At 44.5% G+C, this 57,635-nt stretch carries 41 protein-coding genes; 14 read left to right on the plus strand and 27 right to left on the minus strand.

Going from position 1 to position 57,635, the window contains the following annotated elements; translation table 11 throughout:
- Positions 1 to 567: 567 nt before the first annotated feature.
- From VK179_04105 to porU, 11 genes are all read right to left on the minus strand, one after another.
- Positions 568 to 2,073 (minus strand): T9SS type A sorting domain-containing protein, encoded by a 1,506-nt coding sequence (locus VK179_04105; protein HLO57899.1) that lies wholly within the window; start codon positions 2,071 to 2,073, stop codon positions 568 to 570.
- 41 nt (positions 2,074 to 2,114) lie between these two features.
- Complete coding sequence (locus tag VK179_04110; GenBank protein ID HLO57900.1) at positions 2,115 to 2,867, minus strand: TlpA disulfide reductase family protein; 753 nt, start codon at positions 2,865 to 2,867, stop codon at positions 2,115 to 2,117.
- A 204-nt stretch (positions 2,868 to 3,071) separates the two neighbouring features.
- The gene (locus VK179_04115; protein HLO57901.1) at positions 3,072 to 3,653 is read right to left on the minus strand and encodes a DUF1287 domain-containing protein; all 582 of its coding nucleotides are present in this window, start codon (positions 3,651 to 3,653) and stop codon (positions 3,072 to 3,074) included.
- Positions 3,654 to 3,873: 220 nt separating this feature from the next.
- Positions 3,874 to 4,803, minus strand: a complete 930-nt coding sequence (locus VK179_04120) for a TIM barrel protein (GenBank protein HLO57902.1) — start codon at positions 4,801 to 4,803, stop codon at positions 3,874 to 3,876.
- Positions 4,804 to 4,806: 3 nt separating this feature from the next.
- Positions 4,807 to 6,168: a Gfo/Idh/MocA family oxidoreductase gene (locus VK179_04125; GenBank protein HLO57903.1), complete on the minus strand. Its 1,362-nt coding sequence runs from the start codon at positions 6,166 to 6,168 to the stop codon at positions 4,807 to 4,809.
- A gap of 66 nt (positions 6,169 to 6,234) precedes the next feature.
- Positions 6,235 to 7,752 carry an SUMF1/EgtB/PvdO family nonheme iron enzyme gene (locus tag VK179_04130; GenBank protein HLO57904.1) on the minus strand — a complete coding sequence of 506 codons (1,518 nt, stop codon included), beginning with the start codon at positions 7,750 to 7,752 and terminating at the stop codon, positions 6,235 to 6,237.
- A 58-nt stretch (positions 7,753 to 7,810) separates the two neighbouring features.
- On the minus strand, positions 7,811 to 8,692 hold the full coding sequence (gene fabD / locus VK179_04135; GenBank protein HLO57905.1) for an ACP S-malonyltransferase: 882 nt from the start codon (positions 8,690 to 8,692) through the stop codon (positions 7,811 to 7,813).
- 35 nt (positions 8,693 to 8,727) lie between these two features.
- Positions 8,728 to 9,087 carry a CoA-binding protein gene (locus VK179_04140; protein ID HLO57906.1) on the minus strand — a complete coding sequence of 120 codons (360 nt, stop codon included), beginning with the start codon at positions 9,085 to 9,087 and terminating at the stop codon, positions 8,728 to 8,730.
- Positions 9,084 to 9,572: a 2-C-methyl-D-erythritol 2,4-cyclodiphosphate synthase gene (ispF, locus tag VK179_04145; GenBank protein HLO57907.1), complete on the minus strand. Its 489-nt coding sequence runs from the start codon at positions 9,570 to 9,572 to the stop codon at positions 9,084 to 9,086. Before ispF ends, VK179_04140 begins: the two co-directional genes overlap by 4 nt.
- A 5-nt stretch (positions 9,573 to 9,577) precedes the next feature.
- Positions 9,578 to 10,708 carry a type IX secretion system outer membrane channel protein PorV gene (gene porV / locus VK179_04150; protein HLO57908.1) on the minus strand — a complete coding sequence of 377 codons (1,131 nt, stop codon included), beginning with the start codon at positions 10,706 to 10,708 and terminating at the stop codon, positions 9,578 to 9,580.
- Between the two features lie 87 nt (positions 10,709 to 10,795).
- Complete coding sequence (gene porU, locus VK179_04155; protein ID HLO57909.1) at positions 10,796 to 14,257, minus strand: type IX secretion system sortase PorU; 3,462 nt, start codon at positions 14,255 to 14,257, stop codon at positions 10,796 to 10,798.
- 152 nt (positions 14,258 to 14,409) lie between these two features.
- Between porU and VK179_04160 the strand changes: the two genes are divergently transcribed.
- From VK179_04160 to murF, 3 genes are all read left to right on the plus strand, one after another.
- Positions 14,410 to 15,396: a PorP/SprF family type IX secretion system membrane protein gene (locus VK179_04160; GenBank protein ID HLO57910.1), complete on the plus strand. Its 987-nt coding sequence runs from the start codon at positions 14,410 to 14,412 to the stop codon at positions 15,394 to 15,396.
- A 64-nt stretch (positions 15,397 to 15,460) separates the two neighbouring features.
- Complete coding sequence (locus tag VK179_04165) at positions 15,461 to 16,966, plus strand: SUMF1/EgtB/PvdO family nonheme iron enzyme (GenBank protein ID HLO57911.1); 1,506 nt, start codon at positions 15,461 to 15,463, stop codon at positions 16,964 to 16,966.
- Positions 16,967 to 17,072: 106 nt separating this feature from the next.
- Complete coding sequence (gene murF / locus VK179_04170) at positions 17,073 to 18,362, plus strand: UDP-N-acetylmuramoyl-tripeptide--D-alanyl-D-alanine ligase (GenBank protein HLO57912.1); 1,290 nt, start codon at positions 17,073 to 17,075, stop codon at positions 18,360 to 18,362.
- A 3-nt stretch (positions 18,363 to 18,365) separates the two neighbouring features.
- Here murF and pruA read toward each other — a convergent pair whose 3' ends face one another.
- Positions 18,366 to 20,000 carry an L-glutamate gamma-semialdehyde dehydrogenase gene (gene pruA, locus VK179_04175; GenBank protein ID HLO57913.1) on the minus strand — a complete coding sequence of 545 codons (1,635 nt, stop codon included), beginning with the start codon at positions 19,998 to 20,000 and terminating at the stop codon, positions 18,366 to 18,368.
- Between the two features lie 255 nt (positions 20,001 to 20,255).
- Between pruA and VK179_04180 the strand changes: the two genes are divergently transcribed.
- Entirely contained in the window at positions 20,256 to 20,663 is a 408-nt protein-coding gene (locus VK179_04180) for a septum formation initiator family protein (GenBank protein ID HLO57914.1), read from the plus strand.
- Between the two features lie 228 nt (positions 20,664 to 20,891).
- Here the strand turns inward: VK179_04180 and VK179_04185 are convergent, their stop codons facing one another.
- The 4 genes from VK179_04185 to VK179_04200 all read right to left on the minus strand — a co-directional run bounded on the left by VK179_04185 (position 20,892) and on the right by VK179_04200 (position 29,978).
- Positions 20,892 to 22,154, minus strand: coding sequence for a hypothetical protein (locus VK179_04185; GenBank protein HLO57915.1), 1,263 nt, complete (start codon positions 22,152 to 22,154; stop codon positions 20,892 to 20,894).
- Between the two features lie 11 nt (positions 22,155 to 22,165).
- The gene (locus VK179_04190) at positions 22,166 to 22,777 is read right to left on the minus strand and encodes an OmpH family outer membrane protein (GenBank protein HLO57916.1); all 612 of its coding nucleotides are present in this window, start codon (positions 22,775 to 22,777) and stop codon (positions 22,166 to 22,168) included.
- 83 nt (positions 22,778 to 22,860) lie between these two features.
- Positions 22,861 to 23,835, minus strand: coding sequence for a PorP/SprF family type IX secretion system membrane protein (locus VK179_04195; GenBank protein HLO57917.1), 975 nt, complete (start codon positions 23,833 to 23,835; stop codon positions 22,861 to 22,863).
- A 92-nt stretch (positions 23,836 to 23,927) separates the two neighbouring features.
- Entirely contained in the window at positions 23,928 to 29,978 is a 6,051-nt protein-coding gene (locus VK179_04200) for a PKD domain-containing protein (protein ID HLO57918.1), read from the minus strand.
- A 142-nt stretch (positions 29,979 to 30,120) separates the two neighbouring features.
- On the opposite strand from VK179_04200, the gene VK179_04205 reads away from it, so the two are divergent.
- Together VK179_04205 and VK179_04210 are read left to right on the plus strand one after the other, a co-directional pair.
- Positions 30,121 to 35,049, plus strand: coding sequence for a T9SS type A sorting domain-containing protein (locus tag VK179_04205; GenBank protein ID HLO57919.1), 4,929 nt, complete (start codon positions 30,121 to 30,123; stop codon positions 35,047 to 35,049).
- Positions 35,050 to 35,578: 529 nt separating this feature from the next.
- Complete coding sequence (locus VK179_04210; protein HLO57920.1) at positions 35,579 to 36,490, plus strand: proline dehydrogenase family protein; 912 nt, start codon at positions 35,579 to 35,581, stop codon at positions 36,488 to 36,490.
- On the opposite strand, the gene VK179_04215 is transcribed toward VK179_04210, so the two are convergent.
- The 7 genes from VK179_04215 to VK179_04245 form a co-directional block, all read right to left on the minus strand.
- Entirely contained in the window at positions 36,487 to 36,957 is a 471-nt protein-coding gene (locus VK179_04215; GenBank protein HLO57921.1) for a hypothetical protein, read from the minus strand. The two genes, VK179_04210 and VK179_04215, sit on opposite strands and share 4 nt — an antisense overlap.
- 18 nt (positions 36,958 to 36,975) lie before the next feature.
- Positions 36,976 to 37,398: a hypothetical protein gene (locus tag VK179_04220; GenBank protein ID HLO57922.1), complete on the minus strand. Its 423-nt coding sequence runs from the start codon at positions 37,396 to 37,398 to the stop codon at positions 36,976 to 36,978.
- A gap of 45 nt (positions 37,399 to 37,443) precedes the next feature.
- On the minus strand, positions 37,444 to 38,004 hold the full coding sequence (locus VK179_04225; protein ID HLO57923.1) for an RNA polymerase sigma factor: 561 nt from the start codon (positions 38,002 to 38,004) through the stop codon (positions 37,444 to 37,446).
- A 20-nt stretch (positions 38,005 to 38,024) separates the two neighbouring features.
- Positions 38,025 to 39,437 carry a vWA domain-containing protein gene (locus tag VK179_04230; protein HLO57924.1) on the minus strand — a complete coding sequence of 471 codons (1,413 nt, stop codon included), beginning with the start codon at positions 39,435 to 39,437 and terminating at the stop codon, positions 38,025 to 38,027.
- An 80-nt stretch (positions 39,438 to 39,517) separates the two neighbouring features.
- Positions 39,518 to 42,211: a calcium-transporting P-type ATPase, PMR1-type gene (locus tag VK179_04235; protein HLO57925.1), complete on the minus strand. Its 2,694-nt coding sequence runs from the start codon at positions 42,209 to 42,211 to the stop codon at positions 39,518 to 39,520.
- 135 nt (positions 42,212 to 42,346) lie between these two features.
- Positions 42,347 to 42,769, minus strand: a complete 423-nt coding sequence (locus tag VK179_04240; protein HLO57926.1) for a DUF3788 family protein — start codon at positions 42,767 to 42,769, stop codon at positions 42,347 to 42,349.
- A gap of 16 nt (positions 42,770 to 42,785) precedes the next feature.
- On the minus strand, positions 42,786 to 44,108 hold the full coding sequence (locus tag VK179_04245; GenBank protein ID HLO57927.1) for a serine hydrolase domain-containing protein: 1,323 nt from the start codon (positions 44,106 to 44,108) through the stop codon (positions 42,786 to 42,788).
- A 129-nt stretch (positions 44,109 to 44,237) separates the two neighbouring features.
- On the opposite strand from VK179_04245, the gene VK179_04250 reads away from it, so the two are divergent.
- Positions 44,238 to 44,714: a hypothetical protein gene (locus tag VK179_04250; protein HLO57928.1), complete on the plus strand. Its 477-nt coding sequence runs from the start codon at positions 44,238 to 44,240 to the stop codon at positions 44,712 to 44,714.
- 261 nt (positions 44,715 to 44,975) lie between these two features.
- Positions 44,976 to 45,623: a carbohydrate-binding protein gene (locus tag VK179_04255; GenBank protein HLO57929.1), complete on the plus strand. Its 648-nt coding sequence runs from the start codon at positions 44,976 to 44,978 to the stop codon at positions 45,621 to 45,623.
- Positions 45,624 to 45,680: 57 nt separating this feature from the next.
- Here VK179_04255 and VK179_04260 read toward each other — a convergent pair whose 3' ends face one another.
- Entirely contained in the window at positions 45,681 to 46,076 is a 396-nt protein-coding gene (locus VK179_04260) for a hypothetical protein (GenBank protein ID HLO57930.1), read from the minus strand.
- A gap of 146 nt (positions 46,077 to 46,222) precedes the next feature.
- Between VK179_04260 and VK179_04265 the strand changes: the two genes are divergently transcribed.
- The 3 genes from VK179_04265 to VK179_04275 all read left to right on the plus strand — a co-directional run bounded on the left by VK179_04265 (position 46,223) and on the right by VK179_04275 (position 48,377).
- On the plus strand, positions 46,223 to 46,732 hold the full coding sequence (locus VK179_04265) for a hypothetical protein (protein ID HLO57931.1): 510 nt from the start codon (positions 46,223 to 46,225) through the stop codon (positions 46,730 to 46,732).
- 208 nt (positions 46,733 to 46,940) lie between these two features.
- On the plus strand, positions 46,941 to 47,924 hold the full coding sequence (locus VK179_04270) for an aldo/keto reductase (protein ID HLO57932.1): 984 nt from the start codon (positions 46,941 to 46,943) through the stop codon (positions 47,922 to 47,924).
- Between the two features lie 144 nt (positions 47,925 to 48,068).
- Positions 48,069 to 48,377 (plus strand): hypothetical protein, encoded by a 309-nt coding sequence (locus tag VK179_04275; GenBank protein ID HLO57933.1) that lies wholly within the window; start codon positions 48,069 to 48,071, stop codon positions 48,375 to 48,377.
- 259 nt (positions 48,378 to 48,636) lie between these two features.
- Here VK179_04275 and VK179_04280 read toward each other — a convergent pair whose 3' ends face one another.
- Both VK179_04280 and VK179_04285 read right to left on the minus strand, forming a co-directional pair.
- Entirely contained in the window at positions 48,637 to 50,181 is a 1,545-nt protein-coding gene (locus VK179_04280; protein ID HLO57934.1) for a M56 family metallopeptidase, read from the minus strand.
- A 1-nt stretch (position 50,182) separates the two neighbouring features.
- Positions 50,183 to 50,557 carry a BlaI/MecI/CopY family transcriptional regulator gene (locus tag VK179_04285; protein HLO57935.1) on the minus strand — a complete coding sequence of 125 codons (375 nt, stop codon included), beginning with the start codon at positions 50,555 to 50,557 and terminating at the stop codon, positions 50,183 to 50,185.
- Positions 50,558 to 51,011: 454 nt separating this feature from the next.
- On the opposite strand from VK179_04285, the gene VK179_04290 reads away from it, so the two are divergent.
- Positions 51,012 to 52,127, plus strand: a complete 1,116-nt coding sequence (locus VK179_04290) for an aldose epimerase family protein (GenBank protein ID HLO57936.1) — start codon at positions 51,012 to 51,014, stop codon at positions 52,125 to 52,127.
- A 173-nt stretch (positions 52,128 to 52,300) separates the two neighbouring features.
- Here the strand turns inward: VK179_04290 and VK179_04295 are convergent, their stop codons facing one another.
- Positions 52,301 to 54,709 carry an FtsX-like permease family protein gene (locus VK179_04295; GenBank protein ID HLO57937.1) on the minus strand — a complete coding sequence of 803 codons (2,409 nt, stop codon included), beginning with the start codon at positions 54,707 to 54,709 and terminating at the stop codon, positions 52,301 to 52,303.
- A 161-nt stretch (positions 54,710 to 54,870) separates the two neighbouring features.
- On the opposite strand from VK179_04295, the gene VK179_04300 reads away from it, so the two are divergent.
- Together VK179_04300 and VK179_04305 are read left to right on the plus strand one after the other, a co-directional pair.
- A complete protein-coding gene (locus tag VK179_04300; GenBank protein HLO57938.1) occupies positions 54,871 to 56,229 on the plus strand; it encodes a sigma-54 dependent transcriptional regulator in 1,359 nt (452 codons plus the stop codon).
- Positions 56,198 to 57,523, plus strand: coding sequence for an ATP-binding protein (locus VK179_04305; GenBank protein HLO57939.1), 1,326 nt, complete (start codon positions 56,198 to 56,200; stop codon positions 57,521 to 57,523). Before VK179_04300 ends, VK179_04305 begins: the two co-directional genes overlap by 32 nt.
- The last annotated feature ends 112 nt before the right edge of the window (positions 57,524 to 57,635 follow it).

Below are 57,635 nucleotides of genomic sequence, written 5' to 3' on the forward strand. Positions count from 1 at the left end.
TTTCTGTTATTGATTTTATTGAACGTTTTTCTCTCTAAAAATTGTTCACAACTTATTTATAGAAGCACATTATATACTACTATACACCGAAATTGGATGCTTTGGAGCATATTTTGTAATTCTAATTTCTGGATATCATTTATGATTTTGTTCACTTCCGGGTGCGCACAGCGACCGTCAGTCCCATTGCTTACCTCTACCTCTTTTTCCTTATCGCCCCCACTGAATTGACTGGCAGTTTCTTATGTAGATTACGAAAGATAACAAAAATATAACCACAAAGACACGAAGACACTAAGAATTTTTTTAACACGAGGAACACGAGGAGCACGAAGCACGATGCTGGATACTGGATCCGGATTCAGAAACTGAATGTCGCTCGGGGTCCCTAAAGTCCCTAGAGTCCCTAAGGTCCCTAGAGTCCCTGAAATAACACAGAACAAGGAACACCGATTTATGATTTAAGAAGACTTGAAAACACCGAACACCGATAAGTTACAGTTTACGAATTAGGCATTGTTACCCGGTCGCTGAGCTTGCCGAAGCGTTGTGGTAATAAAAATGGAATTACAGTTTCACAATTTTTCCTGATATAATTTCGGCACCTCTTTGAATATGCAGGATATAAAAGCCACTTTTAAGGCCGTATAAACCTAATGTTTCATCATTTTGCATTTGTGTCTTTTCATAAACTATTTTTCCATACATATCAGTAATCCATAGTTTATCTATATCACCTGTAATATTAATCCTCAACTCACCATTGAATGGATTAGGATATACACTAAAAATAGATTGGTCAGATTCTCTGACTGCTGTAATTTCTGAGGATAAGTCAAAAATATAGGCAGCACCACTGTTAGATGCCAGATAATCGTCGGTAAGAGATCCGACAATAGCACTAGAGCCGTCCATAGAAACAGATGAACCGAAATGCTGAATCGGAGCTCCATCTGAAGCTAAAAGCATTTTAGTTTCTGTTGCATTAACCCAGCCCGATCCTGGTTTTTTAAAAAGATAAACACTACCCATACTGCCATGAAATTGCGATGTGATTATCAGTAAATCACCTGAGACTGCAACGTTCTCTCCAAAATTATCGTCAATAGCACCGTCTGAAGATTTCAGCTTTGCGGTTTCCGTCATATTTTTCCAACCGTTTGCCGGTTTGGTAAAAACATAGGCTGAGCCGGAATTATTTCCATTATCATCATCATATAATGCACCGACAACAATTGTATTGCCTGAAATTCCAACCGAAATACCAAAGAAATCTTCGGGCGCGCCATCTGAAGGTAATAATTTGGCAGTTTCTGTCATATTATGCCATCCATTAACCGGCTTCTTAAAAAGATACGCCGATCCGGAGTTACTGCCGCTATCATCATTTCGGGGTGCTCCAATCACAATATAATCATCAGAAACAGAAACCGAACCAAAACGATCGTCTATCGCCGCATCTGAAGCCGTTAATTTTGCTGTTTCAGTCATTGTACTCCAACCTTCTGCAGGTTTTACAAATACATAAGCTGCACCGGATCTTTCGCCTGAATCGTCATTCCCATTCGCTCCGATTACTATGCAATCCCCTGAAATGGCAATCTTATGTCCAAAAAAATCACCTGCTGCTGCATCTGATGCAGTTAGTTTGGCTGTTTCCGTCATATCTTTCCAGCCATCCGAAGGCTTTACAAAAACGTAGGCAGATCCTGATCTATCCCCGTTATCATCATCATCAGGAACACCAAAAACAATACAATCACCTGATATCGCCGAGAAATAACCAAAGTAATCATATTCACTTCCATCAGACGGAGTGAGCTTTGCGACCTGTTGCCATATACCCTCATTTTTATGGAAAACATAAGCAGAACCCGAAAGCTGTCCGTTGGTAATATCACCGGTTGCCCCGACTACCATATAATCACCTGAAATGCCTACCGATTCTCCAAAATAGGCTTCAGGTGCAGGATCGGATGCGAATATTTTCTGAGTTTCAAATAACTGTTGTGCCTGTATCCTGTAATACGGAGCCATCAACAGAAGCATACAAAGAATAGATTTATTTTTCATATGGTAATAGATAAACTTTAGTACTTCTGAACTTAAGTGTGTTACTGCAACAATTCATTTATCTTCCCTGCAATCACTTCCAGTCCACCCTCATCAAATCCAACAGCCACATACACAACTTTGCCCTCCTTATCAATCAGAAAATTCCGGGGGATTAATTCGGTGGCAAAGAGGGAATACACCTTCTTTTCAGGATCGATGCCGGTGGAGAAAATGATGCCTTTCTTTTTGAGATCCTCGGTCTTTTTCTTCACCACTTCGGGTTTTTCGCCACGGGAAACAGGAAGAAAAACGAAATCTTTGCCTTCAAAGGGCTTCAGGATCTTATCAGGGATTTCATTGAATTCCATCAGGCACGGGGCACACCAGGTAGCCCAGAAATTCAAAAGGACAACCTTACCTTTCAGATCCGATAGTTTTATTTGTGTTCCGTCAAGCATCGCGATTGTTACATCCGGTGCCATGTCGCCTTCATGTATCAATGTGGATTCTTTTATCCTTCTTTCATTTTCAGCCTCTTCTTTCTGTTCCTTCGCTGCAATGCTGTCAGCTCCTGCTTCTCTCGCTTTCATTTCGTCATCGCTATACAATTCAATTATGGCCACAAATCCTTTTTCGCTTGTGCCTTTTGTCATCGATTTGATCCGGTTGGCGGCAGCCATCTCCTGGACGTAGTTTTCACTAACCTCTTTATCATTTACGATGTAGATGATTTTGTTCTCATTTTGTTGTTGCTGGGCAGTGAGGGTGGAAAAGGTGAGGAGGGTCAGAAGGGTTAAAAGGATTAGTTTCATGAGTGGTTCTGGGGCTAAAATTAATGGATAAAGCGTGGTTACAAACCAGGGTTGCGGTTATAAAGTTAATATTTCAGGCGGAAATGCAAAGTACAATTCGGGTTAACTCAGGATGATTTATTGGAAATCAGGCAGAGCCTGATTGCATAGGTTCGACTAAGCCAGAGCCTTAGCCGAACGGGGCTACAGCCTACAGCCTATAGCCTACAGCCTGTACTGGTAATGCCCGATGATCTTATAGGAAAACAGGCAGTCTTCCAGCACCTGGCCTCTGCCGATGTTGTGAACTACGAGGTATCTTTTGCCATCAGACGATTTGCGGTTCACCACAATCCCGATATGGGTTACAGCGCCGCCGAGATTCCAGCAGACAATGTCACCTGGAATATAATCGCCCGGATTTGCGGTTACCGGTTTTATGGTTCCAAAGCGGGTAAAAAAAACCATTAGGTTCGGAACCCGGCGGTGATCAATGTTTTTATCAGTCCGGTGCAATCCCCACAATTTCGGATACACGCTGAAATGAGCCGCCATGTCTTCATGCACCTCTTGCTGCAGGTCAATTCCCAGTTTTCGATAGGCCCGGATCACCACATCGGTACAAACGCCTTTATCCGGAGGCACATCGCCGTTGGGATAACTGATTGTGAAATAGCGCGAATCATAATTCACATGCTGACGGGTTAATTCGATGGCGGCGTCGGAGAGGCGGGAATAGAAATTATCCTGGCAATATGCATTGATTGAAAACCAAACGAATAAAAGGGATGCCGGGAGGAATTTCATAATGTTTTTTTGAGACGTCGTAGAGACGCGATTCATCGCGTCTCTAGGATATTGTGAATCGTGAGTTAAAACAACGCTGTCAGGTCTTTCGGACGCTGACAGGTTGGATCCGGGGTAAAACCTGACAGCGTCGCAGACCTGTCAGCGTTTTATGATTTTGAACTGGTGGCAAATAAACAACGCTGTCAGGTCCTTCGGACGCTGACAGGTTGATGATGGTTTAAAACGCATCGCATTCACGATATGCCTGCAGGAGCCGTTCTTCACCGGCTTTGCCGTCGAGGCTTTTGCCGTGCTCCATGCACAGAACGCCCTGGTAGCCTTTGTCGTAAATGTGTTTGAAGATATTCTTATAGTTCATCTCACCGGTTGTAGGCTCATTGCGTCCAGGGTTATCGCCGATATGGAACGCAGCAATCTCGCTCCATGCCGCATCGATATTCGGAATAATGTTTCCTTCGGTGATCTGCTGATGGTACATATCTTCCACGATCTTGCAGACAGGCCTGTTTACCGCACGGCATATAGCATAAGCCTGGGGTATGCCGGTAAGGTAAAGACCCGGGTGATCATGCAGCGTATTCAGCGGTTCAAGAACCATGGTGAGTCCTGCCGGTTCGAGAATATCACAGCACATCCTCAGGTTATCGATGATGTTGGCCATCTGGATATCCCTGTGAAGCCTTTCATCATACCTTCCCGGAACCACAAGCGCCCATTTTGCACCGGTGCGTTTTGCCAGTTCCACGCCTTCCTTCATTTTAGCGCTCAGCATCTCCTTAACTTCCGGATTGTTCAGCACAAAGGATGTAACCGAGAAGTCGGCGTACAATACAAACGGACCGAGGTCCATATTGTATTTCTTCAGCTGGGCTGCTATTTTCTCCTGGTCGGCTTTGGGTCTTCCGGGCAATCCGTTGTCGAACATAGCCCGGAAGCCCTGTTCGTGGCAGTAAGTAATGTTATCTAGCGGGTCCTTTCCGGCATGCTGCTCAAACATGTCCATATACGGGGCATATTTCAGCCTGAAAGGTGTCTCGGCATAGGCCGGGGTCTTCGGACTGGCTGCAGACCAGGCTGCAGGGACGGCCATGGTGGCCAGCCCTGCTCCTGCTGCTTTTTTCAAAAAGTCTCTCCTGTTTGCTTTCATACATTATGACTGTGAACCAGGAACATATGCTTCACCGGCAATAGGTACGGTCTTGGAAACATCTACGGGACCAAATGCATATACCTTGGGACCCAGTTTCAGATCGGAGTTCATCATTTCATCCATGGTGACTTCTTTCCCGGTATAAGCTGACACACGTCCCATGATAGCAACAAGTGTGGACATCGCAGTGTTCTCGGCTTCATTTATTGGTTTACCGGTGCGGATTGCAGTCACAAGGTCAATATGCTCCTGGTCGTAAGGACTGATCTTCACTTCAGTGCCGGGCTGACCATTTTCACCCATCGGGTATTCATACTTCCATAGTTCGGTTCCGCTGAGGTCAAGGATGCTGTTCTGGCAGTTTGTAGAACCTGTTGCACCCTGTATCCTTTCGGATACGTTATTTGCACAGCCGTTAATCTGGCGGCACATGCTGTGCATATGAATTCCATTGTCGAATGTGAAATCAACACTGAAATTATCATACTGGTCGCCTGTTACACGACGAAGCCTTGATCCAAATCCAACGGCTTTAACCGGGAATTTGCCGGTGAACCAGTGAATCACGTCAAGGTTGTGTACATGCTGTTCCACAATGTGGTCGCCTGAAAGCCAGCACCAGTTCACCCAGTCGCGGATCATGTATTCCATTTCATTCCATTTGGCATCTTTATCTCTGTGCCACAGTTTTCCACCGTTCCACCAGCAGTTTGCCGAAACGATTTCGCCAATCATGCCTTCGGCCACATTTTTATAAGTAGCTACATAATCGCGCTGGTGACGGCGCTGTGTTCCGGTTACAACCGAAAGACCCATGCCTGCTGCCTTACGAGCGGTAGCAATAACTGAACGGGCTCCTACCGGGTCAACGCAAACCGGTTTCTCCATGAAGACATGCTTTTTGGCATTCACAGCGGCTTCAAACTGATCCGGCCTGAAATGGGGAGGCGTAGCCAGAATCACAATGTCAACACCAGAATCAATAACTTTCTGGAAGGCATCAAAACCCACAAAGCACATTTCATCGGCCACCTCATTGTTCTTCTGCTTTTTCAGCTCCTCACGGCATGAGTCAATCCTGTCCTGCAATACATCGCCGAGAGCTGTAACTTTCAGATTCGGTCCTGCATTCAGGAAATTAATGGCAGCACCGGTGCCCCTGCCACCACAACCGATCAGACCGGCCTTCAATTCCGGGCCATCGGGTGCCTGGTCGAGGAATGTCATTACTTCAACTGTCTTCTTCGTCTTTCCTTTTTCAGATGAGCATCCCGATAACAGTGTAGGGAATGACAGTGTTGTCAGACTTGCAGCTGCTGCGGTGGTGCCAAGGAAATTTCTGCGTGAAATCCCTGTTTTCATGGAATGATTATTTATTGTTGGTTAAAATTATGTATGTATTCAGGAAACGCCCCCTGGCGTTTCTTTTTACTTTTTTCCTGTAGACGGATCGAAATCGCACACAACCCTGAAACCGACGTAAAAACAATCGGAGTACCACCAGATGCTCTTCGGCATCTGAGGATCAGTGTGAAGCCAGGCATCGGTACGTGTATAACTCCTTGCGGCGCAACGCAGCATTCCTGCAGCATCCTTGTAGGATCCCCCTCTCACCACATGCTCCGTTCCGGTTGCCGGTCCTTTCGGATTCACAACCAGGTCGCCTTTATACTGGCTGTAAGCATCGGCCTGGTACCAGTCGCTGCAGAATTCAGCTACATTGCCCAGCATGTTTTTCAGACCGAACGGATTCGCGGCCACAAATTCAGGAAGCTGGGTCTTGGCGCGGCTGTTTTCGGCATACACCACATAGGTGTTGATTACCGAAGTGTCATTTTTGGATATTTTAGCCCTGAAGCCGGATTTCTCAAATTTTGAGGGGTCTCCCTTAAAGAAATAGGGCTCTTTTGTGCCGCCCCGTGCGGCGTATTCCCATTCCGCTTCGGTGGGAAGCCTGTAATTCTTGCCTGTTACTGAGGACAGCCACCTGCAGTATGTTTCAGCTGCATGATAACTAATTGAAATGGCCGGTCGTTTTCCTTTCCCCCATCCCCGGTCGGGCTGTCCGTAAGGCGGAGTGGCGCCGGTTATGGCATCGGTTTTAGTCTTTGAGGCTCTCAAACCTTCAGTGTCCGTGCTTCTTCCTTCGCCTGATGTCTGGGCATAAAATGCAAGGTATTCATCCCATGACACCTCAATTTCAGCCATGTAAAATGAATCGATCTTCACTTTTTTCACCGGACCCTCGTCGGCATTGCGGAAGGGCTCATCTGACTGTGATCCCAAAGAGAACGTTCCCCCGGGAATAGCAATCATATTGAAAGAGACTGTTGATCCGGGAATTTTCTCGGTGAAATTTCCGAAACCGGATACAGGCGTCGGTGTAGCGTATTTTTCGGCATTTGTGACACTGGCAGTGAAGCCTGTATTACCACCGTGTACATAGCCGGCAATAAAATGGCCGGCGTTAAGATGGCAGTTGATGCACTGCAGGTCGGCCTGTTTGTCTTTGTAGTTTGTATAGTATAAATGAGCTTCAGCGCCTTCCTTTGTAATTTCAGGAGGGAACAGGTTTTTATGGCAGTTAATGCATGAAGAATTATACACATGACTACGGGCATACTCAAGCTGACCTTTTTCTTCCCAGTTAAACGAAGCTGAATCTTTTGTCCATTTTGACCATACGTCACGTGCCCCTGTTTTTATCTTGGCAGCGAGATAGCCCTGTCCATGAGGTGGCAGATGGCAATCGGTGCAGTTGGTCTGTGTTCCTGATTTGGAAATGTAGTGCATCGACTGCATCCACGAAGAAGTGGCCTGCGGGTGGATATGACACGAAGCACAATATTCATTCTCAGAAGTATGGCGGACCATATAGGAGCCCGAACCGAAAAGCAACAATCCTGCCACCACACCCGGAATAAACCAAATCCAACGTTTTTTCATTTCTTAAGCCAATATGGGCTTGAAGATATGAAAAAAAAGGAAAGACGATACCGGAGATTCAGATTTTTGCGCTCTCAGCGGCGATGTTTCTGTCGACTTTTTTAATCAGTCCCTGGAGAACAGTCCCTGGTCCCACTTCATAAAAATGATCGGCCCCGTCGGCCAGCATATTCTTTACTGTCTGCGTCCATTTCACGGGGGCGGTGAGCTGTTTCTTAATGTTCTCGCGGATAACGGCAGGATCAGTTGACGGACTTGCCGTTACATTCTGGTATACCGGGCAGCGGGGTTTTACTATTTCAGCGGCATCAATTGCTTTTTCAAGGTCGAGGCGTGCAGGTTCCATGATGGGTGAATGGAAAGCGCCTCCCACAGAAAGTTTCAGTGCTCTTTTTGCTCCGGCAGCGGTTAATTTTTCGATGGCCTGGTCAATTCCTTCGATGGATCCTGATATCACGATCTGACCGGGACTGTTATAATTGGCAGGAACCACAATGGCGTTGATTTCACTGCAGACTTTTTCAACCACTTCATCATCGAGGCCGAGAATAGCCGCCATTGTAGAAGGCTGAATTTCGCATGCTTTCTGCATGGCCATAGCACGTTGTGAAACAAGTTTCAGTCCGTTTTCAAACGACAGTGCACCGGCGGCCACAAGGGCTGAAAATTCGCCGAGTGAATGACCGGCTGTCATATCGGGCTGGAATGCATCGCCCATCATTTTGGCAAGAATTACCGAGTGAAGAAATATGGCGGGCTGGGTAACTTTGGTCTGTCTCAGGTCTTCATCAGTTCCTGCAAACATGAGGTCAGTGATACGGAATCCGAGTATATCATTGGCCTTCTCAAAAAGTTCTTTTGCCTGGCTGTGATTATCATACAGATCTTTGCCCATACCTACAAACTGGGCACCCTGACCGGGGAATACATATGCCTTCATGGATGGTGAGTTTTTGATTTCGGGGACAAAAGTAATCAAAATCTTCCCATTGCCAGCATCACCAGCGAGCAGTCGTGCACAATTTTTATATTGTAACTTTCAAGCATTTCCTCGAATTCAGGACTTTCAGTGCCGGGGTTGAAGATTACTCTTTTCGGACGGAGGGAGAGCACGTAGTCAAAAATCTCACCCTGGTGATAAGGCGCCACATACATAAGCACCGAATGAACCTCGGGAATGGGAGGCTGTCCTGTTTGTATGGGAATTTCACCAATAAAACCCTTCCGCTTTCCTATGGCTACCACATCATAATTGTTTTTCACCAGCCGGGTGACAGCCTTGAACGAATAGCGCTCGGGATTGTCGCTTGCACCCAGTACAACCATTTTGCTCATACCTTTTTCTGAATTAAGGCCACTGCATAAGCGGAAATACCGCGTTCTTCCCCTACAAATCCAAGTTTTTCAGTAGTAGTGGCCTTTACCGAAACATTTTCAGTTGCGGAGCCCATCGTTTCGGCCAGTATTTTGATCATTCCGGGAATATAATCCTTTACTTTAGGCCGCTGCATACAAAGGGTGCAATCAATGTTTCCCAGTTCCCATCCTTTTTCAGCCAGCAGGTCCATTGTCTTTTTAAGCAGGATGAGGCTGCTGATATCCTTATAGGTATCTGAAGTGTCCGGAAAATGCACACCGATATCACGCAGCGCTGCTGCGCCAAGCAAAGCATCGCAGATGGCATGGATGAGCACATCGCCGTCGGAATGGGCAACGGATCCTTTACTATGAGGAATTTCGACTCCGCCAAGAATCAGCTTTCGGCCTTCGGCAAGCTGGTGCACATCATATCCGAAACCGATACGGACCGGCAGAGACATAGGAATTACTTTTTAAACAGGAATCCTATCGTAAACCTCATGGTGTTGGCCAGGGGATTGCTTTTTCCTGTAGTTGATATAAGATAAGAGTAATCAATAAAGAATACATTCAAACGCAGACCTATACCCAGTGCAAAGTATTTCCGGTTTCCCTTCATTTCACTTTCGTGAAAATACCCGCCGCGTATGGCAAACTGTTCACGATACCAGTATTCAAGTCCCACCGAATACATAATTTCTTTCATTTCTTCATTAAATCCGCCGGGGGCATCATAAAACGACTGGATCCAGCTTTGTGGCAGTGATGAAGGAGTGGGTTTCCCTGAAACGATTACACTGTCTTCATAAATCGGAGGGGTAGGAACCAGCAGTTTGCTGAGTTCAACCGAACCGGTAATTGAGTTATAATCATCCAATTGCAGGGTCTGCCTTATGCCGAGCCTTAATGTGGCCGGTATAAACTGTTTGTCGGAACCGTCAGTGTAGGATATCTTTGTACCCAGGTTCAGGAAACTGATACCCCATGCGAATTCACCCGGCAGAGAGCCGATGTCCATGGGTTTCTGGTAATAAAATCCAAGATCAGCAGCATAAGAGTAACCGGGATTATACTGTGCACCGCCAAAGCTTTTACCACCGTTTATATCCGAACGAATGAATTTCAGAGCAAGGGCACCTGAGAAATGTCTTGCCAGCAGTGTTGAATACCCGATATCTACCGAGAATTCATTGGGGTTGAATGTTCCCTGCTGTACCTGGTCTTCATCGGTTGCTGTAATTTCACCCATTGAAAAGTATTTGAGTGAGGCGCTGATTGCCTGCCTGTCGTCGAATTTATAGAATCCTGCCAGGTATAACAGGTTGATGTCATTTACAAGGGTCCTCAGCCAGGGAGTAAAGGAAGTAGTAACTCCGGACTTCTCTTTTATCTGGGCGTATTTGGCCGCGTTCCAGTTTTGTGAATTCACATCGGGCGATGTAGCCACTCCGAGGTCTCCAAGGGCGCCTCCGCGTGAATCAGGGGTAATGGTCAGGTAGGGTATAGTTGAATAAACCGGATTAAACGTTGTTTGCGCAGAAGCGCTCAATACAACAATAATTAAACAGCTAATAAGAATTAACCTTCTATAAATCATTCGTTTGAAAATTAAAGTTCACAAAGTTAAAAAAATTAACGTGGTAATACCTACACAGCATTAATAAACAACCAAAATTCAATTTTATTATCTGAAGACAACAAGTTTCTGGAAACTCTCGGCTGACATTCCTTTGTCGCTGGTTAACCTGATGCGGTAAGGATAAATTCCGGGTTTAATAAGGTTACCGTTTGAATCCCTGAGATCCCAAACCGGTAATGAAGTATTGAAACCAGTTGATTGTATCACCTCGGAATAGTTGTAGATGATCCGTCCCTGAAGGTCATAGACAGTTATTTCTGCAGTAATTTCTTCTGCAGGCTGGTTATGCTCAAAAGTAAATATTGTGTGATCGCGCGCAGGATTCGGGTAATTACCCAAGCGGGTTATCATCATCTCATCACCAGGAATCACCCTGAATTCAATAAATGCTTCGGATGAATTGTTGTAAACATCCCAAACCTTAAGAGTCAAAGAGTGCATGCCTTCGGAAAGACCGGTCATAGGGTATGCCACTGTGCCCGAACTGAAGTTGTTGAGATCACCCTGAAAATATTCGTTCATTATAACCGGGTTGGTTACATCCCCGTCAATTACGCCTGTAATGTCATGACCGATGCCGTTACCAATCGTATTGATTCCGCTCTCATCTGATATCAGGGCATAAATTACCGGACTCGTATTGGTTATTCCTTTATCGTTAAAATATTCATCGTTGAGATACAGGGAGATCTCAGGTCCTGTCACATCCTGTTCGGCATTCCGGTCGGTTCCGCCAATTACAATGCCGCTGAACTCACCTTTTGCGTCCTGGTTTTGGGTATCGGAGAAATAAATGATCCGCCCTTCTCCGTAGTTGTAGGTTATATCTTTGGGTACAACGAATTCAAATGTGAACCGGCCATTGGAAACGCTTGCCTTTCCCTTGTATAACAAGTCTTCACGTGTAGTGAATTGCATAGGCTGGGAGCTGACATCATTTGCAAGGGTTGTAATGGTTTTGGCTTTATCATACACCGAGGGGAAAATCAGCCCGTTGTATGACTGCATCAGCTGATGGCTGTTGTTTTCAATATGTCCGGTAACCATGATCCTTGAAAAAGCCTTTAGCGTATCAATGGGTTCTGTGACCGGCACATGATTCACTGAATCCGTCACGACATTGTATTCTGGAATTGCCAGTCGAAGGGCAGGATCACCGAGAAGGGTAAAATTGAGTTTGTTACGGCTGTCGTTCAGTACGTTTTTAGTAAGCCGTATTATGTCTCCGAGCCTGTAGTAATTTCCCGAAGCATCCCTTGTAAAGGCAATCTGGTAAAACCTTGAGTTCAGCGCATGGTTTTCATTCGAGTATACAATCCGGGTGGTTGTAATGAGCCCGATACTGCCACCCCGGGGATTGAGAATGGAATATTCACCTGCAGACGTACTTTCAGTAATGTTGCCATCGCCGTCACGTGTGAGATCGTCAAATCGGCTGAATTCGCAGGTTGCCGTCATAAATAGTGGTAACCGGTTGAAATTGGTAAGTGAGGAAAGGTCTTCACGCATCAGGATCCTTTCATCAGCAAGGCCCCCCTCTCCGCCATGACCGGTATAATTGAAAATCAACAGGCCTTTTTCAAAATTTTCGGTAAGGGTACGGTTCACATCGGGGTACCGGGTGCCTGATGAAGAAGAAACCTGTGGATAGGCATCCAGAAAGACTTTCTTTACGGCAAATTCAGGGTGATTGTTGTCAACCCATGTGGCCAGTTCGTTTGCCTGCGTCATGTGCAGGTTTCCGTCCTGATCGTCTGCAGCAAAAAGAATATTGTTCTGCCAGTCGCCCTTGTTTTTATTATTTGTATAGTTTTTTAATTTCCTGTAGATATTCATTGCCTCTTCTTCAGTCTTGACCGGCAGACGTCCGATTCCAAGATCAAGGCTGAAATCTTCCATCTTTGAAGTTCCCCCTTCACCTTCTCCGAGTATACCGAAAAAGTCATCCGAAACGTATGAAAAACTTGCATTCAACGAGTTTTCTGATTGGTAGGTCAGAATAAAGTTCGCATTTCCCGCCACATTCGATATATTATTATAAGACCCGTCGCCGACCAGCATCAGGTATTTCAGCCTGTCGTCACCGCTTCCCCTTTTGTAAATCATACGCGCAAAGTCGCGTATGGCGCTTATATCAGGGGCTCCTGATGAAAATTCGTTGTAAACCTGTTCGGTTGTGGCTACCGCAACTGACAGCCCGTCGAGATTTCTGTGAAATTCAGCAATGCTGTCGGCAGCCTGTATAAACAAAGGGTGGGTTATAATCAGCATCTGCGTGGATCCGATGGCATGTAAATTCTGGTTTGTCACGATTCCCACACCGGCCTGTTTTGAGTCGGTAACCGGTTTCTGAAATGCGGCTCCTTTTTTCAAGGCCACATATTCCCTGAGAATGTACGTGCTGTCGGTGAATGACAGCGTTGTGCCATTCAGTTGTGCCGGCACTTTAACAATGTTATACGGATCGGTCAGATCCCAGATCTCGGTCTGATCATTGCAATTTGCAAGGTTATAAGTGACTACACTATGAATGCCTGAATTTGTGCGGTCCCTGAAGAACATTGCATCGCCGCTGAGTACAAGCTGCCTGCGTGCATTTACAGTGATATAGTCAAGATAGCCCTCGTCATCGCCGGAAACCTGGTTATAGGAAACCCTTATTTTTACATTATCGCTGGTTACAGTTTTTGAAAAAAGTGTGTTTTTCTGATTACCATAAGAACCGGTCTTTATTTTCGGATCAACCGTATCCACCAGTAAACTGCCGATAACGGCATCATTCAGTGAAATAGTAAAAGTATTTTGTACACCCGACCGGCCGCAAACATTTATCCTGATTTTAACCGGTGTTGCAGTTACCAGGTTGGGAAATATAAAAGTGGTATCATAGGCTTTTAAATCCAGCCTTTCGCCAAACCATTGCCTGCCTGATTTCAGTACATTGTATTTATTCTTTTCATGAAATAAATAATCGTCAAATGACGTAACTACAGTTCCGGATGTGGCTGTTAATACATTTCTTTCAGCTATTGTTTTGCCTGTACCTGCCGCATCCGTAACGAAATACCAGGCTGCCTCACTGTATTGGTGCAGCTGTTGCTCAAACATCGAAGTGGTAAGGTTGTAATTCCATTTAACGGTTCCGGTAGCATAGAACAGAATGTAATCGCCTTTGTTAAAGACTCCGTCGGTGCCGGTGTAACGGTAAACCGCGTTTTCGACAAGATCATCATACCTGCTGTCGGAATTCATCAAAGGAAGCATGGCACCGCCGTTTCCGAAAATACGCACAGCTGAAGGATTGACGAATCCCATGGATTGCAGGTCCTCATATGTCAGTTTGTAAATTCCGGTGGATGTGATTTTCATTTTAAACCATTTGCCCTCTGCAAGCACGGATGAGGCGGCCGGTTCAAAAACAGCATTTCGGCTGGCAGGAGCGTATGGCTGTGCTGACAAAAAGGAGAATATATTTATAATGGTAAGAAATGTCAGCAGGCGGATCATAATTTTAAAGGTTTATCGGTGCCCATAAACCAGAAATTTCAGGCTTACAGAAATAATCCGGCTTATTGAACGTTTCAAAAATACAATTATTATTACGTAAACTTAAAAACAAGAAAAGTTTATTATAGTTTTACAGGCACTTAACACCATTCATGAACAGAGGAAAAGTCCTGATATCAGCCCTTTTTATGCTCACCGGAACCATAATGGCCGGTCAGGATTTTCATTTCTCCCAGTTCATGCCCACCATGGTGCATGTAAACCCGGGTTATGCTTCATTGCCGGCATCACCGGAGGCCGGATTGGTATACCGTAATCAGTGGCCCGGCATTTCAGCCACGTTTGTAACTTATGGCGCCGATCTGGTTGTACCTGTAAGCTCATGGAACAGCGGATTCGGCATGGGATTCACAAATGATGTCCAGGGAGGAGGTGTTATCAGCCAGGCTGCCGCCACATTGCAATACAGCTACCTGATAAAGCTCGACAGGAACTGGCAGGTTGGTGCAGGCTTAAGCGCTTCATGGGTGATCAGGCATTTTGATGCCAGCCAGCTTCTTTTTCGTTCGGATATTCTGAATGACCTGGGATACAGTTATGGAAACACCAATTTTGCAAGTTATGACAGGAGTTATCCCGATTTTTCAGTGGGTTTCATTGCAAGGCATGATGGGTTTCTTACATTCGGAGTTTCGGCAAGTCACCTTACAAGGCCTTCAAATACTGAAAGTTCACTCTACGGCGCCCGGTTACCTTTAAAATATACGGCATTTGTATCAGGTGTTGTGGGTGGAAATAACCGCTATTCCGATTTTACACTGGAACCGGCTGTGTATTTTTCAAAGCAGCAGAATAACAATGAAATTATTTGGGGAACGAATGTTAACATGGCTGAGAAGTTTCTTATCGGCGGCTGGTTCAGAAACAGCACCAGCCTGAGCATGGATGCTTTTATAGTTTCAGCGGGAATTTCATGGGAAAAATACAATATCATTTACAGTTATGACGTTAATCTGAAAAAATTTAATTCTTTGTCAACAAAATTGGCTGCACATGAAGTAACCTTTTTATATCGCTTCAAGTATAATGATCAACACAAAGTAAAAAGGTTCAGAAAAAGTGAATGTCCGGCTTACTAAACGTTGATAACTGATAATAAAGAGAATAAATTATTTTATATTTTTGAAAATAAAAATCAATAACATGAAAGTTAAGTTTTCTGCATTTCTGACTATTCCCGCGCTGGCGCTTATACTGGCAGGCTGTTCAAAGGGCGGTAGTTCAAGTGTTTCGTCAACGACCGGCTGGGACTATAACGAAGCCGAAAATGGCGGATTCGAAGTGATCAGCGGAGGCGAACAGGAAACCGGACCCGGACTTGTCCTGATCGAGGGAGGTACTTTCTCAATGGGTCGTGTTGAACAGGATGTTACTTACGACTGGAACAATGCCCCGAGGAGAGTTACTGTTAGTTCGTTCTACATGGATCAGACCGAAGTTAGAAATGTGGACTACAGGGAATACCTTCACTGGATAAGCAGGGTATTTGTTGATTATCCCCTTGTTTACAAAAAAGCATTGCCTGATACTCTCGTATGGAGAAGGCCTATGGCATACAATGAACCTTATGTTCAGTATTATTTCAGGCATCCTTCCTATAATGAATATCCTGTTGTAGGTGTTAGCTGGGTCCAGGCATCCGATTATTGTGCATGGCGTACTGACAGGGTAAATGAAGGCATCCTGATCCGAGAGGGCATTCTGAAACCCGATCCGAATCAGCTTGGAAAAGAAAATTTCAACACTGAAGCTTACCTGGCAGGACAATATGAAGGTCTTGTTAACCAGAACCTAAAGAGCATTGATCCGAACCAGGAATTCAGAAGAGTGAAGATCGAAGATGGTATGCTGTTACCCAAGTACAGGCTGCCGACCGAAGCCGAATGGGAATATGCTGCTCTTGCCCTGATTGGCAATACATATGAAGAACGTGTTTACGAACGTCGTATTTATCCATGGGATGGCCATAACCTCAGAAATGACGAGAAAGCCGACAGAGGTGAAATGCGCGCCAACTTCGTTCGTGGTCGTGGTGATATGATGGGTACCGCAGGCGGTTTGAATGATAATGCAAGTATTCCTGCTCCTGTTGAATCATACTGGCCCAATGATTTCGGTCTGTATTGCATGGCAGGAAACGTAAATGAGTGGGTACTCGACGTATATCGTCCCCAGACTTCACAGGATGTGGATGAATTCAATCCCTTCCGTGGCAATGTATTCCAGACTCTCGAAACGGATGAAGAAGGAAACGTAGCCGGAAAGGACAGCCTTGGAAGGCTTCGTTACAGGGATGTGACTTCAGAAGAAGCCATCAACAGGTGGAATTATAAAAAATCGTACTATAAGAATTATAAGGACGGTGATTATGAATCAAGCGTAATTGACGGAACTCAGTGGACGGCAGATGCCAAGACACAGTCCTCCAACTCCGAGCGTATGTATGATTCAAAAACCCCCGGTTTTGAAACTTCATTGATAACCGACAAAACGCGTGTATACAAAGGTGGTTCATGGCGTGACCGTGCATACTGGCTCAGTCCGGGCACCCGCCGCTACCTTGATGAAGAGCAGTCACGTGATGACCTTGGTTTCCGTTGCGCTATGATTCGCGTTGGAAGCCAGGCAGAAGTTGGCAGAAAAAAATAGGTTAATTATTCCTGATATCGATTTTCAGACCCCGTGGATTCCACGGGGTCTTTTGTTATTTGTCAGTCAGATGCATTATTTTTGTTTATCAAAAATGTCCCCCCCTATGGATCTGAAAGCATTGTATTCACTGTATCTTCAACACCGGTTGGTTTCTACCGATTCCAGGAACGTACCGGCCGGTTCTGTTTTTTTCGCACTGAAAGGCGATAAGTTTAACGGAAATGCATTTGCCCTTCAGGCTCTGGAAAAAGGCGCCATTGCATCGGTTGTGGATGAGGATGTGGCAGGAGATTCTGATCGGGTAATACGGGTTAAAAATGTACTTGAGACGCTGCAGGACCTGGCGAGGTATCACAGGCAGCAATCCGGTTTTAAAGTTCTGGCCATTACCGGGTCAAACGGCAAAACAACTACAAAGGAACTCTGCAAAGCTGTTTTATCACAAAAGTACAAGGTATACGCCACACAAGGCAACCTGAACAACCATATAGGAGTGCCTCTTACATTGCTTTCCATTGGAAATGAGATTGAAGTGGGCATTATTGAAATGGGTGCCAATCACCCGGGTGAAATAAAAATGCTCGCGGATATTGCAGAACCCGATTGCGGACTGATAACGAATGCCGGGAAAGCACATCTTGAAGGCTTCGGTGGCCTTGAAGGTGTTGCAAGGGCCAAGGGCGAACTCTTCAATCATCTTATTCAGCATAACAAAACACTCTTCCTGAATGAGGGAAGTCCGTTGCTTCCTCCGCTTGTGGCGTCAAACTATCAGCATGTGGTACGATATAACGGGAATACGGGATGGCGGCTTACAAAAGCAGAAAGCGATCCTTTCCTGAATCTTAATGTTACTGACGGAACAAAGGAATTAACTATCCATACAAAACTCGCCGGGCGATATAATGCAGAGAATGTGCTGGCGGCTGTGTGTGTAGGGCAGTTTTTCAATATCAGTGATCAATCCATTAAAAATGGAATTGAATCATACGAACCCAAAAACAACCGCTCACAACTGATCAGCACTGCGCATAATACGGTTTTCATGGATGCCTATAATGCCAATCCTTCAAGCATGGCTGCAGCAATATCCGAATTTCTCAACATTGAAGGAAGTAATAAAATTCTTGTTCTCGGGGAAATGCGCGAGGTGGGGGAATCGTCAGCCGGTGAACACCGTGAAATCATTGACATGCTTAAAGCCTCCGGCAGTAGCAGGGTGATTTGCGTAGGTAAATCCTTTGAACCTTTTGCGGAAAAGGCCGGCTTCCTGTACTTCAATACAGTGGATGATCTTACCGATGTATTAAAAAAAGAGCCTTTAACCGGACATTTTGTCTTCGTTAAAGGCTCCCGTAGTAATAATCTGGAAAAGGTGTTGCCCCTGCTCTGATGATTACCTTTCAAACATGAATGGATACCGGTAATCATCGGCCGGCAGGAAGGTTTCCTTAACGGAACGGGGCGAAAGCCATCTCATCAGGTTGATGGCCGATCCTGCTTTATCATTAGTTCCTGAACCACGGCTTCCTCCGAAGGGTTGCTGACCAACCACAGCTCCCGTGGGTTTATCATTGATATAGAAGTTACCGGCTGCATTCATAAGCTTACGCGACGCCAGTTCTATAATTTCTCTGTCGCGTGCAAATATTGATCCGGTAAGTGCGTATATGCTTGTTTTATCGCAAATTTCCAATGTTTGTTCGAATTTCTTTGCCGGGTAAACATACAAGGTGAGGATAGGCCCGAAAAACTCTTCCTGCATGGCAAAATACATTGGGTCTTCTGTCTGAACCACAGTGGGTTCTATAAAATAGCCGGTCTTCTTATATGTTTTTCCGCCTGAAATGATTTTCGCCTTCTTCTCACGGCTCACCCGGTCGATCACTTTCTTGAGCTTTGTGAACGATCCATCATCAATAACTGCATTGATAAAGTTGGTGAAATCCTCAGGTCCGCCCATACTGAAAGAGGCCAGGTCGGACAAAAGCATATCCTTGATTTTCGGCCATAGGGTATCGGGAATATAAGCCCTTGAAACGGCCGAGCATTTCTGTCCCTGGTATTCAAAAGCGCCGCGGGCCAGTGCTGTTGCAACTGCCCTGGGGTCGGCGGTTTCGTGAACCATGACAAAGTCTTTTCCGCCTGTTTCACCCACAATACGCGGATAGGTATGATACTGGTGAATGTTATTCCCGATTGTCTTCCACAGATCCTGGAATACCTCGGTTGACCCGGTATAGTGTATTCCGGCAAACCTGGGATGTGAAAGGACTACCTTTCCCACTACAGGGCCAGGGGCAAATACCATATTAATAACACCGTCAGGTAATCCCGCTTCCCTGAGCACATCCATGATTACTTTTGCCGAGTATACCTGTGCTTTCGACGGTTTCCATACAACCACATTGCCGAGCATAGCCGGCGAAGTGGGCAGGTTACCTGCAATGGATGTAAAATTAAAAGGTGTAAGAGCGAAAATAAAACCCTCAAGCGGCCTCCAGTCCATCCGGTTCCATACACCGGGAGGAGAATAAGGCTGGAATTTATACAGGTCGGTCATGAACTTGACGTTGAACCTGAGGAAGTCGGTAAGCTCACACGCAGCATCAATTTCAGCCTGGAAAATGTTTTTGCTCTGACCCAGCATCGTGGCAGCATTGATCTTAAGCCTGTATGGTCCCGAAAGAAGGTCGGCTGCTTTCAGGAACACTGATGCGCGGGCTTCCCATGATAGAGATGCCCAGGCTTCACGGGCTTTGAGAGCGGCATCAATTGCAGAGGCCACATCTTTCTCATCGCCCTGGAAATATTTACCGAGCAGATGCTGATGATCATGCGGGGGATTGATATCAATGGTTTGCTGGGTTTTAACCTCCTTACCACCAATAAACATAGGTATTTCAATGGGGTTTTCGCGGTAATCCCTCAGTTGTTTCTTTAAATCTTCTCTTTCCCTAGTACCCGGAGCGTATGTTAAAACCGGCTCATTACGGGGGTCGGGAACATTGAAAAATCCGGATGCTGGCATAGTAATCTCCTTTTTTTACAAAGTTATAAAAGCAATGCCGGTAAAAAAATGACAATTATTACTCATTCTGTGAGTTGGATATTGATATTTGTCATCAATACATTTACACAGAGGTTCACAGAGGTACCACAGAGTTTCACGGAGAGAAATCTGTTATCTCAGTGGTTCTCTGTGTCTGCTCAGTGGTTCTCTGTGTAATAATGACGAGGAGAAACAAGTCATCATTAGTAGCGGCCTGTTGATAAATTGTGATTTATGCTGGTGATAACAAAGGTGCGATATGCTAATTTTACAGGCACAAGAGGCAAAATGAGTTCCAGGATAAACATAGAAGAGATCAGGACTACAACGATTAAAATCTGGGAGCAATATAAAAACTCTCCGGTTGGTAAGGCTTTGCGCAATAAATTTGTAGCCACCGGGGTCATTTTCTTCATCTGGCTTCTGTTGTTTGATCAGAATAACCTGGCAGACAGGCGGAAGACAACCAGCCAGTTCAACCAGCTGTTGAGCGAGAAGGAATATTATGAGCAAAAAATTGTCGAGGACCGCAAACGCATCAATGAATTAAAAACAAACTCCGAAAACCTGGAAAAATTCGCCCGCGAACAATACCTCATGAAGAAGGACAATGAGGATATTTTTATTATTGTGGACGAATGACCGCCGCGTCATTGCGAGGAGCTTGACAAATAGGTGATTATAGCAGTATTTAAAGCCGACGAAGCAATCTGCCAGCACAGGCACACCCTGGCAAAGACAGATTACAAGAAGGCCATTGCTCTTTGCGAGGCTCTTCCTGTCCGGGCAGATTGCTTCGTCGCAGGAAATCTGAACAATAATCAATGACTATCCACGCTCCTCGCAATGACGATCAGGGTCACGCTCCTCTCAATGACGGTATCTTTCCAACCTCCTGTAAACCCCCAGCAATTCCCGCGGCTCTTTTGATACAGCGGGCATATTAAGCAGTCGCAGCAGTTCAGCCGCACCTTCCGTTACCTTTACCTTTGGGTAATACTGCCTGCTTGTAAAATTCAGGAACTTCACCATCATGAACGCATCAAACCACCTAAAGAAGCGGTTGACGAACGTTTCCGCGGATCCGGTGTTTGAATTGATTTCATCAATCGCCTGTAGCACATTGTTCTGATCCAGGAATTCATTCATTGCAGGGGAAAATTTACCCAGTTTCCGGTGGACCGATGAAGAATCTTTTTTGTAAAGTTCGGTTATGGCAGAAAAAAATTGTCTCAGGTCGGTGAAAGCTTCCGTTGCATAAGTCAGCATCTCGCTGCCTTCGGAAATTCGCTTGCTGATCGCCGGTCCTGTTCCGAACGGAACCCTGTAAGATTCTCTCGGGGAGGGAACAATCCGTGTTGTATTCAAATCTACAAACCGCCCGAGCGGAATAATTTTATGCAGAAAATAAAAATCCTCACCGCCTTTCCTTCGGTTCATCCCGCCCTGTGCTGCATACGTTTCAGCTCTCACACCAAAACACGAGCCGACAGTATGATGCGCATACGGGAAGCCGGTAAAGCGCATAAACTGGTTTACATACCGCAGGTGCAATTCGTATTCCGCGATGCTTTTATACACCTGTTCCGGATATTCGGTTCCCTGCAAAGGATGTTCGAAATAAATATCCATTCCCCGGATATTCCTGTCGGCCATCACCGCCTTTTCAACTTCAACCAGGTAATTCCTGTCGCACAGACTGTCGGCATCCATCGAAAGGATGAAACCATCGGGATTATCAATTTCATTAAACCGTAAAACCGCTTCATCCATGCCGATTTTACGCGCCAGTCCTGCACCGGCATCTTTCGCCGGCAAATCCTGGCAGTTCAGAATGAAAAAACGCAGGACCGGATCATCATGTGTTCTGATCCAGTCCTGCGTTTCTTCAATTGTCCTGTTGTTGATACCTTTTATTTGTTCACCTGCATTACCCGGTGCGTTAATTACAATCAGCACTTCGGTATGGCCTTCAGGACGGTAACAGTTCCATAAACTGTTGAGTGTATTCAGTAAATCGGGTTCACAATAAACCGGTATTACAACCGAAAAGGCCAGTTTTTCAGAAGGGGGCGTAACAATTTGCGGTGTAATTCCCTTTTGCCTGCTCAGGTAATGATCGGCAAAGCTCATGGGATTACCGCTTATTTTTGCTTCTTATCGTTCTTGTATTTTTCATTCAGTCCGGCAATCACGCTTTTCGTAATGTCGAGGCTGTCGTTTGCATATAGTACGTTGTTGCCGAATGAAGTGGCCAGCACATATTTGTAATTGAATTTTGCACTGTTTTCTTTCATGTACTCCATGATGGCATTGATAACCTGGCGGTTCATCACGGCCTGCTGCTCATTGATTTCGTTTGTGAGGTTCTGCTGAAGAGTAACCAGGTCCTGCTGTTTGGCATACAATTGCTGTTCGATGTTCTGGGCATCTGAACGGGTTATCAGTCCCCGCTGTGCTTTATACTGGTAATCATTTACTTCTTTCTGGTAGGCTGTCTGCCTTGATTTCAACTGGGAATCGGAATTGTTGAATTTGGATTCGAGTTCTCCTGAAAGATCCTTAGCCATATCGAAGTTGCTGATCACCGAATCGATCTGTACATAAAAAATATCGCTGCCAGCCTTCACTCCGGATGCTGATGAAGCGTCATTTTTTGAATTCTTCGACATTCCTGTTCCGGTGAAATGAAGTACGTACAATACAATGACAGCCACAGCCAGCACTATATTTAAAACAAGCGAAACTCTTTTCATTGTTCGAAATTTATAGTTGTAAATTAGGGTAGCAAATATAAATTTTTAAAGCAACAATCAAAAAAAGAGGAATAAGAATTCGGCTAAAACTCGGGACAGGGTACGGCACCTTTTTTGGTTCGCCGGGGAATGGCGAATTTAAAGCTCATGGAAACCTCCAGCGATCCCACCGCTTTACCTATAAGATTTGAAACCGTTACGTCGTAGCTGAGGCCGATGTTGAAATTATGGGTTTTGTAACCTCCCATAATGATAAAGGCATCGCCGCGATCTGAATTGAAAGGCGGTATGCCTCTGTACCAGAGTCCCAGTACAAACGGATTTTTGAACCAGTAAACGCCCAAGTCAAGCTGTGTATAGGGTCCCTGCATTTTAAGCAGGTATGCCACTGTCATGGTTTCGGCATCAGGTTTCAGCAGTTTGCTTTTCCTTGCCAGTTCAACTCCCCCGTAGAAAGACGTTTTTATGGGCACCCGGTGTTTATCGGCATACAACGAAACATTCGGCATAAGCAGGTGGTCAACTGTTACGCCACTCCAGATCCTCTGTGAATAAACCAGCAATGAAAGTGCCAGATCGACGTCACGGGCGTCGGGAAGATCATAATTCCTTGTGGGCGGTTCAGTATTGTCGGAGCTTATTTCATCAAGAAACCGGAGCTTATCCCATGCGATACCGGTTTCGCGATAAGAGAAATGCAAACCCGGCCGAACGTAAATTTCCTGTGTCAGTTTAAAATTATAAGAGTATTGTGCACCCAGGCTTAGCGTTCCAAGGTCGCCCGAACCGGCAGCATCCTTGTAGCCAAGCAATCCGAAACCGCTGTTGAATTTTGAAAAATAGTGGTCGTATGAAAAGCTGTACGTCATAAAAGTCGAGGGAAGGGCAAGCCACTGATCCCTTACGTTGGCGCAGATTCTGCTTCCACCGGCAGCTCCTGCAAAAGACGGACCCAGGTAAAGCGGATTCGAATAGAATTGCGAGAATTGCGGATCCTGGGCAAAGGGTTTGGACAGGTACATCCAGGCTAAAAGCAATATGAACAAAAGCCTGCGCATGAATTTATCAGAAAATCGGTTCGTTTAGGTTCTTACTAGATACGAGTTTTACAGGCTTTGGTTGTCAATCATTGTTTAAATTTATGAGACTGTCATGGTTGTGTTACAAGAACGGTCACATCGCCGGCTGCCACATAAGGTTGCCCGTTTGTGAAAGTTGCCGTAACCCTCCAAACATAAACATCCTGTTTAACCGGCTGTCCTTTAATAAAGCCATTCCAACCTTTATTTACATCGGTGCTTTCAAAAATCAATTCTCCCCAACGGTTGTATATTTCAAGTTTATAGCGCCGCACACCCTGGTTCAACGGCCTGAAAAGATTATGACTTGTCGGGGGTTCATTCGGATCATAGTTTTCTTCAGCCGGGTTGTCAGGTATGATGGTTATGGCATTGGGAAACTCAAGGAAGCCATGACCCTCGATAATAACCGGAACATCACTCTTTAACACGTCAAAGCAACCGTTTTCATTCTCCGCTCTCAATTCAGGATAAAATTCCCCTGCCTTTTTATATTCATGCTGCGGTTGTTTTTCGAAGCTCTTATCGGTATTGTCGCCGAAATCCCACTCAAATATTTCTGCGTTGTAGGTATTGTTGAAGAATTTTATGGGTGTTCCCGGTTCCGTCTGACTGCTCAGCCATGCATATTTCGGATCAAAATCAAAATTGATTACCGGTTTGGGATAAACCTGGATTGTTTTATAATCCCAGTTGGTACCACCGTCACCCCTTACAGAAAGTCTTACAATATACATACCGGCTGTATCGAATTCGAAAGCGTCGGGATTGCTTTCATCAGATGTCACCCCGTTGTACCCGAAATCCCAGTGATAACTATCGGGGTATATATATTTTGTGGTGGCGCTGAAATTCACTGTCAGCGGCATACACCCTGAAACATCCGCCCCTATTTCAACTTTGGGCAGCGGAGGTTTTATAATCACATAATGCATAATGGTGTCACTGCATTCGGGATGGTTATTATTGGTAGCTACAAGGGTCACAGGTATCCTGTTCTCGTTGTTAATGTCGCCCCAAATCATGTATTTCTTGATAAAGGAAGCTTTATTCTCCGTTGAAGTGTTTCCGTCACCGTATGTCCATTTATAATTCCACGCAGCCTGGTTGTTGGTCTGGTTGTTCAATGTAACGTCTGTAATATCATCACGGGTATCGAAGTCCTGGGCCTGCGGATCAGGCAGGAATTCAGCCAGCGGCTTGGGATACAGCGTGAGGTGCTTAACCGTATCATCAAAACAACCGTTTATAGAAACCGCGTAAAACCGGATATCATACGTTTTATCCGACGAAGACTCATTTGTGAAACGATACGACGGATCCTCGTAATTGCTGAATACCTTTCCGTCGACATACCAGTAATATTCATTTTCATTGGTAGCGGTGCCGTCAAAATTTATTTGCATGGGACTGCACCCGCTCCATTCCGACGCATTGAAGTCAACCTGCACCTCGGGATAAATCTGAACCGGTTTGGTCACTGTATCCGAACAGTTAAAGGCGGTATTTACCCTGAGAGTCACATCATTCTGAGCAATTGATGAGCCTGTATTGTAGAATGTCTGTGATGGATCTTTCTCTGTTGATGTATGGCCATTTTCAAAATTCCAGTTATAGGTAAGCGAATTCCCCAGCGAACTATTTGTAAACTGAACCGCAAAGGGCGGACAGTCAACTGCCTTCGGGAAATTAAAATCGGCAAATGGTTTGGGATGAATCCGGACTGTTTTTGAAATGGTGCTGTCGCATCCGAATGTGGTTGTACTGGTGAGTTTTACAGTGAAAACCTTATCATCGGTACGACTGAAATTTTTATAATTATGTACAGGGCTCTTAGCTGCAGAGCTTGAACCGTCGCCGAAATCCCAGTACCATGTCATGGGTATGGCAGGCTGGGAAAGGTTGCTGAACTTACTGTCAAGCGGATAGCAGGCTTCAGAATTATCCACGTTAAAAGCGGCAACTGCCTGCGGATGCACGGGTATGGTCTCAGTCCAGGATGTATCGCATCCCTGGGCATTAGTAACAGTGAGAGTAATGTGAGGATTCAGGTCGGTTGTTCCGGGATTATTATAGGTGTGATTGAATACAGCATCGGTTTTTTCATGATTTCCCGTTCCGTCACCGTAATTCCAGTAATAGTGATTAATAGCTCCGGCTGAACTGTTCCTGTCGATTGCAAAGGGCTCATCCGAACATATGGCCGGCTTGTCGATACTGAACTTGGCGTATATATAAGGATAAACCTGCACGGTAATCGTTGTATCATCAAAGCATCCGTATTGTGTGGTGGCCTGCAGTCTGATAGTATGAGGGGCAGTGATATTGGTAAGATTGTTGAATATATGATTTACCGGTGAGGTCAGATTTGAAGTCCTGCCATCCCCGAAATCCCATGAGAAAGTTGTTCCCTCGATGAGGTTTGAATTATTGACAAGATCTACCTTCAGAGGCTCACAGCCGGATATCTTACCCGGATGAAAATTCGCGTGCATTTCAGGAAATACAGTTATTATATCGGATTTCTGGGCTGTGCATCCGTGTGAATTCCTTGTTCTCAGTACAAAAGGATAAGTTAAAGGAACAAGTCCCTTATTGTGATAAACCGGGATAACCGGGTCGGCATTGGTATGGAGCGTAAGAGAATCCTGGGCTGTATATTTCCAAATGTAATCAGTAATTCCACCTGAAGAAAAATTATCAACCTTAATCCGGAATGGAGAGCAACTGTCAACCCGTTCAATTGAATAGTCGGCTGTTACTTTTGAATATACTTTAACGGTTTTAGTGACGCTGCTGTCGCACCCTGCAAGGTTCATTACAGTCAGGTTTACAAAATAGGTAGTGTCTTTGGCTGTTGAATTCTTGTAAACCCTGGGTGGGGGATTCTGGCTTGTTGAATAGGTTTTGTCACCGAAATCCCATATAAAATCAAGGTTTTGTCCCCTTGAGTTATTGTCAAAAATAACATTGAGCGGATTGCAGCCTTCATTAGGACTTGTGAAACCAAAATCGGCCACTACCCTGGGAAACAGGAATACTGACCGTTCAAGTGAATCAGCGCATCCATATGAGTTTTGTGCTCTGAGGTGAATAAAGAACGTCGTGTCATTGTCCGAGTTATTCTCATAAATATGCGTCATTCCTGATGGCAGGGCTGTATGAAATGAATCGCCGTCGCCGAATTTCCAATTGAAATCATTACCTCCCTTTGATGTGTTAGTGAACTGCACGTTAAGGGGTGAACAATTATTGCTGTAATCGATGGCAAAGTTGGCTTTTATGAAAGGATATACGGCAATTGTATCATGTGTTGTGTCGGCGCAGAAATAATCCGATGTGGCGATCAGCGTTACCGGGCAATCGCGGGCTGTTGAAGTCCGGTTGAAATAGTAATGACTGAAAGCGTTGCCTGTAGTATCCACCATAAAGGCACCATCACCCAGGTTCCACTCATGCAGGAGGTTATAGCCTACCGAATGATTGGTAAAGTCAATTTCAGTTGAATCGCAAACCTTATCTTCTGAAGCGCTGAAAATCGCATGAACTTCAGGGTAAATAATCAGCCTTTTAGTGATGGCCGTATCGGCACAATTGTAGCTGTTGGTTCCGTACATACCCACGTAAAGGGTATCCGGATTGGGTTGCGTAGCGTCGTTATGATTAAAAGTGAATGTATTAACGTTGTTCCGGGTAAAGGCACTGTCCATGATAATACCGTCTTCATCTCTTATTGACCAGTGATAGGTTTGCACACCCGTGGAACCAAGCGGGTTAATATCGGTTGAGAAAGGAGAGCAGCCTGATAAATTGGTGAGGCCGAAATTGGCTTTTACGAAGGGGTGCACTGTTATCGGGATTTTGGCCGTATCAATGCAACCGAATTTTGAAACCGCTACCAGCTTGGTCATGATCTGGGTGTCGGTAAGCTTGTTATTGTAAAACAGGTAATGCGTGTTGGGGCGATAGGTTTGCTGGTATGTTCCAAAATCCCAGTATGTATTAAGCGTATCAATATACCCGATTGAAGTGTCATTAAAATGAACTTCCAGCGGGGAGCAGCCCAAATTGGTGTCAATTGTATATCCCGCCTTCAGGCTTGGTTTAATTTTGATGATTTTTTCTTCTGAATTTGGACACATATTAAAATCACCTTTCACAGTAAGCCTTATTGTGTATCTCTGAATAGAATCGGTAAGGTTTTCAGGAAATGTATAGGTGAAAGGATTGGTCAGCGTACTTTGTTTAACGGTAGCGCTGTAACGGGTATCGAAGTTCCAGTAGTTCTGGACCGCTTTGTTTGTATCGGAAAGGTTGGTAATCGTTGCCTTGAAAGGTGAGCAACCTTCAACAGTTTCCACTTCGAACATGGCAACCGGACCCGGAATGACGTAAACACCCACATGCAGGACTGTATCACCGAAGCATTCACGCAGCACATGAACACCGAAACGGAAAAATCCACTGGTTTCAGGCGAAAAATATGGGTCGGGAACTGATGTTGAACTAAGTCGTAAAGTGTCAGTAGGATTTGTTTCTGCATACCATTTGTACTTTTTTCCTCCGCTTGCAACAAGGTGAATAGGATCAACCGAACAGTATGTTTTCAGTTTTGTGGCATTGGCACCACCGATTCCTGCATTCACAAAATCGGATTTATAATCAGAAAAGTAACCGTACTTACATCCCGTTGTAGATCCACCATTAATAATTCCCAGGTGAAAGCGGGCTACCGAATTACTTACACGTGCTTCATTGCCGGGCAGGATTTTACCTGTTATAAATGCATTTACTTCTGCAGTCTTTTTGAGCACTATCCATGTGGAATCAAGAATATAGTCGAAATAGGATGCCGGTATGTCAGTCGATGAGCCACCGCTGAAAATGGAAAAGCTTTCGATGCTCTTGTTTTTTGTCGGGCTCCCCTTTACAGTATCGTTACGGGCCATCAGGTTGATGAAAAAGGCATCGTTTGTATTGGGAGTTCTTGTAAAGGTTACATTGTATGAACCCGTACAACCGTCAATAGTGGGAAGCACTGCCCCTCCGAGTTCACCGCCGAAACCTGTTACATGATTTAAGTAAACCGGCTTGGAGGCATAAACATGAACGGTAGGGTTGTCAATCTGGTAATTAAATACCTGTCCTGCACTGGCAAGAGTGGTTACAAGAACATTATCAATATAAATCTGGGTGTTAGGCTGAGTAGAGGTAATGAACATCCTTTCTCCTCCGTCCGAGGGACAGTCGGTTCCTGTCGAAACCATTACCTGGCCCTTCATAACGATGTATTCATGCCCGATCAGATTGGTCGGAATGATTTGATCGCCGAAAGTATCATAGCTCAGGTTTTTTGTACAGTCTGAAGTATGAGAGTTTTTCTTCCTCATGGAGTCATCATACACCGTAATGACAATGTTCTTATCCGATTTAACCGGAATGCCGTTTATATGCCGGTTGGCCGCTGTAGATGCGGCCCTGAATGCAAAAGTTTCACCGGCATTCAGGTTGAGTACAATGGAATCTCCAGGAGTGTAGGCGAAATACAGCCAGCTGTCGTTTGGATACACTACAATGCGTGTGTTATTTTCCGTGGCGGCCACCACAAATCCACTCCAGGCAGTACCTGCATAATTGCCATTGGGAAAATAGTTCTGGGTGGATGCATAAAAGCGGGTACCCAGTGCATTTCTTCCTTTCAAAGGGAAGATATCCCTGTTATAATAGTTATCCAGCTCATAATATACGGTAATATCACCGGGAGATGAAGTGATCTTGAACGCCTTCTTTTGTGTGTTGGCCGGAGTAAGAGGTAATGCCTGGGGATAATTTTCAATTTGGTCGATACCCATAATGGCATCAAGCTGAACGGTACGGTGTTCCAACTCGTCCAGGTTGAAGGTTATCGGAGTAAATAAAGGATTGGCAGGCTGCGAAATGGTAACGGTTGTGGGAAGAACTGCTGTAACGTGCAGGTATATGGGTGCTCCGTTTTTGGGAGCATCACCGTGATCACTCGAAATATCCGGTGCTGCAAACCAGAACAGGTTGTCGGTCTGCGCCTGAGACAGGAGCGTTAAAGTTAGAAAACATACTGATATGATCAGTTTCCTCAGAACCATGGTTTAGCGGTTTAGTTGCTTTGTTTTCAAAAGGTTGCCTTATCATGCCTTTGCCCACGGCATGCTACATACGGTATAACCTTTGGTGGATATATACGTAAAATTGAACCGTAAAGTTATTACCATCATTCAACCCAATTCCATGAAACGACTGTCTTTTAGTATATTATGCCAGCTTATATTTGTTGTATTGGTAGAGGCACAAACCGATACGATACGTTATTTCCAGTCGTATTTTGAAACGTCAGCTGACAGGGCACAATGGACTAATGAGCCATCTGATCCCAACAAAAACTGGATTTTTAATTCTAAAGGCGGATATATTGATGAAGGATTGAATTACAATCCCGATGCCGCTTACCAGGGCACCTACAATGCTTTTCATATCTGGAGTGATTTTCAGGATGATGTTCGGAAAATCGTTACCATACCTATAGACCTGAGCGATTCTAAAAGACCGGAATTGTCATTCGCTCATGCCATGTACAGATCAATTGCAGGAAATAATACATTGAAAGTTCTTTTTAAAGCCGGTACATCTGCTCCATGGGATACCATTGTTGTTTACAGTGCAGGAATAGATGAATGGACAATTCACACTATAAACATTAAGGATTATGGCACTAAATACCTTTGCAAAAATTTCCAGCTGGCTTTCTTAAGTATGGCACATGGTGAATTTGGTGTATGTATTGATAAAGTCCGGATTGAAGAAAGGGATATAATTAAGCGATATGTGAAATCATTTAGTGTAAAACATGTTCCCCAAAGTCCTATTCCTTCGGGTGCCTCTGATATTCCGGTAATGCGCATTGATATCCAGGTTGTGGGTAACACCGATCCCTTGTTACTGAATTCTATGGTTATCCATTCATTGAGTTCAAACGACAGTCTTTTTGCATCCAGCGGATTTGAACTGGTTGCCACACACGACAGCAGTTACAGAACGGTATCAAAGGGCGTTTCTTTAAGGATTGGTTCCCCGGTTAGCATATCAAACGGAACGGTAAATTTCAGTGGTTTGAATTACAATCTTTCCACAGGCTATAATGCCATATGGGTTATTGCTGATATAAAAAAAACAGCCCCGCATAACAGCATTGCCGACTTTAAAATCAATGCAGGCAATGTGAGCGTTGGTACTGGCACTTACCCTGCTGCTAATGAATCACCGTCAGGAGTTAACATGATTGAGCAGTCGGTTTTCTTTGATAGTTTTGAGGGAACCACTGCATGGACACTTGAGAGTGACTTTGAGGCTGCTGTTCCGAAAGGTTATTCAGCTTTTATCACTAAGGATCCGGATTATGCTTATTCAGGAACTAAGGTTATGGGTACCGATCTTACAGTGGATGGTAAATACCGGTTCAATATTACGCAGGCAAATGCCTATTATGCCACAACACCGGCTATCAATCTTCAGTATTATACCGGTGTCAAACTTAGCTTTAAAAAATGGATTGCTTTTGAAGGAAACGATCATGGTGTAATAGAAGTGAGCAATGACAACGGGGCAACCTGGAATGTAATATGGGACAGCAAAACCGATGCACTAACACCCGATAATGACTGGACCGGTTATGTGAACAGTGAAGCATTCAACGCCCTGGCTGCACATAAGCCGGCTGTGAAAATCAGGTTTGGCGTGATTTATTCTGATGCCAATTTTGCCTATGCGGGCTTCAACATCGATAATTTTGCGGTTACAGGAAACTATCTGACAAATGATTTGGGAATAACGGCTATTGAAGCGCCTGTTGACGATTGCCACAACCCGGGCATGGATTCGGTGATCGTTGAAGTTCAGAATTATGCCGACAGGGCATCGGGGACTAACATTCCGGTTTTTTTTTCAATAGACGGCAGTGAAAGTAAGAGGGTTACGGAATACATTCCGGGCCCGGTTCCAAAGGACGGCACAATACGTTATAAATTTGCGCATACAGCGAATTTCCCTAATCCGGGAAGCTACAGCTCGTTTGTAGTAAAAGTACAGGCCCCCGGTGACCAGGATGCTTCAAACGATTTAAAAAACGCTTCGGTTTTCATTCAGAAAAGTGTTACACCACCTGAATATGAAACATTTGAGACGGGTGGAGGATATTGGAAATCGTATGGATCTGACCCACGGTGGCTTTGTAAAGTTCCCGAAGGGAGTATTCCGGCAGAATACAATAAAAGCTGGATATCTTCCCCGTATGGAAATTACCTGACAAGTGATACGGCTTACCTGCAAAGTTCATGTTATAACCTGATTTCAAATGATCAGATGATCATGGAATTCAAACTGTGGATGGATTCAGAATCAGAGAAAGACGGCGCATCAGTGGAATACAGCAGCGATGGCATATCCTGGAATCTTCTGCCTGCTCATGCTTATCCGTGGAAATGGAACTGGTACGACGGTGATGTGACTGCTCTTGGAACAAAAGGTTGGTCGGGTATCAATTCACAGGGATGGAAAACAGTAAAACAGGTGATTCCTTCATCATTGCTTGAAGAGCCGAAGGTCAGGTTTCGAATAAAATGGGCATCGGATGAAGAAAACACGTTCAGGGGAATGGCACTGGATGAGTTCAGAATATATGCGGCTCCAACCGATATCGGTATTTCAGTTATTGATTCATTCGGAAACAAATGCCAGGGTATCAATCCGGATAAAGTAATGGTATTGATTCAGAATAAGGGAATAAACGCCCTTAAGCAAAATGATCAGATTATTGTCGGTTTTGACTTCCAGGGCCGGCATTTGGAAACCGATACATTCAGGCTGAATGCGGACCTGTTACCGGGATATGCCGTAAAGCATACTTTCAGTAATGAGGTAGATGTTACAGAACCCGGAAATTACAATATCACTGCCTACACATTGAGTGAAGCCAACCCCTGGTTTTACCTGACTAACAACGATACGCTTTCTCTTGATTTTACAGTGTTTCCGGCACCTTTCACAAGCTTAACAGATACCATTCAGACACATTTACCGGATACGGTGATCCTGAAAACTGTTTATAATGCAGATTATGATTACTGGTGGAACGGTGCGTCCGGAACCAACACCTATCATGTTTCGGATGACGGCTGGCAGCACCTGAAAGTAACGGCTTCAAGGGGAAATGGTTGTTCTGCCTATGATTCAACCAATGTAGAGCTTCTTTTTTATGATGTCGGGGCAATGTCATTCATTCATCCTGCTGATAACTGCGGATTTACAAAGCATGAATATGCTGTGGTGCAGGTGAAGAATTACGGAACCGACAGCATAGCAGCAGGCCAGAAGATCACCGTGTCATTCAGGATGAATTCGGAACCGGTTGTCTCAGATACCCTCAAACTTGAACAGACTTTACATTCAGGTAAAGCGGTTGATTTCAGGTTTACAAAGGGTCCGGTTGATCTTTCAGAAAAAGGTGATTACAGTTTCACTGCCTATACAACTTATGGAGGCGATACAATCACTCTGAATGATACGGTAACAAAAACAGTGGCCATACTTGGCCGTCCGGTTGTGAGTCTGGGACCGGATCTTACTGTAGTGGCCCTGTCACACACTTTTGATGCGGGAGCGGGCTTCACCGGCTATTCATGGGATAACGGAACAACCTTACAAACCCGCCAGGTAACTGAAAGCGGTTCGTATTGGGTGCGGGTAACCGATGAGAATTTGTGCGATAATTCTGATACCGCCTATGTGCGGCTTAAGATCCGCGATGTAAGGCCGGATGGGTTCACCAGTCCCGTTTCAGATTGTCATTTTGCCACCAACGTTCCGGTTACAATGCGTTACATTAATTCCGGTACGGATACAGTTCCTTCAGGCAGTAAGATTATTGTAAGTTATTGTTTCAACGGTGGAAGCCGCGTAGCCGATACAGTTACTCTTTCTTCACAGCTTATACCCGGAGCATCAGGTGCATTTGCTTTCGAAGGAGGAGTGGACCTGAATACAACAGGAGATTTTGACTTTCAGGCGTCCACGGTCACAACAGGTGACTTGCGTTCGAACAATGATACGCTGGAAACCACGGTATATCGGTATAACAGGCCGGTTGTCGATTTCGGACTGGCGTCGACCGAATACATTGAGGATATCAGCATTGATCTGGAAGCCGGAGTTTCACCATATTACAGCTACCAGTGGCAGGATACGGTTACAACCCATAATTATCATGTGGTAAAGGACGGCCTATACTGGGTTAAAGCCACGGATAACCGAACCATGTGTTACGACAGGGATTCAGTCCGTATCTTCCTTATTTACGGTGATGTGGGCGTAACATGGACGGACATGCCGGCAGAAGGATGTACGGGTGATTTCAGCCAGGTAAAAGTAAAAATTACCAACCTGGGTCCTTCTTCAATCGGTAGCAATGCTCCCATTTATGTCGCCTGTGATATAAACGGCACAAGGGCGCTGATAGATACCCTTACCCGCTCAGGTAGTTTTAATCCGGGCGCTGTCTTACAGTTACAGCTTACGGAAACAATTTCAGTCGGGCAGCAGGGATCAAGCACCATTGCCTTTTATACGCTGTTCGGCGAAGACAAAAAACATGAAAACGATACACTGGTCATGACATTTGATGCACTGCCTGCTCCTGTAATCGACTTTGGTGAAGAGAACGGAAACCTCACAGTCGGAAGTTTCCCTTATGTGCTTGATGCCGGTGCCGGCAATAAGGCATACCTGTGGCAGGACAATTCAGCAGAACAAACATTTGAAGTGAATGCAATTGGTTCATATACAGTAACTGTGACTGCGCTAAACGACTGCCAGGCAACGAAGACAGTACAGGTTAAATTACAATCGCCTGTAAACGGACAGGAAGCCGATGCCGGATTCATTGTTTATCCGAACCCTGGTGACGGATTGTTCAGGATTAAGATGGATAATGCAGGTGAATGTACAGTAAGAGTATACAGCAACCAGGGCGAACTGGTGTATATAAAGGAATTCAGTGAGGAAGATCGGGATCATGAGATGGATGTAAGGCATCTTGCCAGGGGAATCTATCACCTTGTAATACAAAGCGGAGGAGGAATGTTTACAGGTAAAATCGTCATCCAGTAATTGATTTACGATTTAGAGATTTACGATTGACGATTCGGCTACAAGTAAACATTTTTGGAAGCAGGCCGGAGCCTGCATAGATAGTCCGACTCAGGCAAAGCCTGAGCCGAGCGTCGCGAAATCACTGGCAACCAGTCACCAGTCGCTAGTCACCAATCACTAATTACAATGCTAGGCGAAGTTTTCAACTTCGTCTGAACGGAACTTCAATACTATTTAATTAACTATCAGTTACGTAAAGACGAAGTCACAGACTTCGCCTAGCATAACCGAACATCTTGAACCTGGTGTCAACCAGTCACCAGTTCACCAATCACCAGTCACCAATCACCAGTCACCAATCACCAGTCGCCAGTCACCAATCACCAGTCACCAATCACTAATCACTAATTACTCAAAATCAATTCATATTTATTCAGAAATGATATATCTCATGTCTGCAAAGGCAATCGTATGATAATTGTCCTGTTTTCCGCATCGGTTTCATTGTATTTTAGCCCTGTTTTCATTATAAAAATACGACGCTGCGATGTTCAACAGATGGATTGTTAAGTTGCTCGATTTCTTTCCGAAAGATCTTGTGTGGGTTTTCAGCAAAAGATACATTGCCGGAAAAGAATTAAAAAATGCGATTGAAGTAACAAAGAATCTGAATAAACAGAAAATTAAGGCTACTATGGACTTACTGGGTGAATTCCAGACCCGTGATGAGATGGTGGCCTATTATAAAGAGGAATATATGAGGCTGATTGATGAATCAGCTGCAAAAAATCTCGATAACTCCTTCTCGGTAAAGCCTACCATGTTCAGCCTGTTATCCAATGAAGAGCAATGCTTTGGCCATATCCGTGATATCGTTTCAAAGGCTGCTTCTTATGGAAGGTTTGTGAGGATCGACATGGAAGACACCCAGTGTACCGACAGGGAACTGGCAATGTACAAGAGGTTGCTCAATGAGTTTCCGGGTCACGTGGGTATTGTGCTCCAGGCTTACCTGAAGCGGACCATGAGCGACCTGAAAGACCTGAAAGAATTTGACAACGGACGCGGACTGATCAACATAAGGATCTGCAAAGGCATTTATAATGAGCCGGCTGAACTGGCGTTCAAAAATAAAGGCGAAATTAACCGCAACTATCTTGAAGATCTGGATTACATGCTGAGCAATAATATGTATGCAGCCATTGCCACGCATGACAAAAAACTTATAACTGCCGCCCTGTCGATGATCAGTGAGAAAAAAATAGATAGGTCAAAATATGAATTTCAGATGCTTTACGGTGTAACTCCTGACCTGCGCAGGTCGGTTGTTGAAAAGGGACATACCATGCGTGTGTACGTACCTTACGGGAAGGACTGGTATAATTATAGCACGAGAAGGTTGAGGGAAAACCCGCAAATGGTTTCCCATATTATCAAAGCGCTTGTTGTAAGAGGCTAATTCCGGGGATTGCCAACAATTACTTTATTCTGTCTCAGGTTCTCAAGAAGCCATTTCTTGAAATCGAGTTCAACCTGGTAGATCTGCATTACCTTTTTTGCAGGTAGAAACTCCCTGAATTTTGATGTGTACGATTCCAGCAATTCTGTCTCCTGTTTCTGAAATGCAACATACTTCTGAATAAGGTCAGAAGCTTCCTTTTCATTCATATTAGCCTGGTTCGATTCGAAATATTGCATCAGCGTGTTCCTGTCCTTTGTGATTTTATCCCGCCTGTTCTGATAATCATTATATATGGGCCAGAATTTAGCCGACTCCGCAGCAGTTAGCTGCAACTTGTCGTTGAAAAAGGCCATTTTTTGCTGCTGCAGGGTTTCCGGCTTTTTTGTCGCCGGGTTTTGACTATATGTGTCAGTGCAAATCCACGTAAAGGCCAGTAAAATTAGTATGTAGAGGTGTTTTGTCATAACCGGGTGGGTATAATATTATAATTCATTCAGTAACTCATTTACATCCGAATTGTCATTCAGGTAATCCATGGCCTCATCTGCTTTTACAGATGAATTTAATACTTCAGGCTCCATTACATCCAAAATAGTCTGTTCGTTTATCGAATATAATTCATTTTCAACCATAACGGAAATCTGGGCATGAAGATCGGATCGAGCTGACTGTTGCCTCAGGCCGATTATCCATCTTCCTCCTAAAAGTGCCATAATCAAAAGAACGGCAGCTGCAGCATACGTTTTCCATGGAACCAGCTTCTTCACTTTTGGCTGGTTGCTTTCTTCCCTGATTTTTTCACTCAACCGGGCCTGGAAGTCGCTAAAATACTGATCAGGTACTTTGAAAGGATTATCCTTTTTTATACCTGACAATGATTTCCCTATTTTTTCCGAATGCTCCATTGCGTTCTGACGGCTGATATTTTGACTATTAAAAGTATAAAAGGTTTAATCTTCAGTGATCAATTTTTCTATTTTTTTTACGGCATGGTGATACGATGCTTTCAGGGCGCCCACCGATGTTTCCAAAATTTCAGCCATTTCTTCATATTTCATTTCATCGAAATATTTCATGTTGAAGACCACCCGCTGTTTTTCAGGCAGGGTAAGAATGGCTTTCTGAAGCTTGAGTTGCAACGCATCGCCGTTAAACCAGGGATCGTTCTCAAGTGAATTGGTCAGTTGTTTTTCAACGTCCACAAGAGGCAGCAAAAAGCGCCGTTTGCGATTATTCAGGAATGATAGAGCCTCATTGGTTGCAATCCTGTATAACCAGGTATAGAGGCTGGCGTCTTCGCGGAAGCTCTCAAGTGCGTTCCACACTTTAATAAATGTATTCTGTAGTACATCATCCGAATCTTCATGGCTGATCACAAGCTTCCGGATATGCCAGTACATCTTTTCTTTATATTTTCTGACGATGAGGTTAAAAGCGGTTTCTTTCTTTCCAGGCATCCTGAAAAGTTCCATTAACTCCCTGTCGCTGTAATTTGCCTGTGATTCGGCCATTTGACTGATGCCGGTATGAATTAATATAACTGAACCACCTCGGTACTTCCTGATCGCACCTCGAAAGTTTTGCTAACTGTATATAACGTCTGTTTAGCATTTAATGCCCTGAACACAACCCTGTATTTGGCGGGCTGCAGCTGAAGGGTCTCATTTTTCACCGTGTTGTCGAGATTGTACACCCATTCCTCTTCCGTCGTACTCTTTCTTAAATACACACTTCCGAATCCGACTGCCGAGCGCAGGAAAGTAACAAGTCCCGGCCGCTGAATTTCAACGGTAGTGGTATGACTTTGCTTTATATCCACATCTTTCAGGTAAATCCTTGGTAAAACCGGAATCTCAAGGTCATATTTGCCTACGATGTATTTTTCTTCGGAATACATTTTCTGCATGTTCAGGGTGTTCATATCACCTGCCTTTCTTACTATAAATTCAAGGCCCCGGTACTGAACGGCATCGGGCGTTTTAAGCAGCAGCGTTCCCTGTGGCACGTCGGCCGCAATGATGGTGTGTTTGCCGGGAACGAGCCTGATGTTGTAAACATCCACTGGTGGCAGGGTGTGCACACGCATGTGATATGTAGGAAGCTGATCAAGGGTAAGGGTATCCGGAAGCCCCCTGTGGTTCAGGGTATGAATGTAATTGTAATAGATCTTTCCTGAATTGTTATCGTAGAATGTACAATTCACATTCGTTTCGGTAGGATTCCCGTCTGAATCAAGAAGGTTTATCTGGGCAGTTGTGGCATCCAGGGCCTGGCTGATAACAACCTTCATTACCTCCTTCAGCTTTTCTTCATATTGTGCATTGTAATAATTTCCGATGCAGTTGAATGTCTGTTCAAAATTTTCATCAATGCCTATTCCGATTACAAAGGGCTTGAGTATAATACCCTGCTTTTGCAGGTCCTGTGAAACCTGGCATGCATCACCGTCACAGGCTTCAACGCCGTCAGTAATCAGGATGATTATATTCCGGCAGTTTTCCACATCCGGGGGGAAATCGCTTCCTCCCATTTGAAGTGAGTAGGCAATGGGTGTAGTTCCTTTGGGCACGAGAAAACGGAGTTTCTGTCTTATAAGAGGTGCGTTATCGCTGGCAAAAGGCACTTCAAGCTTTGTGTCGTTGCAGTTCTGGGGTGGAACCGGACTCTGGTGTCCGTAAATCCGCAGCGCCATTTTTACATTGGATAATTGCTCCAGGCTGTCGATTATATGAATCAGCACATTCCGGGCAATTGAGATCTTTGTCTCCTTTTGCCAGGTTCCGGCCATGCTTTGTGAGGCATCGAAAATAAAAAGGATCCGGGTTTCGGGAGGCTGGTATTTCGGTGGCTGGGTCTGGCTTTGTGCCGGAATGCAGACACAAAGAATAACAAGCGCTGTTATGAAGCCTCTCAGTACACAGTCATGCATCACAACACGCTTCATGAATCATTGGTTTAATGGATGAATTTCAACTCAATAACAACGATACGTGAGAAGAAAAAGTATGTTTCAAATCAGTAACCTCATTTTCGGGTTACATGTTTGATCAGCTTTACCAGTTCCATGGCCATAAGCGGGAATGACGATATCACTATTACCATTACCCAATCAAACCAGCCCAGCGGAATGGTTTTAAACACACTCTGTAAAAAGGGCACGTAAACTACGGCCATCTGAAGGGCAAAAGAGATCAGTGCAGCATAAACCAGCTGGGGATTCGACATGATTCCCAATTTGAAGATTGATTTGGTATTGCTTCTGCAATTGAATGAATGAAACAGCTGGCTGCAGGCAAGTACAATGAAACATGCAGTGCGGGCACGTTCGAGACTTTCGTGTTCAACAAAGTATACAAGGCTGAAAGCAAGCAAAGCACAAAATGCAATAAATACCCCCTGGATCATGATGGTACCTCCCATTTTCCTGGTGAGAACCGATTCTTCTTTTGGCCTTGGTTTGCGTCTCATCACGTCTTTGTCGGTTGGATCCACACCCAGCGCCAGTGCGGGGAGTCCGTCTGTCACAAGGTTAATCCACAGAATGTGAATGGGAAGCAGGGGAATGGGCAAACCGATCACCGAGGCAACAAACATTACCAGGATTTCACCGACATTACATGAAAGAAGGTAATGGATGAATTTGCGGATGTTTGAATAAATACCGCGTCCTTCTTCAACCGCGGCAACAATTGAGGCGAAATTGTCATCGGTAATCACCATCTCGGACACTTCCTTTGTAACATCGGTACCTGTAATTCCCATGGCCACACCGATATTGGCTTCCTTAACAGCAGGCGCGTCATTCACGCCGTCACCTGTCATGGCCACCACATGTCCTTTATCCTGCCATGCCTTAACGATCCTCATTTTATGTTCCGGAGAAACACGGGCATATACAACCGTCTTATCCACATGTTTCCTGAATTCATCCTCGGGCATTTTGTCGAGTTCATCCCCTGTAAAAGCCAGTGAATCTTCCTGGTAAAATCCAAGGTCGCGTGCGATGGCAACAGCCGTGTTTTTGTGATCGCCTGTAATCATTACCGATTTGATACCTGCCGAGCGGCATTCTTTCATGGCTATTTTAACCTCGGGACGCGGAGGGTCAATCATGGCGATCAGGCCAAGGAACGTGAGTTCCCGTTCGACGTGTGCGGCTTCAATATCCTGCGGCATCTGATCAAATTCACGGTAGGCAACTCCCAGTACTCTCATTGCTTTATCGGCCAGATCAGCGTTCGCCTTCATTATCGAGTTGCGCTTTTCAGGATTCAGTCCGGTCACATTCCCGTTTTCTTCAGCATTGCTGCAGTTTCCAAGGAGAATATCCGGGGCGCCCTTGACAAATGCTACAAATCGGTCTCCGTCCTTCCTGAGGATCGACATTTGTTTCCTGTCGGAATCAAAGGGTATTTCTTCAACAAATGGGAACTGGTTTTCAAGTGATTTCTTATCCGACCCTGCTTTTCCCGCCATGGTGAGCAGTGCGCCTTCAGTGGGGTCACCGACAATTCGGAATACCTGGCCGTCCTTTACCAGTTGGGCACCGTTACACAGTACACATCCATGGATCAGCTTCTGTAAGCCGGGATTTCCCATAGGATCAACCTTCTTCTTTCCATGAGTGAATTCTCCGGTCGGGTTATAGCCAATTCCGGATATATCGTAAAATTCGCCGGCATGAAAAACCGACTGCACGGTCATTTCATTCTTCGTAAGCGTACCGGTTTTGTCGGAGCAAATGACTGAAGTACTGCCAAGAGTTTCTACTGACGGCAGTTTCCGAATTATGCAATTCCGTTTGACCATGCGTTGTACTCCCAGGGCCAGTGCAATGGTAACCACGGCTGGTAATCCTTCGGGTATGGCTGCCACGGCAAGACTAACAGCGGACAGGAATAAACCCACAACTTCTTCACCCCTGAAATAGCCAATAAGGAAAATAATGGCTACAAGGCCAAAAACAATAAACAAGATGATTTTTCCGAATTCTTTCAGTTTATCTTGGAGAGGAGTGGTTGTGTCTTCTATCTCCTGGATCATACCCGCAATTTTGCCCAGCTCGGTATTCATACCGGTGCCTGTTACAATGGCCCTAGTCTTTCCTGAAACTACCGATGTGCCCATATACAGCATATTGGTACGATCGGCCAGAGCGGTATCTTCATTTTCAAGTCGGGAAGCCGACTTTGTCACCGGTGTGGATTCTCCGGTGAGGCTGGCTTCGTGTGTGGATGTGTTGCCTGTAGCATACACAACGCGGCTGTCGGCCGGAACATAATCCCCGGCTTCCATTTCTACAAGATCACCGGGAACAATCTCCGAAGAAGGCACAACAAGGTGCCTGCCGTTGCGGATAACCTTTGTATTGGGAGATGAAAGTTTTTTAAGTGCGGCGAGCGATTTCTCAGCCCTGTATTCCTGCACAAATCCAAGAACTGCATTCAGGATAACAATACAGATAATGGCAATGGCATCTACCCATTCGCTCAGGAACCCGGAGACCAGGGCGGCCCCAATCAGAACCCAGATCATGAAATCCTTGAACTGGTCAAGGAAGAGAGCTATAGGTGAACGTCCTTTTTTTTCCTGGAGTTGGTTCGGCCCGTATTTTTGTTGTCTGGCATGTATTTCTTCGGTAGGAAGACCACTTTCAATGTCGGTATCGAGTTTCTGTGCAACAGCATCGGCTTCGGCAAACCACCATTTATCCATCATGTATAACTTTTGAAATCAGAGCCGAAGATAGGATTTTAGGGGCGAATAAACAAGAAGAACTGTGACTGTGACTAGTGACTGGTGACTAGTTGTTTACGAGTCACCAGTTACCAGTCACCAGTTACCAGCCACCGGTTACAAAAACTTACTTTTTATTTCCGCTGTTACTAAAGCATTTTCCACATCAGCAGATGAATACATTTTGAATGTTATTGCCCTTAGTTTCCCGAATCGACGGCCGTTCATAAAGTCGCTTATGACAGAGGCGGGCAGGGTGCTGTTTTCAATTGCCGTTTCTGCCTTATCACCAAAATAATAGGTTACCCTGAAGGTATCCTGTTGAACACCTAGCCAGAACAGGGTTTTCTTTTTCAGAGTCATTTTGAAAAGCCAGCTCTTGCCGTCGTTGTAATAACGCCATTCACCGGCAGAACCCGGGAATTTCCGGTGAATGGCTGCCATAAGGTTTATCCAGTGTTCCTTGTTTTCTTTAATGATTGAAAAAATCAGTTCATCAGTCGGATTAACCGATTGATCTGTTAATACAAGTGGTTCCATGGGATATGAGGTTTAATTATTCTTTCTTAAACGTAAATTTTCCCCCTCCCTGTTCAAGAATAAAGGTATTGTTGTCAGGCTGAAATCTCATAACTATGCCGGCCTGCTGAAAAGTAAAGACATCTTCTTCTGTTGATTCCAATGGAATTTCCGGCTGATCAGTTCCCTGACCGAACAACTTTCCGTCGCGTGACTTAATGGTTACCTTAATAGGTATATCCGGGCATGCATACACTCCCTCGTATTTTACCAGGTCTTCCGCTTTAACGGCATAGGTTGTAAACTCAGGCAATTTGTCAGGAACACCATAATAATTATTCACCGTGCTCAGAAGTATATCATTGAGCTTATAGCGCGTTCCGTTCGAGCAAACGGCAAAAGCAACCTTATCCTCCGGAACGTAACAAAGTACTGAACTGAATCCATCAATACCGCCTGTGTGACCGTACACCTTTTTATCGTCGTATGGAAATTGAAGCATTCCCAGTCCGAAATTATCCTTGATGGTGGTCATCTGATCAAGGCTCTGTTGGGATATCAATTTCCCGTTAAATAAGGCATAAATAAATTTGGTAAGATCAGAAGGAGTTGAAACAATTGAACCAGCGCCATGGGGTATACTCATGTCGGTCTCAGGCTGTTTTACCCAGTCGTTTATATATTCAAAGGAATAGCATTCATTCTTGTTTAAATCGGTTTTTGCTCCATAATATGTCTGGGAAAGCCCGATCTTTGAGCAGATCTGGTTCTTAAGCACTTCGCCGTAAGGTTTGCCATATAATTTTTCTACTATGAGTCCCAGTAAATAAAAGTTCGTATTGCTGTAGTCGGCTTTAGTATCCGGTTCGAAATCAGGCTTGTTTTTCGAAATGATATCCAGCATCTGATCATGGGTCATAGGCTTCTGGTAATATGTCATGTAGAGTGAGTCATTGGTAAAACTGTGAATGCCGCTGCGGTGACTCAGCATTTCACCGATAGTGATTTTACCAGAGTTTGGAACCGAGGGATAATACTTGTCTAATGTTGTTGCCAGGCTTATTTTGCCCTTTTCGACCATTTGCATAATCAGTACAGTGGTAAACATTTTTGAGATGGATCCGATCCTGTAATGCGTTTTGATATCGGATGGCAGTTTCTCCGGTGATGTTTCACGATAGCCAAATGATTTGGCATACAAAACATTTCCATCGGTAAGTACGGCTACACTTCCCATGGATTGGTTCCTTTCTGACAACAGGTTCAGGAGACTGTCTTCGTGGGCACTAATGAAGCGCTGTCCATTTGTTATACTACTAAAAAGAAGTATGAAAGATAATATCAGGAAATTCGTTTTCATAGGATGAAATTAATGGTTTTTAATTATGACGACGGGGATAGTAATTTTACAGCAATAGGACATCTAAATTTAACTTTAAGTTACACAGTTCAATTACAATTTGTACTTTTAATCGGTTATATTTTCAACATGTACCAGAAAGACTATATCCTCCGCATGATTGAAATGTTGGGTGAATTGCTGAGAGCCATGTTTGGAATGATCAAAAAGCGGCAGTTCACACAGGCTGAGGAATCTATCGGAGAAGCCTATCTTACCATGCTCCGGAAGGACTCCGCTTTTTTCCAGGAAATACCGGCTGATAAACTCACCAAAACATTGCTTGAAGACCATAATTATACCCATCAACACCTTGAAATCCTCGCAGAACTGATGTATGCGGAAGCCGAACTGAATTACGCCAGGAACAAAATATCTGACAGCCTGCCATTCTATCAGAAATCGCTTGTATTATTTGAGTTTGTTGATGATGCATACCGCACCTGGTCGGAAGACCGGATAAAGAAGATTAATAAAATCAGGGAAAGGTTATTTGAGGGGAGAGGTGAGATGGGAGACGGGGAGACGGGGAAGAAGGGGAGACGGGGAGACTGGGTGAAGGGGTGAAGGGGTGAATGGGAGACCTGATATTGGATGCTGGATACGGATGCTGGATACTGGATGCTGGATGCTGGATACTGGATACTTGATACTGGATGCTGGATACTAGATACTGGATGCTGGAGATCGGTCCCTAGAGTCCCTAATGTCCCTATCGTCGCTAACGTCCCTGAAAAATATCGAACAAGGTACACCGATTTAAGATTTAAGAAGTTTTCCTAACAGACTACAGACTACAGACTACAGCCTAACAGACTAAATATCAATATGAAAAACCTTCTCATCATCCTTCTAACGTTAACCCTGATTATCTCGTGCAGTAAACCCTTTACAGGAAAACCCTTCGAAAATAAAATACAGTCCATTCCGGGCAGGATTCAGTGCGAATTTTATGATACCGGGGGAGAGGGCATAAGCTATCACGATACGGATAGTGTGAATAACGGCAGTGGCAGGCTGAACCCGGCAAACGGCAGTTTTTACAATGAATTCAGGATGAATGAAGGCGTTGATATTTCCTACACAAAAACAAACGGCACGGATGATAATCCTTACAATGATGTGATGCCCGAAATGAACCAGCTTTACGTCGGATGGACTGAACCCGGCGAATGGATTTGCTACAGCGTGGATGTGAATAAGGCAGGGAAATATAAGATCGGGTTGATGTTTACCTCAAACCGGGGCGGCGAAATTGAAGTGGTGAATGAACGGCAGGAAAGCACAGGCGCCATGAAAGTTCCATCTACCTATAAGGATGCAGATACAGTGGCCTGGAGGCAATGGCATCACTGGAACAAACTAGACAGCCTGGGTTCAATAACTCTCAAAAAGGGAAAGCAGGTAATCACGCTGAAAACAATGGCCAGCGGCAACATGAATTATGATTATCTTGAATTCGTTCCTGTGAAGTGAGTAAGGAGTAAAGAGTAAGGAGTAAGGAGTAAGGAGTAAAGACCTGTCAGAGTCGGGTTATGGGTTACTTCTTTTGGCCATTTGCTCCTTTAACCAGGAGATTGCAGCATTCTCTTCAGTGAAAAGACGAGTAGGAACCTTAGGCTTATTGAATTTCAGGAATATATTGGCAAAATAACTTGTGAATTTTGAATCCATGAGGATGGCTGTTCCCGCTACATGAGGCCTGTATTGGGCCGCAGCGTATTCACGTGTTTTTGAATCAACAAACAACATATCGCGGATGTCGATGAGGTTTGCGCACAGGCACTCGCCGCACCATGTATCTCCCACAACAGTCATTTTTTGAACCGTGTCGAGATCAAGTGTGCATTTATTTACTGCAATATACCGGTAGATCTTGTCATCGCCTTCAATGACGCGTATTTTATCGTTTACAAGGGTTTCTCTCATGGCCGATTTTAATTGGCGTGAAGGTAAAAAAAAATTTATATCAACAATTATATAATCAATTGTTTATATCTATTTGCCTTAAGCCCAAACACCTCCGCATTTTTTTATTTATTTTACCCTGACTATTAATTTAATACTTTACCCAAATGGCTAATACGAATAATAAAAAGGCCCCCAAAAACACGGGGTTGTTGTCAAAGGCAAAAAAACTCATAGATAAAGCTGATGACATTCTTGATGATTCCGTAGATAAGGTAAAAAAAAGCCAGACATTTAAAAAGGCTACAAAGGCAGTAAAGAAAGCCGAGAAATATGTAGAGAATACAATTGACGATCTGAAGAAGAAAGCTAAGGCAAAACCGGCAGCCAAAAAAGCAGCACCCAAAAAGGCAGCTCCTAAAAAAGCCACAGCAAAGAAAGCTGCTCCAAAGAAAGCTGCAGCTAAAAAAGCCGCTCCGAAGAAGGCAGCTCCAAAGAAAGCCGCAGCTAAAAAAGCTGCTCCCAAAAAAGCCGCTGCAAAAAAACCGGCAGTAAAAAAAGCAGCACCTAAAAAAGCCGCTCCCAAGAAGGCTGCAGTTAAAAAGGCTGCTCCTGCAAAGAAGGCTGCCCCGGCTAAAAAACCTGCCGCTAAACCTGCCCGTCCTGCAAAAGGATAATATTTGTTTTAAAGATTCGCAGAACGCCATTTATCACGTCACATCCCGACTGGATGTGACGTGATTTGTTGCGTTTGTAGGTCATTGATGACACCGAATACCGACCACCGATTACCGATTACCGACCCCCAATTACCGACTGCTGATTCCCTGTTGCCGGATTTGAACTATATTTGTTTAAGGTTGTTCCGAAAAGCAAAAACAAATTATGGAAAAAAGAAAACTCGGGTCATCAGGTGTTGAAGTTTCAGCGGTTACTTTTGGTGCATGGGCAATTGGCGGCTGGATGTGGGGTGGTGCCGACCGCAGGGACGCATTGGATGCAATAAGGGTTTCCATTGACCACGGAGTGACGTCAATCGATACTGCACCTGCCTATGGACAGGGTTTAAGCGAAGAAATTGTCGGCGAAGCCATCAGGGGCATTGACCGTTCCAACATACAGATTCTTACCAAATTCGGGTTGCGTTGGGATACAACTGAAGGAGAGTTCTTCTTTAAAAGCACGGATAACCAGGGCAGGCCGATCAACATGCATAAGTTTGCATCCGCCGAATCTGTGATCCGTGAATGTGAAGAATGCCTGACCCGACTGAAAACCGATTATATTGACCTGTTCCAGATCCATTGGCCTGATAACACCACACCGGTATCCGAAACCATGAAAGCCCTGGACAAGCTTCTGGCCGCCGGTAAAATCAGGGCTGCCGGTGTCTGCAATTATTCTCCCGCGCAGATGGAAGAAGCTGCAAAAACAATTAACCTGGCTTCCAACCAGGTCCCTTATAGCATGGTATACAGGGATATTGAAAAGGATCTCGTTCCTTACTCAATCAAAAATAGTAAAGCCATTATTGTTTATAGTCCCTTACAACGTGGTCTCCTTACCGGCAAAATTAAACCGGGACATCATTTTAATGAAGGCGATACAAGGAAAGGCAACCAGTTTTATACCGATGACAGCATCAATCGTGTGAATGCCTTTCTTCAAAAGATAAAACCGCTGGCCGAAAGCAAAAACGCAACGCTTACACAACTGGTTATCCGTTGGACGCTTGAACAGCCCGGAATTACAGTGGCGCTTGTAGGTGCCCGCAATAGCGCCCAGGCGATTGAAAACGCCGGCGCTGCCGGGGTTACTTTAAGTGCTGAAGAAGTGAAGTTTATTACTTCGGAGCTTGAGAAGATGTGAGAGGAGACTGGGAGAGGGGGAGAAGGGGAGAAGGGGAGAATGGGTGACTAGTCCCATGGGTCTCATTCGTCCCATAGGTCCCAGACCATTAGACCAGAGACTGACCAACAGACTAACAGACTAACAGACTAAATACCAAAAAACATGAAACAAAAAAACATCCTTTTTATTACGGTTGCCATCGCGGTAATGGTTATTTCGGTCTCATCTTGCGCCCACAACCAGGTGGTGGATACATGTCTTACAGGTGAGAAATATGGTTTCTGGGCCGGATTGTGGCACGGAATCATTGCACCTGTCGATTTTGTGGTAAGCCTGTTCAATGATAAAATCACCATGTATGCCCAAAATAATAACGGGACCTGGTACGCATTCGGTTTTCTTTTGGGCAGCGGAGGCTGGGGATTGCTGGGCGGCGCCGGTGCAAAAAGGAGAAGAAGGAGAAGGGATTAATAAAAGGGCGCCGTGAAAAGCACGTCATTGCGAGGAGCTTGAAAATCTTTGATTATAATACAATTAATCGCGACGAAGCAATCTGCTAGCACAGGCAGGGCCTAGCCAAGAGTAAGTACGGCAATTTTCCTGTATTTCTTGGTTAGGTTCTTCCTGTGCGGGCAGATTACTTCGTCGACTTAAAATTCTGCTATAATCAGTTATTTGTCAAGCTCCTCGCAATGACGATTTTATATCACTCGTCGCAATGACGATTCCTTTACTTCGTTCCTTTCTTCATATTAATTAGTATAACACCATCATAATCTTCTTTCGTGTATTTTTCCATAGTTTCTTTCTTATTTAACACAGTCATGGACTCAATTTGTTTGGGATCAAGTGATTCAAGATTTTCCACAGGCTTGCCATCTACAAGATAAAGTATTCTGGAAGCCGGTTCATCCCCTGAATGCCTGATAATCACTTTTCTTTCTTCGTGTTTAACCTTATCCCCGTCATCTTTGATCACAATAACGGTTTTGACAGAATCTCCGAAATCTTCTTCGCGAACCGATTTGTCGTCATCGATATGCACGGTATAGCGCCTTGTTCCCCCTTGGTCATCGCTATGTGATATAGTTTCGCTATGTGAAACATTTCCGCTGTGCGAAACATCCTCACTGTGTGTAACGCTGGTGCTATGGGCTACATGCTTATGATCGGGACTTGCTACCGTTACATCCCATGAGTGGGAATCTTCGCCCATGCGTACTTTCATCACCTCATCTTCTGCATCTTTTCCGGTCAATACTTCTTCCTTTTCGGTTACAATAGTATCATTCGGATGATCCTTGCTTACCTTTTTAATTATAGTCTTTTTAATTACCGTGTCGGGACGCACAACATCATTGGATGTCTTTGTGTCCGGGCTTGTTGCTCCATTGAATCCTGCCATAACTATAAACACGAGCAAAGCCACCGGCACAATAGCAAGCAGCCGTGAAAGTGTATTTTTCCTGATTTTTGATTTAGTCATCATAATGATTCTTTTTTTAATTAATGATTGATTGAAGCTTGAAGAAAGCGCTACAAGCCTTTCTTCAGTGACCTGGTTGATCAAAAGCGCCTGGTACTTTGATTTGTCAATACCGGTTCGGAGCGCCCCGTCATCAGCCTGGTATTCATGTACCAGTTGCAAAGAGCCTTTCAGCATCCAGGCAAACGGATTGAACCACATTACGGCCGTTAGCAGTTCAATCAGCAGGATGTCAAAGGAATGGTACTGGTTTACATGCACTTTTTCATGGGTAATGATCTGTTCCAGATCGGAATCATCCGGAACAGGATGAATAAAAATCCACCGGAAAAACGAAAATGTGGTTTGAAACCGGTGATTATACAGCAAGATGCAATCAGCGAGATGCACCTTGTATGATTTTCCGTATTGCAATCTCAGGATAATCAGCATGGCCAGGATCCGGATCAGTAAAATTCCTGCAATGGCCAGGTATACTCCGATCGCAATTTTCTTCAGGTTATGTTTAAGAAAAACAAGCCATAATCCATGATTTGACTGTTTGCCTGCAGGAATGACATTTACAGGGTTTGTACCGGTAAGTACTACCTGTACTGCCTGTTTTTTCTGAAACCAGCCGGTATGGATCGTATAACCTGAGAGGGGGATTATCAGTGAGAGGATCATAGAGGCAACAAGGAATATCCGGGCATGCTGAAAGTTTACACACTGCCGGAACAACAAACGGTAAGCTATGTAAAAGAAACCCAGACAAACCGATGCAATGAGTGTATAACGCAGGATTTCCATACTATTGCTTTTTATTATGAATCTCTTTCTCCACTATCTCGCGTAGTTCTTCAAGTTCAGCCAGGCTGATTTCCTTACTTTTTACAAAGGTGGAAACCAGTTGGTTTATTGAACCGTTGAAGAGTCCCCTGAACGTGTCCTTTAATATATATTGGGCATACTCTTTCTGGGTAACAACCGGGTAATACACGTGGGTTTTTCCGTATGTCTTGTGTGAAACATACCCTTTCTTTTCAAGTACTTTGATCACTGTGGCCACAGTGTTATAAGCAGGTTTGGGCTCAGGAAGGTTATCCAGAATATCGCTTACGGCGCCTTCCTTAATTTTCCAGAGGGCTTTTAACAGATCTTCCTGCGCTTTTGTAATTTCTTTCATAAAAAACATTTTGTTAAGCAAATGTAACTATAAAAATTATTTATCTACTACAATTATAGTTAAAATTTCATAAAATGATATACACCCGCCATAGTGCACGGTATACAAGGGTAAGCTCGCGGCTACCATAATGCCGGCCCTATGGGCCTTTGATGTTGTTCCTATGAGGACTTTGCTACCATAATGCCGGCCCTATGGGCCTGCCATAATGCATGTAAATAGACAAGGGTAAGCTCCGCTAGGAGCGGCATTACGGTAGAAATATGCAGGTTTGATAACTCAAAAGCTCCGCTAGGAGCGGCATTATGGTAGGTTTTGAGCATAATGCCGGCCATAACGGTCTTTTTGAGCGTCGGGACTATTTTGCGTAATTCTCAGAAATATGCCAGTAATAAAATGTTTATATTTATCGCTTCATTTCAACTGGCAAACAATAACCAAATAAGTAAAACCCATGAAAAAATTCTTCTTGCTTGTTTTCGCCGTTTCTACTGTAATGGCAGCCTGTACGAAAAAACCGGCACCCGCTGAAAATAAACTTACAATGGAAAACTGGGGAACCGTGGATAGCATGCCTGTGCAGCTTTACACACTCACCAACCTGAAAGGAATGACGATAAAAATAACCAATTATGGCGGCATTCTTACATACGTAGGTGTTCCTGATAAAAATGATTCAATCGGCAATGTGGTGCTTGGATTCGATAAACTTGACCAGTATCTGCTTGACCATCCGAATTTCGGCGCTACAATTGGCCGCTTCGGAAACCGGATTGGAGGAGCTAAATTTACACTCGAAGGTACTGAATATAAACTCGCGGCCAATGATGGTCCCAATACGTTACATGGCGGTATGAAGGGATTCGGCAAGCATGTTTTCACGGTGGATACCGCTTATGCCAATGCCGATTCACTTGTTGTAAGCCTGGTCAGAACAAGCCCCGATATGGAAGAAGGCTTCCCCGGCAATCTTAAGGTCCATGTTACCTATGTGCTGACCGACAGCAATGAGATAAAACTATATTACGAAGCCGAGACCGACAAACCGACTGTCCTTAATCTGACGAATCACAGCTACTTCAACCTGAACGGCGGAAAGACGGATATCCTGGGACATGAACTAACACTTTTGGCCGATTCAATTACACCAACTGACGCCACTCTGATTCCCACAGGCGTCCTTGCACCGGTTGCAGGCACTGCTTTTGATTTTACATCACCCCATGCCATTGGTGAGAGAATCGACAGCGTGAAGGGCGGATATGACATCAACTATAAATTAAGGAATAAAGCCGGGGAATTTGTAAAAGCTGCTGAAGTTTATGATCCTGCATCAGGCAGGGTAATGGAAGCCTTCACCACCGAACCGGGCATCCAGTTTTATTCGGGCAACTTCCTCAATGGCAGGTTTGCAGGCCATGACGGAGTTGTGTATAACCTGCATTATGGATTCTGTCTGGAAACCCAGCATTTCCCAGATTCACCGAATAAACCACAGTTCCCTTCAACGGTGCTGAAGCCGGGAGAAAAATATACTCAGACGACTATTTATAAGTTCTCTGTGAGGTAGTTTTCATGCTGTTTCAAAGTTGTTTCAAAGTTGTTTCAAAGTTGTTTCAAAGTTCCATTCATTAGAATAATTTGGAACAATTTGGAACAATTTGGAACAATTTGGAACAATTTGGAACAATTTTGGAACCATATGAAACAACCTTGGAACAACCTGAAACCATTTGAAACAAACTACTCATACCTCAACGCCTCCACCGGGTTCATCCTTGCAGCCCTGTAAGTCTGCCAGGCTATTGTTATAAGTGCTATTGCTATTGAAATCATCAGCGCTGCCAGGTATACCCACCATGAAATTTCAGTACGGTAGGCAAAATGCTGAAGCCACCTGTGCATCGCATACCATGAAGCCGGTATGGCGATGCAGAAGGCAAGCATAATCCAGATCAGGAACTGCTTTGAAAGGACAATCAATATATCGGCAGGCTGTGCTCCGTTTACTTTGCGTATCCCGGTTTCCTTGGTTCTTCTTTCAACTGCATTGGTTGATAGGCCGAAAAGTCCCATCAGTGCAATCATAAGCGACATGAAAGAAAACATGCTGACAAGCGAATAGGACTGGTCGTCTTTCACATAGCTCTGGTGCAATCCTTCATTAACCCAGGTAATTTCAATGGGATCATCCGGATATACCGTGCTCCATAATTTCTTCAGATCTTCAATGGTTTTCCTGTTATCACCCGCCTCAAGCCTTACGGCAAGTTGCTGGATGATCTGGGTATTGTAAGCAACCGACATAGGCTTGATCTCATCATAAAGCGACCGGATATGAAAATTACCGAATACACCGATTATATTTAATTTTACAGGATTCTCCGGACCGTCCGGAAGAATGTAATTGTCAATGGCTTCCTGGGCAGTTTTAAATCCCATTTTCTTCACGGCTGCTTCATTAATTAATATGGCCGTGCTGTCGCTTCCGTATTCGGGCGAAAAGGTCCGTCCCGCAACCATTTTAATGCCCAGCGTCTCAACAAGGCCGTAATCTCCCTGGATTTGTTCAAGATCAAATTTCTCATCCGAGCCCGGGAGTTTGTAATAATTAAGCCACCACTGATCGGTGGGAGGAATGTAATTGGCCCCGGAAACACCTTTTATACCAGGCACTTTTTTAAGCTCCTCCGTGAAAAGCCTGTATTTGTCGGACGTGTTATTGATTCCGGAAAACAGGTTAACGAATTGAGGAACCTTAATCGATAAAAGTTCCTCCTTCCGGTAACCGAGGTCCTTATGGCGCACAAGCCACAACTGTTTCTGCATCACAAGGAGGCAAATCAGTAGTCCGGCCATGATGGTGAACTGAAGAATAAACAAAACACTTCTTGCAGGAACCAGGCTTCTTGTGGCCGGCAGCTTATTTCGCAGGCTTTCAATGGGCGCCACTCGTGATACGTTCAGCGTGATATACAGGCTCGACAGGAAACCCAAAACAAATACAAGTACAAGAAATGCAGCCAGTAATCCGGCATTTGAGAAGATTCCTTTATATACAACGAGACCAAGATGCGATTTAAACCAGGGTATGGCCAGTTCAACCAGCATCAGCGATATCTGGGCGGCAAGGATAAAGACAATCAGAAATTCAGTACGAACCAGCGACACCAGGTCTCCATGCGAAGCACCTACAACTTTGCGGATGCCGAATTCCTTGATACGCTGGTACGACAAGGCAAGCGACAGCAATATGAAATTGATTACCGCTATGGCCAGCACCAGCACCGCAATGGATGCAAATATGATTACCCTGGTTATACTGCCCTGTGGTTCCATTATAGCTCCGGGGTTTTTCGAGTACAGGTGTATTCTTGTAACAGGCTGCAGGCTGTAATTGAACTTCTGTTCTTCAGGTCCTTTTGGTACGACTTTGTTAACAAAATCAGGAAACCGGTCTGAAACGGTTTTGAACTGCCCGGGTTTTTTTAGCAGTACATAAGTCTGCATTGAATTAGCTCCCCAGTTGTGGCGCATATTTTCTCCCATGATCTTCAAACCAAATTTTATTGAAGTGATAAAGCCCGCATGGAAATTGGATTGTTCGGGAATATCCCTGAATACGCCTTCAATGGTGAAAACATGATTTTCGTTAAAAACGCGGGCTGTAATGGTTTTGCCTGCTACGTCAGTAGTGCCGAAATATTTAAGTGCTTTGGATTCGGCAATCATGATACGGTCAGGTGATCGCAGAATTTTCGAGGGATCGCCATTTACGAGCGGGAAAGTAAAAATGTCAAAAAAAGTGGAATCGGAGTAGATAATATTATGGTCTCTTACATATCCTTTATCAGTGAGAATATAAAATCCCGACCAGTCAAGTCCCGCAAAACGGACTGTCTTTTCTATTTCAGGAAAAAAGCCGGGTAAAGCATCGGCCAGAACAAAAGGGGTGTATGACCAGTCTTCATGCATAACCACTGCAATCCTGTCCTTCTTTTCATGAAACTGATCAAAGCCGGTTTCATAACGTATATGCAGCAGGATAATAAAACAGCAGGCCAGTCCAAGCGACAGCCCTACAATATTTATAAACGAGTACAATTTGTTTTTCCAAAGAAACCGGAAAGCAAGACGGAAATTCAGGTTCATAACAATTTGGTTTTTTCGTGAAATATCCAAGTATATGCCAAAAAATTATAAGGTTGAAAATGAATTATATACCTTAATGATCGCTAAATACCTGTTGGATTTCCGGACACTTCTTGTTGATTTTTCAGACAGATTACAGACCTTTGAATAAATAGTAAAAAATGCGACAAAAGGGCAGACTGCTGATTGTTGATGATAATGCCGACCTGCTGGCAGGACTGAAATTGTTCCTGGCTCCCCATGTTGAAAGCGTATCGGTATTGAAAAACCCGAACCTGATCCCGGAAACCATCCGCAAAGAAAGCTTTGATGTGGTATTGCTGGATATGAATTTTACAGCAGGCATTAATTCAGGGAATGAGGGATTATTCTGGATGAAGCGGATTCTTGAACATCAGCCGCTCATTTCTGTAATTCTCATTACTGCATTTGGTGATGTGGAACTTGCCGTGAGGGCTATGAAAGAAGGGGCCACCGATTTCATTCAGAAATCGTGGGATGAAGATAAAATACTGTCTACAGTACTTTCGGCTGTTGCCATAGCGCAGTCAAAAAAAGAAATACAGGATCTAAGGCAAAAGCAGAAACATCTGAATGAAGGGAATTCAAGGCAGTTTGTGTTTTGCGAACCCGTTTCAGACTTAATGAAATCGGTTACCCGCATGGTGCAAAAAGTAGCACCCACCGATGCAAGCGTGCTGATTCTGGGGGAAAACGGAACCGGTAAAGAGGTTGTTGCCCGTGAGATTCACAGGCTTTCTTCCAGAAAAGATGAGATTTTCATTTCAGTCAATATTACCGCCATTCCGGACACACTTTTTGAAAGTGAGCTTTTCGGTCATGTCAAAGGAGCTTTTACCGACGCAAAAGAAGCCAGGGCAGGGCGTTTTGAACTTGCCAATCACGGAACCCTGTTTCTCGATGAGATCGGTAACCTTAGCCTGCCCATGCAGTCCAAGCTTTTGTCGGTTCTGCAGGAAAAGACGATAACCCGACTGGGTTCAACAACTCCGGTTTCAGTGGATTTCAGGCTTATATGTGCCACCAATATGCCTCTGGAGAAAATGGTAGGCGAAGGCACCTTCAGGCAGGACCTGTTATTTCGGCTGAACACCATTGTAATTGAAGTTCCGCCGTTAAGACAACGACCTGAAGACATCCCGGCTTTGGCTGAGTTTTACGTGAAAATGTACGCTTCGAAATATTCGAAAAAGATAAAGGACATTGATGAAAAATCAATGGATGCCCTTACCCGTTACAACTGGCCCGGTAATGTGAGGGAACTACAGCATGCCATGGAAAAAGCCGTCATTTTGTGTGATGACGATTTGCTTTCATTCAATGAAATGGGAAGCAGGAAAGCAGCAGAACCGGAAGGTTTCAACCTTGAAGATCATGAAATGAACCTGATAAAAAAGGCAATCGAAAAGAATAAAGGCAATATATCCGCAACGGCAGCCTCACTTGGAATCAACAGGTCAACATTGTATGAAAAGCTCAGGAAATATGATATCCGGTAAATACAGCCTCACGCTGATAGTGCTCATCGTATCGTTGGCAGGAGTAAGTCTTTTGCTCGGGTGGCTCGCATTCGGACTTCATGCCTGGATTACCTTTTATAATGTGACTATTGTATGGATATTGCTGTGTGTGGCCTTGTTCTGCCATGTCAGAAAAGTGAACCGTGACCTGGCTCGTTTTTTCGAAGTGGTAAGGGACCAGGATACGGTAAGACATTTTGATCTGGCCAAGAGCGACCCTGCATTTCGCGATTTGCATGAACGAATGAATGAAGTGATTTTCATCCTGGCCAACCTGAGAAGCGAAAAGGAGGAAGATTACCGGTTTTTCAGGGCAGTTTTCGATCATGCCGGAACGGGTCTGATCGTTCATGATGAAAATCATGATATAGTACTTATTAATAAGGCAGCTACGCAATTGTTGGGAACGAAAAAGTTCAGTGATTTAAAGGAGTTCCTTCCTGAACATACAAGGCCCGGGGCAAAAACCACTGTCAGGCTGGAGCAGAATGGCAATGAGGTGCAACTTTCGGTTCGCAGCAAAAAAATATGGATCGGAGACAGGACGCTGACTTTACTTTCTTTGCAGAATATCAGGCAGGAACTTGAACAGAATGAAGTGGAATCATGGCAGAAACTGATCCGGGTTTTTATTCATGAGATTGTGAATTCGGTTAGTCCGGTTACCCTTACTGCATCGGGAATTATAAATATTCTCGAAAATAATGAGACGCTTAGTGAAAATCAGAAAAAGGAGATTGTGGACGGATTGCAGGCAATCCGCAAAAGAAGCAAGGGCATTGCAGCGTTCATGGAATCTTACAGGAGTCTTTCAAAAACACCGGCGCCCGACTTTTCTTATATCGCTGCTTCAAAACTGATGGACCAGGTGGGAAAGCTGATGCAAAACGATTTTCAGAGCCGGAATATCAAATTCTCAGTATTTGTTTCGTCAAAAGATCTCAGGATACTGTGTGATGAAAAACTGGTAGAACATGTGCTGATCAACCTGTTGAGGAATGCCGCGGAGGCACTGGTCGCTGTAAATTCCCCCGAAATCCGGTTATCGTGCGTTTCAATGCACGACAGGATACAGGTTACCGTTCAGGATAACGGGCCGGGAATTGACAGTGAAATCAGCGAAAGTATTTTTGTGCCTTTCTTTACCACGAAGCCTGAAGGAACCGGAATAGGCCTCAGTCTTTCGCGTCAGATTATGAACCTGCACGGCGGCAGCATCTTTGTGAATTCGAAACCGGGGGAAACCGTATTTACAATTAGTTTCCCGATGTAGAATTTTTATTATTTACGATTTCAGATTTACGATTTACGATTCCAAAATCCCAAAATCCCAAAATCGTAATTCGTAAATCGTAAATCGTAAATCGTAAATCGCAAATTACTTT

The organism is Bacteroidales bacterium (genome assembly GCA_035299085.1).
Classification (GTDB): domain Bacteria; phylum Bacteroidota; class Bacteroidia; order Bacteroidales; family UBA10428; genus UBA5072.

Bases quoted from the DNA above. Each gene is read 5' to 3' on its own strand.
- VK179_04115 (HLO57901.1), bottom strand. From the start codon at position 3,653: ATGAAATTCCTCCCGGCATCCCTTTTATTCGTTTGGTTTTCAATCAAT.
- porU (HLO57909.1), bottom strand. From the start codon at position 14,257: ATGATCCGCCTGCTGACATTTCTTACCATTATAAATATATTCTCCTTT.
- VK179_04110 (HLO57900.1), bottom strand. From the start codon at position 2,867: ATGAAACTAATCCTTTTAACCCTTCTGACCCTCCTCACCTTTTCCACC.
- VK179_04240 (HLO57926.1), bottom strand. From the start codon at position 42,769: ATGGAACCACTTGTATTAACAGATCAATCGGTTAATCCGACTGATGAA.
- VK179_04190 (HLO57916.1), bottom strand. From the start codon at position 22,777: ATGAAAAGAGTTTCGCTTGTTTTAAATATAGTGCTGGCTGTGGCTGTC.
- porV (HLO57908.1), bottom strand. From the start codon at position 10,708: ATGATTTATAGAAGGTTAATTCTTATTAGCTGTTTAATTATTGTTGTA.
- VK179_04195 (HLO57917.1), bottom strand. From the start codon at position 23,835: ATGCGCAGGCTTTTGTTCATATTGCTTTTAGCCTGGATGTACCTGTCC.
- VK179_04245 (HLO57927.1), bottom strand. From the start codon at position 44,108: ATGAAAACGAATTTCCTGATATTATCTTTCATACTTCTTTTTAGTAGT.
- VK179_04290 (HLO57936.1), top strand. From the start codon at position 51,012: ATGAAAAAATTCTTCTTGCTTGTTTTCGCCGTTTCTACTGTAATGGCA.
- VK179_04185 (HLO57915.1), bottom strand. From the start codon at position 22,154: ATGAGCTTTGCCGATCATTACCTGAGCAGGCAAAAGGGAATTACACCG.
- VK179_04225 (HLO57923.1), bottom strand. From the start codon at position 38,004: ATGGCCGAATCACAGGCAAATTACAGCGACAGGGAGTTAATGGAACTT.
- VK179_04255 (HLO57929.1), top strand. From the start codon at position 44,976: ATGAAAAACCTTCTCATCATCCTTCTAACGTTAACCCTGATTATCTCG.
- VK179_04235 (HLO57925.1), bottom strand. From the start codon at position 42,211: ATGATGGATAAATGGTGGTTTGCCGAAGCCGATGCTGTTGCACAGAAA.
- VK179_04105 (HLO57899.1), bottom strand. From the start codon at position 2,073: ATGAAAAATAAATCTATTCTTTGTATGCTTCTGTTGATGGCTCCGTAT.
- VK179_04305 (HLO57939.1), top strand. From the start codon at position 56,198: ATGAAAAGCTCAGGAAATATGATATCCGGTAAATACAGCCTCACGCTG.
- VK179_04125 (HLO57903.1), bottom strand. From the start codon at position 6,168: ATGAAAACAGGGATTTCACGCAGAAATTTCCTTGGCACCACCGCAGCA.
- VK179_04220 (HLO57922.1), bottom strand. From the start codon at position 37,398: ATGGAGCATTCGGAAAAAATAGGGAAATCATTGTCAGGTATAAAAAAG.
- murF (HLO57912.1), top strand. From the start codon at position 17,073: ATGGATCTGAAAGCATTGTATTCACTGTATCTTCAACACCGGTTGGTT.
- VK179_04280 (HLO57934.1), bottom strand. From the start codon at position 50,181: ATGGAAATCCTGCGTTATACACTCATTGCATCGGTTTGTCTGGGTTTC.
- VK179_04300 (HLO57938.1), top strand. From the start codon at position 54,871: ATGCGACAAAAGGGCAGACTGCTGATTGTTGATGATAATGCCGACCTG.
- VK179_04270 (HLO57932.1), top strand. From the start codon at position 46,941: ATGGAAAAAAGAAAACTCGGGTCATCAGGTGTTGAAGTTTCAGCGGTT.
- VK179_04140 (HLO57906.1), bottom strand. From the start codon at position 9,087: ATGAGCAAAATGGTTGTACTGGGTGCAAGCGACAATCCCGAGCGCTAT.
- VK179_04180 (HLO57914.1), top strand. From the start codon at position 20,256: ATGCTGGTGATAACAAAGGTGCGATATGCTAATTTTACAGGCACAAGA.
- VK179_04230 (HLO57924.1), bottom strand. From the start codon at position 39,437: ATGAAGCGTGTTGTGATGCATGACTGTGTACTGAGAGGCTTCATAACA.
- VK179_04165 (HLO57911.1), top strand. From the start codon at position 15,461: ATGAAAGTTAAGTTTTCTGCATTTCTGACTATTCCCGCGCTGGCGCTT.
- ispF (HLO57907.1), bottom strand. From the start codon at position 9,572: ATGTCTCTGCCGGTCCGTATCGGTTTCGGATATGATGTGCACCAGCTT.
- VK179_04275 (HLO57933.1), top strand. From the start codon at position 48,069: ATGAAACAAAAAAACATCCTTTTTATTACGGTTGCCATCGCGGTAATG.
- VK179_04215 (HLO57921.1), bottom strand. From the start codon at position 36,957: ATGACAAAACACCTCTACATACTAATTTTACTGGCCTTTACGTGGATT.
- fabD (HLO57905.1), bottom strand. From the start codon at position 8,692: ATGAAGGCATATGTATTCCCCGGTCAGGGTGCCCAGTTTGTAGGTATG.
- VK179_04205 (HLO57919.1), top strand. From the start codon at position 30,121: ATGAAACGACTGTCTTTTAGTATATTATGCCAGCTTATATTTGTTGTA.
- VK179_04130 (HLO57904.1), bottom strand. From the start codon at position 7,752: ATGAAAAAACGTTGGATTTGGTTTATTCCGGGTGTGGTGGCAGGATTG.
- VK179_04285 (HLO57935.1), bottom strand. From the start codon at position 50,557: ATGAAAGAAATTACAAAAGCGCAGGAAGATCTGTTAAAAGCCCTCTGG.
- VK179_04250 (HLO57928.1), top strand. From the start codon at position 44,238: ATGTACCAGAAAGACTATATCCTCCGCATGATTGAAATGTTGGGTGAA.
- VK179_04265 (HLO57931.1), top strand. From the start codon at position 46,223: ATGGCTAATACGAATAATAAAAAGGCCCCCAAAAACACGGGGTTGTTG.
- VK179_04200 (HLO57918.1), bottom strand. From the start codon at position 29,978: ATGGTTCTGAGGAAACTGATCATATCAGTATGTTTTCTAACTTTAACG.
- VK179_04295 (HLO57937.1), bottom strand. From the start codon at position 54,709: ATGAACCTGAATTTCCGTCTTGCTTTCCGGTTTCTTTGGAAAAACAAA.
- VK179_04120 (HLO57902.1), bottom strand. From the start codon at position 4,803: ATGAAAGCAAACAGGAGAGACTTTTTGAAAAAAGCAGCAGGAGCAGGG.
- VK179_04260 (HLO57930.1), bottom strand. From the start codon at position 46,076: ATGAGAGAAACCCTTGTAAACGATAAAATACGCGTCATTGAAGGCGAT.
- pruA (HLO57913.1), bottom strand. From the start codon at position 20,000: ATGCCAGCATCCGGATTTTTCAATGTTCCCGACCCCCGTAATGAGCCG.
- VK179_04160 (HLO57910.1), top strand. From the start codon at position 14,410: ATGAACAGAGGAAAAGTCCTGATATCAGCCCTTTTTATGCTCACCGGA.
- VK179_04210 (HLO57920.1), top strand. From the start codon at position 35,579: ATGTTCAACAGATGGATTGTTAAGTTGCTCGATTTCTTTCCGAAAGAT.